53 protein-coding genes and 1 riboswitch are annotated in these 54278 nt (G+C 43.9%); of the genes, 26 read left to right on the plus strand and 27 right to left on the minus strand.

All coding sequences use genetic code 11. The annotated features are described in order from the left end of the window. Positions 1 to 136: 136 nt before the first annotated feature. Positions 137 to 1681, plus strand: coding sequence for an IS1182 family transposase (locus BMX95_RS33375; RefSeq protein ID WP_081203640.1), 1545 nt, complete (start codon positions 137 to 139; stop codon positions 1679 to 1681). A 149-nt stretch (positions 1682 to 1830) separates the two neighbouring features. On the opposite strand, the gene BMX95_RS33380 is transcribed toward BMX95_RS33375, so the two are convergent. The 4 genes from BMX95_RS33380 to BMX95_RS33395 all read right to left on the minus strand — a co-directional run bounded on the left by BMX95_RS33380 (position 1831) and on the right by BMX95_RS33395 (position 4017). Beyond that, positions 1831 to 2565: an SDR family oxidoreductase gene (locus BMX95_RS33380; protein ID WP_081202431.1), complete on the minus strand. Its 735-nt coding sequence runs from the start codon at positions 2563 to 2565 to the stop codon at positions 1831 to 1833. A 71-nt stretch (positions 2566 to 2636) separates the two neighbouring features. Beyond that, positions 2637 to 3221, minus strand: a complete 585-nt coding sequence (locus BMX95_RS33385) for a Crp/Fnr family transcriptional regulator (RefSeq protein ID WP_081202430.1) — start codon at positions 3219 to 3221, stop codon at positions 2637 to 2639. 91 nt (positions 3222 to 3312) lie between these two features. Beyond that, entirely contained in the window at positions 3313 to 3621 is a 309-nt protein-coding gene (locus tag BMX95_RS33390; protein WP_081202429.1) for an RNA recognition motif domain-containing protein, read from the minus strand. Between the two features lie 147 nt (positions 3622 to 3768). Further along, positions 3769 to 4017 carry a short-chain dehydrogenase gene (locus tag BMX95_RS33395; protein WP_081202428.1) on the minus strand — a complete coding sequence of 83 codons (249 nt, stop codon included), beginning with the start codon at positions 4015 to 4017 and terminating at the stop codon, positions 3769 to 3771. A gap of 215 nt (positions 4018 to 4232) precedes the next feature. On the opposite strand from BMX95_RS33395, the gene BMX95_RS33400 reads away from it, so the two are divergent. Then, complete coding sequence (locus BMX95_RS33400; RefSeq protein ID WP_081202427.1) at positions 4233 to 4604, plus strand: septal ring lytic transglycosylase RlpA family protein; 372 nt, start codon at positions 4233 to 4235, stop codon at positions 4602 to 4604. 49 nt (positions 4605 to 4653) lie between these two features. On the opposite strand, the gene BMX95_RS33405 is transcribed toward BMX95_RS33400, so the two are convergent. Both BMX95_RS33405 and BMX95_RS33410 read right to left on the minus strand, forming a co-directional pair. Then, complete coding sequence (locus BMX95_RS33405; RefSeq protein WP_081202426.1) at positions 4654 to 5559, minus strand: DUF6999 family protein; 906 nt, start codon at positions 5557 to 5559, stop codon at positions 4654 to 4656. Positions 5560 to 5570: 11 nt separating this feature from the next. Continuing rightward, positions 5571 to 7448 carry a StlD/DarB family beta-ketosynthase gene (locus BMX95_RS33410; RefSeq protein WP_081202425.1) on the minus strand — a complete coding sequence of 626 codons (1878 nt, stop codon included), beginning with the start codon at positions 7446 to 7448 and terminating at the stop codon, positions 5571 to 5573. A gap of 369 nt (positions 7449 to 7817) precedes the next feature. On the opposite strand from BMX95_RS33410, the gene BMX95_RS33415 reads away from it, so the two are divergent. Both BMX95_RS33415 and BMX95_RS33425 read left to right on the plus strand, forming a co-directional pair. Beyond that, positions 7818 to 10217, plus strand: a complete 2400-nt coding sequence (locus BMX95_RS33415) for an ABC transporter permease (protein WP_081202424.1) — start codon at positions 7818 to 7820, stop codon at positions 10215 to 10217. Between the two features lie 727 nt (positions 10218 to 10944). After that, complete coding sequence (locus BMX95_RS33425; RefSeq protein ID WP_081202422.1) at positions 10945 to 12198, plus strand: polysaccharide lyase family 20 protein; 1254 nt, start codon at positions 10945 to 10947, stop codon at positions 12196 to 12198. Positions 12199 to 12269: 71 nt separating this feature from the next. On the opposite strand, the gene BMX95_RS33430 is transcribed toward BMX95_RS33425, so the two are convergent. Next, positions 12270 to 13034, minus strand: coding sequence for a MerR family transcriptional regulator (locus tag BMX95_RS33430; RefSeq protein ID WP_081202421.1), 765 nt, complete (start codon positions 13032 to 13034; stop codon positions 12270 to 12272). 672 nt (positions 13035 to 13706) lie between these two features. Here BMX95_RS33430 and BMX95_RS33435 point away from each other — a divergent pair. Continuing rightward, the gene (locus BMX95_RS33435) at positions 13707 to 14480 is read left to right on the plus strand and encodes a M48 family metalloprotease (RefSeq protein WP_262493604.1); all 774 of its coding nucleotides are present in this window, start codon (positions 13707 to 13709) and stop codon (positions 14478 to 14480) included. Positions 14481 to 14491: 11 nt separating this feature from the next. On the opposite strand, the gene BMX95_RS33440 is transcribed toward BMX95_RS33435, so the two are convergent. Then, positions 14492 to 14878: a winged helix-turn-helix transcriptional regulator gene (locus tag BMX95_RS33440; RefSeq protein WP_081202419.1), complete on the minus strand. Its 387-nt coding sequence runs from the start codon at positions 14876 to 14878 to the stop codon at positions 14492 to 14494. 76 nt (positions 14879 to 14954) lie between these two features. Here BMX95_RS33440 and BMX95_RS33445 point away from each other — a divergent pair, with 76 nt between their 5' ends. Both BMX95_RS33445 and BMX95_RS33450 read left to right on the plus strand, forming a co-directional pair. Next, a complete protein-coding gene (locus BMX95_RS33445) occupies positions 14955 to 15845 on the plus strand; it encodes an NAD(P)H-binding protein (RefSeq protein WP_081202418.1) in 891 nt (296 codons plus the stop codon). A gap of 182 nt (positions 15846 to 16027) precedes the next feature. Beyond that, a riboswitch (Fluoride riboswitch) is annotated at positions 16028 to 16098 on the plus strand. A 38-nt stretch (positions 16099 to 16136) separates the two neighbouring features. After that, positions 16137 to 17492, plus strand: a complete 1356-nt coding sequence (locus tag BMX95_RS33450) for a voltage-gated chloride channel family protein (RefSeq protein ID WP_081202417.1) — start codon at positions 16137 to 16139, stop codon at positions 17490 to 17492. A gap of 5 nt (positions 17493 to 17497) precedes the next feature. Here the strand turns inward: BMX95_RS33450 and BMX95_RS33455 are convergent, their stop codons facing one another. From BMX95_RS33455 to BMX95_RS35215, 6 genes are all read right to left on the minus strand, one after another. Then, positions 17498 to 18328, minus strand: a complete 831-nt coding sequence (locus BMX95_RS33455; protein WP_081202416.1) for a formylglycine-generating enzyme family protein — start codon at positions 18326 to 18328, stop codon at positions 17498 to 17500. Beyond that, positions 18309 to 19145 carry a hypothetical protein gene (locus tag BMX95_RS33460; protein WP_081202415.1) on the minus strand — a complete coding sequence of 279 codons (837 nt, stop codon included), beginning with the start codon at positions 19143 to 19145 and terminating at the stop codon, positions 18309 to 18311. Before BMX95_RS33460 ends, BMX95_RS33455 begins: the two co-directional genes overlap by 20 nt. A 68-nt stretch (positions 19146 to 19213) precedes the next feature. Further along, the gene (locus BMX95_RS33465; RefSeq protein ID WP_081202414.1) at positions 19214 to 20227 is read right to left on the minus strand and encodes an alpha/beta fold hydrolase; all 1014 of its coding nucleotides are present in this window, start codon (positions 20225 to 20227) and stop codon (positions 19214 to 19216) included. A gap of 29 nt (positions 20228 to 20256) precedes the next feature. Then, positions 20257 to 20652 carry a DoxX family protein gene (locus BMX95_RS33470; protein ID WP_081202413.1) on the minus strand — a complete coding sequence of 132 codons (396 nt, stop codon included), beginning with the start codon at positions 20650 to 20652 and terminating at the stop codon, positions 20257 to 20259. Positions 20653 to 20818: 166 nt separating this feature from the next. Beyond that, positions 20819 to 21241: a beta-xylosidase family glycoside hydrolase gene (locus BMX95_RS35210; RefSeq protein ID WP_081202412.1), complete on the minus strand. Its 423-nt coding sequence runs from the start codon at positions 21239 to 21241 to the stop codon at positions 20819 to 20821. Beyond that, entirely contained in the window at positions 21241 to 21549 is a 309-nt protein-coding gene (locus BMX95_RS35215; RefSeq protein WP_081202411.1) for a family 43 glycosylhydrolase, read from the minus strand. The genes BMX95_RS35210 and BMX95_RS35215 overlap by 1 nt, the downstream gene beginning before the upstream one ends. 171 nt (positions 21550 to 21720) lie before the next feature. On the opposite strand from BMX95_RS35215, the gene BMX95_RS33480 reads away from it, so the two are divergent. The 9 genes from BMX95_RS33480 to BMX95_RS33520 all read left to right on the plus strand — a co-directional run bounded on the left by BMX95_RS33480 (position 21721) and on the right by BMX95_RS33520 (position 29569). Continuing rightward, positions 21721 to 22542, plus strand: coding sequence for an SDR family NAD(P)-dependent oxidoreductase (locus tag BMX95_RS33480; protein ID WP_081202410.1), 822 nt, complete (start codon positions 21721 to 21723; stop codon positions 22540 to 22542). A 34-nt stretch (positions 22543 to 22576) separates the two neighbouring features. Next, positions 22577 to 23470 (plus strand): helix-turn-helix domain-containing protein, encoded by an 894-nt coding sequence (locus BMX95_RS33485; protein ID WP_081202409.1) that lies wholly within the window; start codon positions 22577 to 22579, stop codon positions 23468 to 23470. 94 nt (positions 23471 to 23564) lie between these two features. Beyond that, complete coding sequence (locus tag BMX95_RS33490) at positions 23565 to 24335, plus strand: AraC family transcriptional regulator (RefSeq protein ID WP_081202408.1); 771 nt, start codon at positions 23565 to 23567, stop codon at positions 24333 to 24335. A 75-nt stretch (positions 24336 to 24410) separates the two neighbouring features. Further along, complete coding sequence (locus BMX95_RS33495) at positions 24411 to 24836, plus strand: VOC family protein (RefSeq protein ID WP_081202407.1); 426 nt, start codon at positions 24411 to 24413, stop codon at positions 24834 to 24836. Between the two features lie 76 nt (positions 24837 to 24912). After that, entirely contained in the window at positions 24913 to 25383 is a 471-nt protein-coding gene (locus BMX95_RS33500) for a redoxin domain-containing protein (RefSeq protein ID WP_081202406.1), read from the plus strand. A 2-nt stretch (positions 25384 to 25385) separates the two neighbouring features. Beyond that, a complete protein-coding gene (locus BMX95_RS33505) occupies positions 25386 to 25907 on the plus strand; it encodes a DsbA family protein (protein WP_081202405.1) in 522 nt (173 codons plus the stop codon). Continuing rightward, positions 25904 to 27250: a DEAD/DEAH box helicase gene (locus BMX95_RS33510; RefSeq protein ID WP_242673187.1), complete on the plus strand. Its 1347-nt coding sequence runs from the start codon at positions 25904 to 25906 to the stop codon at positions 27248 to 27250. The genes BMX95_RS33505 and BMX95_RS33510 overlap by 4 nt, the downstream gene beginning before the upstream one ends. Positions 27251 to 27387: 137 nt before the next feature. Next, entirely contained in the window at positions 27388 to 28905 is a 1518-nt protein-coding gene (locus tag BMX95_RS33515; RefSeq protein WP_242673186.1) for a B12-binding domain-containing radical SAM protein, read from the plus strand. 211 nt (positions 28906 to 29116) lie between these two features. Beyond that, positions 29117 to 29569, plus strand: coding sequence for a cold-shock protein (locus BMX95_RS33520; protein ID WP_081202402.1), 453 nt, complete (start codon positions 29117 to 29119; stop codon positions 29567 to 29569). A gap of 26 nt (positions 29570 to 29595) precedes the next feature. Here the strand turns inward: BMX95_RS33520 and trxA are convergent, their stop codons facing one another. Both trxA and BMX95_RS33530 read right to left on the minus strand, forming a co-directional pair. Next, on the minus strand, positions 29596 to 29895 hold the full coding sequence (gene trxA / locus BMX95_RS33525) for a thioredoxin (RefSeq protein WP_081202401.1): 300 nt from the start codon (positions 29893 to 29895) through the stop codon (positions 29596 to 29598). A gap of 5 nt (positions 29896 to 29900) precedes the next feature. Next, positions 29901 to 30821, minus strand: coding sequence for a DnaJ C-terminal domain-containing protein (locus BMX95_RS33530; protein WP_081202400.1), 921 nt, complete (start codon positions 30819 to 30821; stop codon positions 29901 to 29903). Between the two features lie 252 nt (positions 30822 to 31073). Here BMX95_RS33530 and katG point away from each other — a divergent pair, with 252 nt between their 5' ends. The 3 genes from katG (at position 31074) to BMX95_RS33545 (ending at position 34144) form a co-directional block, all read left to right on the plus strand. Continuing rightward, positions 31074 to 33347: a catalase/peroxidase HPI gene (katG, locus tag BMX95_RS33535; RefSeq protein WP_081202399.1), complete on the plus strand. Its 2274-nt coding sequence runs from the start codon at positions 31074 to 31076 to the stop codon at positions 33345 to 33347. Positions 33348 to 33482: 135 nt separating this feature from the next. Further along, positions 33483 to 34001, plus strand: coding sequence for a hypothetical protein (locus BMX95_RS33540; protein ID WP_081202398.1), 519 nt, complete (start codon positions 33483 to 33485; stop codon positions 33999 to 34001). Next, complete coding sequence (locus BMX95_RS33545) at positions 34001 to 34144, plus strand: hypothetical protein (protein WP_207631652.1); 144 nt, start codon at positions 34001 to 34003, stop codon at positions 34142 to 34144. Before BMX95_RS33540 ends, BMX95_RS33545 begins: the two co-directional genes overlap by 1 nt. Before the next feature lie 87 nt (positions 34145 to 34231). Here BMX95_RS33545 and BMX95_RS33550 read toward each other — a convergent pair whose 3' ends face one another. Then, entirely contained in the window at positions 34232 to 35071 is an 840-nt protein-coding gene (locus BMX95_RS33550) for a hypothetical protein (RefSeq protein ID WP_081202397.1), read from the minus strand. Between the two features lie 211 nt (positions 35072 to 35282). On the opposite strand from BMX95_RS33550, the gene BMX95_RS33555 reads away from it, so the two are divergent. Beyond that, complete coding sequence (locus BMX95_RS33555) at positions 35283 to 36236, plus strand: YihY/virulence factor BrkB family protein (RefSeq protein WP_081202396.1); 954 nt, start codon at positions 35283 to 35285, stop codon at positions 36234 to 36236. Positions 36237 to 36251: 15 nt separating this feature from the next. On the opposite strand, the gene BMX95_RS33560 is transcribed toward BMX95_RS33555, so the two are convergent. Further along, a complete protein-coding gene (locus tag BMX95_RS33560) occupies positions 36252 to 36461 on the minus strand; it encodes a hypothetical protein (protein WP_081202395.1) in 210 nt (69 codons plus the stop codon). A gap of 290 nt (positions 36462 to 36751) precedes the next feature. Between BMX95_RS33560 and BMX95_RS33565 the strand changes: the two genes are divergently transcribed. After that, positions 36752 to 37912, plus strand: a complete 1161-nt coding sequence (locus tag BMX95_RS33565) for a threonine aldolase family protein (RefSeq protein WP_081202394.1) — start codon at positions 36752 to 36754, stop codon at positions 37910 to 37912. 57 nt (positions 37913 to 37969) lie between these two features. Here BMX95_RS33565 and BMX95_RS33570 read toward each other — a convergent pair whose 3' ends face one another. Continuing rightward, entirely contained in the window at positions 37970 to 39199 is a 1230-nt protein-coding gene (locus BMX95_RS33570; protein WP_081202393.1) for an MFS transporter, read from the minus strand. A gap of 37 nt (positions 39200 to 39236) precedes the next feature. Further along, a complete protein-coding gene (locus tag BMX95_RS33575; protein ID WP_081202392.1) occupies positions 39237 to 39905 on the minus strand; it encodes a FadR/GntR family transcriptional regulator in 669 nt (222 codons plus the stop codon). 130 nt (positions 39906 to 40035) lie between these two features. On the opposite strand from BMX95_RS33575, the gene BMX95_RS33580 reads away from it, so the two are divergent. Next, positions 40036 to 42246, plus strand: coding sequence for an outer membrane beta-barrel protein (locus BMX95_RS33580; protein ID WP_081202391.1), 2211 nt, complete (start codon positions 40036 to 40038; stop codon positions 42244 to 42246). A gap of 21 nt (positions 42247 to 42267) precedes the next feature. Here the strand turns inward: BMX95_RS33580 and BMX95_RS33585 are convergent, their stop codons facing one another. From BMX95_RS33585 to BMX95_RS33600, 4 genes are all read right to left on the minus strand, one after another. Then, positions 42268 to 43062, minus strand: coding sequence for a hypothetical protein (locus BMX95_RS33585; RefSeq protein ID WP_133053978.1), 795 nt, complete (start codon positions 43060 to 43062; stop codon positions 42268 to 42270). A gap of 204 nt (positions 43063 to 43266) precedes the next feature. Then, positions 43267 to 43749: a hypothetical protein gene (locus tag BMX95_RS33590; protein ID WP_081202389.1), complete on the minus strand. Its 483-nt coding sequence runs from the start codon at positions 43747 to 43749 to the stop codon at positions 43267 to 43269. Between the two features lie 10 nt (positions 43750 to 43759). Then, positions 43760 to 47860, minus strand: a complete 4101-nt coding sequence (locus tag BMX95_RS33595; RefSeq protein WP_081202388.1) for an RHS repeat-associated core domain-containing protein — start codon at positions 47858 to 47860, stop codon at positions 43760 to 43762. A gap of 331 nt (positions 47861 to 48191) precedes the next feature. Continuing rightward, complete coding sequence (locus BMX95_RS33600; RefSeq protein ID WP_081202387.1) at positions 48192 to 48863, minus strand: hypothetical protein; 672 nt, start codon at positions 48861 to 48863, stop codon at positions 48192 to 48194. Between the two features lie 241 nt (positions 48864 to 49104). Between BMX95_RS33600 and BMX95_RS33605 the strand changes: the two genes are divergently transcribed. Beyond that, on the plus strand, positions 49105 to 49824 hold the full coding sequence (locus BMX95_RS33605) for a type 1 glutamine amidotransferase domain-containing protein (RefSeq protein WP_081202386.1): 720 nt from the start codon (positions 49105 to 49107) through the stop codon (positions 49822 to 49824). 43 nt (positions 49825 to 49867) lie between these two features. On the opposite strand, the gene dinB is transcribed toward BMX95_RS33605, so the two are convergent. Together dinB and BMX95_RS33615 are read right to left on the minus strand one after the other, a co-directional pair. Next, entirely contained in the window at positions 49868 to 50938 is a 1071-nt protein-coding gene (gene dinB / locus BMX95_RS33610; RefSeq protein WP_081202385.1) for a DNA polymerase IV, read from the minus strand. 12 nt (positions 50939 to 50950) lie between these two features. Further along, the gene (locus BMX95_RS33615) at positions 50951 to 51472 is read right to left on the minus strand and encodes a hypothetical protein (RefSeq protein ID WP_090519733.1); all 522 of its coding nucleotides are present in this window, start codon (positions 51470 to 51472) and stop codon (positions 50951 to 50953) included. A 130-nt stretch (positions 51473 to 51602) separates the two neighbouring features. Between BMX95_RS33615 and BMX95_RS33620 the strand changes: the two genes are divergently transcribed. The 3 genes from BMX95_RS33620 to BMX95_RS33630 all read left to right on the plus strand — a co-directional run bounded on the left by BMX95_RS33620 (position 51603) and on the right by BMX95_RS33630 (position 53552). Beyond that, a complete protein-coding gene (locus BMX95_RS33620; protein ID WP_081202383.1) occupies positions 51603 to 51851 on the plus strand; it encodes a hexameric tyrosine-coordinated heme protein in 249 nt (82 codons plus the stop codon). Beyond that, on the plus strand, positions 51844 to 52485 hold the full coding sequence (locus BMX95_RS33625; protein ID WP_081202382.1) for a Crp/Fnr family transcriptional regulator: 642 nt from the start codon (positions 51844 to 51846) through the stop codon (positions 52483 to 52485). Before BMX95_RS33620 ends, BMX95_RS33625 begins: the two co-directional genes overlap by 8 nt. Positions 52486 to 52625: 140 nt before the next feature. Continuing rightward, positions 52626 to 53552 (plus strand): VOC family protein, encoded by a 927-nt coding sequence (locus BMX95_RS33630; RefSeq protein ID WP_081202381.1) that lies wholly within the window; start codon positions 52626 to 52628, stop codon positions 53550 to 53552. A 422-nt stretch (positions 53553 to 53974) separates the two neighbouring features. On the opposite strand, the gene BMX95_RS35375 is transcribed toward BMX95_RS33630, so the two are convergent. Further along, positions 53975 to 54278 (minus strand): hypothetical protein (locus BMX95_RS35375; RefSeq protein ID WP_218149838.1); only part of this gene is annotated, 304 nt, incomplete at its 5' end.

The following is a 54278-nucleotide window of genomic DNA, read 5'->3' on the forward strand; positions in this document are numbered from 1 at the left end:
GAGGCTGTCTCAAAAGTAATTTGAGGCGGCCTTTTTTCATTTTCAGTTTTTAAGGCGTGTTTATCCACAAAAGCACTGTATAACTAAAGCTTCTTAGGGATTAGTAATAAGAACTGGTTTTGTTGTTTTTAAGGGTATGGCAAGAGGAAAAACATTATCGGTTGTATTTAAAAGCAACTTCCAGAACCAGGCGATGTTACTTCCGCCTGATTTAAATGAGATGATTGCAGCTAATCATCCAGTTCGGGTTGTAAACGAAGTGTTGGAGAAGGTGGATATAAGTGAGTTGATCAAACAGTACAAACCTGGTGGTACCAGCAGTTACCATCCCCGCATGCTGCTCAAAGTGCTGGTATATGGATATATCAATAACATTTACAGTAGCCGTAAAATTGAAGAAGCAGTATCACAGAATATAAACTTCATGTGGTTAGCGGGCATGAGCACCCCTGATCACAATACTATCAATCGCTTCCGCGGACAACGTCTTCAAAAAACTTTACAACCCATCTTTACTCAGGTTGTCTTATTGTTATGTGACGAAGGACTACTGAGTATCAAAGATTTATACACAGACGGTACTAAGATAGAAGCCAATGCCAACCGGTATACATTTGTATGGGGCAATACAATCAAACATAACAGGGAGAAAATAAAACAGCAATTAAATGAATTGTGGCAATATGCCAAGTCTGTTGCAGCCTCAGAATTAGATGATACAGATCCATCGGGCTTTGACAAAATAGATTCAGAAAGTGTTACCCGGACCGTAGATGCGATTAATGCTGCGCTTAAGGATAAGAAAATAGCCAAAGACAAAAGGCAAAAATTAAACTATGCAAAAAAGAACTGGCCAGCCAACCTGGATAAATATGAAGAGCAGGAAAAAACAATGGGTGAGCAAAGAAACAGTTATAGCAAAACAGATAAGGACGCCACCTTCATGCGCATGAAAGAAGACCATATGAAAAATGGCCAGTTAAAACCAGCCTATAACGTCCAGATCAGTACTAATAATCAATACATAGCCTCTTACAGTATCCATCAAAACACTACTGATACTAATACCCTGATTGACCATCTTAGCCAACACATAAGCAACTTCAAACAAAAGCCCAATAACGTTACCGCTGATGCAGGTTATGGAAGTGAAGAGAATTATCAATGGCTGGAAAAAAAGCGCATCACAGCTTATGTGAAGCACAACCAGTTTGACCGGATGCAGAATGAAACAATCCGTAATAAAACTCCATTTAGTATAGATAAGCTTATCTATGAAGAACAGAACAACCAATACCTTTGCCCAATAGGCGAACCAATGAAACATGTTGGTTGGACGATTGAAGAAACAAAAACAGGCTATCCAAAAGTGATAGATAAATATAAGGCTTCAAACTGTGAAGGCTGCTTTTTATATGGAACCTGTCACGGGCAAAAAGGTGATCGAATAATAGAGGTCAGCCTTAACAACCAACGCCTCAAAGAAAAAGCGGAAAAGCGATTAAAGAGTAAACGAGGCATCCAAAAACGCAAACAGCGTTGCTTCGACACAGAACCTGTGTTCGCAAATATTAAATATAATCATAATTTTAAACGCTTCATGCTACGAGGTAAAGAAAAGGTAGCAGTTGAAACCGGTTTACTGGCACTCGCACACAACTTAAGGAAGAAGGCGGCCTAAAAGCCCTTGAATCACTTCGAACTTTTTAAAAATATCTTCCGAAAACATCTACTTTAAGAAAATCTTACTTCAATTCTATTACGCTCTATACATCGCCATAAAACAGAAAAAAGGCGCCTCTTACTTTTGAGACGCCTTCACTGTCGCAATTATACCAGTACTGTGCCGCCATCGATGGTAAAGGTTTGTCCGGTGGCAAATTGATTATGCATCAGGAATAAAAATGTCTGTGCAATTTCTTCCGCTTCTCCTACCCGCTTTACCAGTAGTGAATTGCTTACTGCACTATACAGATTATTTCTATCAGTTTCTGACAGGCTATTCCACAAATTGGTTTTTGTTACACCTGCTACAACCACGTTTACGCGAATGGGCGCCAGTTCTATAGCCATGGCACGACCAAAAGCTTCAACAGCACCGCAAATGCTGGCAGCTAATGACCAGCCGGCGCCTGGCCGCTGACTTACAATACCACTGATCAGTCCTATTGATCCACCTTTTCTTATTTTGGCAACCCCATATTTTACAACCGCCAATGCGCTCCAGTACCGGAGTGTGAAAAATTCTTTGGCTTTATCAATGTCCATATCGTTTAAAGTGATAAACCGAAGGTTTTCACCAGCGGTGTATACTAAATGATCGAATTCACTGCTTTGCTCAAAAAACGCTTTGATGTTTTCTTCCTTGCGAAGATCGACTGCATAACCTTTGCTTCCGGCCGGCAGTTCTTTCAGTGCTTTGTCAATATTTTGTTGATTACCTGAAACGATCATTACCGAGGCGCCTGCATTGGCTGCAGCTTTGGCTGTGGCAAGCCCTAAACCTGAACTTCCACCCAGGATAAGCACCTGTTTACCTGCCAATGTTTGTGTTACTGTATCCATTGTTTAACTGTTTTATGGATACAAAGTTCCCAACACCTGTTTGCCTGGGATTTACCAAATGGTAAATAATACTAGCGGATATTTTTGCGAATGCGGCTTAACGATTGTTGCGTAATACCCAAATAAGAAGCTACATCACTCAGGGGAACACGCAAGGCAACATCTGATTGCCGCGTAATAAATTTCTTGTAACGGGTAGTGGCATCTTCGCCCATGTAAGAATTCCTGATCTGTATTTTATCCAGCAGGGTTTGTTGCGAAATACTGCCGATCAAATCCGATAGCCAGGGCAGCTTTTTATATAGATTCAACAATTTGGCTTTTGAAAAAACGAGCAGCTCTCCATCGCAGGCGGCTACGATACATTCATGGGCAGGCACATTATTGAGAAAGCTGTTCAGGATGGTGCAAAACTGGTTTTCCTTTAAAAAGAACTGGGTAACGGAGTTTCCTTTTTCGTTGGAGGTAGTGATCTTCAAAACTCCCTGTGCAATAAAAAAATATTCCCGGGCTTTATCGCCCATTTGCAGCAACACTTCTCCGGCTTTTACAGATCGTGGCTGCAGGTGTTCCCTGATAAGCGCCTGTTCGGTGTCAGTTACGCTACGAAACAATTGCAAAAAACGAAGTAAGGGAAGTGCCGGATCGTTGTTCATATAAATGAGATCGAAATCAAATGTAGCAATTAAAAAACAAAGCCATCCGCGACTGTACAGTCGGGATGGCTTTTAAGACTTTAGTATTTTACTACCATCTGTTGTTACGGCCACCAGAGTTGCCGCGACCACCACCGGAGAATGAATTACGGTTGTCGGTCTTTGGTCTTGCTTCAGAAACAGATAAAGATCTTCCTTCAACTGGTTTTCCTTCCAGTTCTTTTATGGCTTTTCTAGCCTCTTCATCTACTGGCATTTCCACAAATCCAAAACCACGCGATCTGCCGGTTTCTCTGTCTAAGATTACTTTTGCAGAAGTAACCTGACCATATGGAGTAAATAATTGCAATAAGTCATCATCATTTACCTGAAAACTCAGGTTTGAAACATACAGGTTCATACGATTAAATTAAAAATATTAAAAATAAACTGAGCACTAACAAAAAGTAGAAAAAAGCGAAAAGTTACAAAAACCTGTAAAGATCGTTTCAATTACTTAGTGCTGTAAGTCTCAATCGTTGGTATTAAAGATAACCTTTTAATAGCATTAAAGCGCAGATAACTTTGTCATATCTGTACCACTGAAGATCCGTGCAAGACTTTGATCTTTCGATTTATAATATCTTTCCAGATTGGCTTCGCCAACAATACGCCAGAAGTTTTTTGCCTTCAATTCAGTGTAATCACCTGTAGTAATAAACAAACCTACTACCGGATTCCGTGTTTTAAAGCTCACTTTTACGGGGGCATTTTCGGTGTTCTTCTCCAGGAATTTCTCAATTTGCTCTGATGTCATATTAAAGTATTTAAATGAAAAGTGCTAAATACACTCTTCATGCTTACGATCTTACCTTCACAGATTTTGAATGGGAATTCAATCAAGATAGGTGCAGGGACGAAAAATAAGTGGTGCAAAGGTAACTTTTATTAACCAGAAGGCGAAAACACGCTAACTCGTTCATTATATGCATATTAGCTGTATATTTGCCAATCTTCCTAAAAATTCAACCAATGAAAATGGACATCCGCCAGTTGGTATTTGCCGCCACAATTGTACTTTCTTTATCGTCCTGTGCCCGTAAAATAACCGAATCAGGCAAGGGTTCCTTTTATGCTGATAAGTTTGAGGGCCGCCCAACCGCCAGCGGTGAAAAATTCGATCAGGATAAAATGACCGCCGCGCACCGAACGCTTCCCTTTGGCACAAAAGTAAAAGTGACAAACGTAGCCAATGGCCGTTCCGTAACCGTTACCGTTAATGACCGCGGGCCATTTGCCGCCGGCCGTATCATCGACGTTTCGAAAAAAGCTGCCAACAAACTCGATATAGTAAATGCCGGCGTAGCGAATGTCAAAATCAGTTATAAACGCAAAAAGAAATAGTCCCCCACCAACCTCCCCCCAATGGGGAGCCAGGGAAGAGCTTTTTTTATTAATTATAATTCATTGAGATTGCTTTTTCTGCCTCCAGTTTCTTTTGTACCAGCAATCCATGCAACACTTCTGTAGACAAGCCATGCAGCGTAAGCCGAAAAGCAGCAGAAGTAGTAGGCAATGGCACCATGGGATGTTTATTATTCAATGCAACCAGTTTTTCCGGACAGTTTAAGATGGTGGCCGCATACAGCCCAATCACCTCGTCTAATTGCAATGAATTAGAGGCGCGCCAGAAATCATTGTCGGTTAAAAAGAACTGGTATACCGGGGTGAAGATCTCGATGGCATTGGCCAAATCAAGGCAATTGGTCCATTTGTCACGGAAAGGTGCAAATGGAAAATTGTCATCCGTAGTAATGGCGCTGAAATTAGGTTGCTCCACCTTTTGAATGGCAACCCCTTTTTTAGCCATGGCATTATTCAGGTTGATAATAAAATTGTACAGATTCAGGTCATGTTGCAGGAACAGGTTATCCTTAACCGCATTCAGGTCCATCGGCTTTAACGGGTGCATAGGAATATCCTCAATATTATGCACATTGTCTTTTATGAATCGCAATACTTCAGAACCCAATACAAAATGGCGTAGGATGAGGTAGTTCGCCTCCGGGGAAATAAAATATTTCATCCCAATGTACAGGCTCTTGTGCAACATCTTTGGCGCATTGATCACATTCGGCATAATAGCTTTGAAGATCTGCAGCAACATGATGCCGAGCCGCGCAAACACCCTCACAAAAGGATACAGGAATTGTTTTGTTTTGCGGCTGCTATCGTACAGGAAAGCCGCTTTGGCATCGGGGCTGAACGGAATGCTTTTATCGAGAAACAGGGCATGCCAGTGACTGGGGTCGCGGGGATTGTTTTCCAGTTGCTCGAAGTATTCACGTTTGTGTAACATAGAAATTGGTTTTAGTAATTGCCCAGCTCCTGCAATTGCATGGCATACAGGCGCGCGGTTATTTTTGCGGTTTTAACAATTCTGGCAGCTATGGCTTCCTGTAACAGTTCAGATTGTATGGCCTTTTCAAAACGCTCGAAGTGGTTGTCATTGGCATCGCTTGTTTCGTGATAAATAAAGAACGAAACCTGGTCATCGTGTAATTGCAATTGTTCCTGAATGGCACGACCCCATTTGCCTGCCAGCCTGTTCCCCAGTCCCTCTATAATAAACATACCGCCGAGCAGATCGAATGGATTGGGCTGACTGGCCTTATGAAACATAAAAGCGCTCAACGCTTCGCTGCCGATATTCTTTTCTCCCTGGCGCAGTTCTTCATAAGTGCCACCACAGGCGAGATAATTCTTTTCCAGGATCTGGTAATCGCGGTGCTCATCCCGCGAATGGGTGATAAAGGCAGAGCGGATATCAAAATATTCAATCGTAATATTGGAAGCAGCCCGGGCAATCCATTGAGAACCGTCAATTACCTGTTGCCGCAGGTTCACCAACAGTAATTTATAATCTTCCAGGCTGAGCGAACCATTATAGATCTTTTGTACAATAGGTACTTGTCGTAATGACGATTCAAAATCAACCCAAACCGAAGTAAGTTGCCGCACCAGCCATTCCTGTACCGGCAGACCACTGGTACGAATTACGGGTGCTTCAATAACATCGCTGGCATGAATGGAAAGTGCAGCCGCAGCCGACGCAGGCGCTACCACCGTTAACTGCATAAAAGAGGTAATAAAGCGGCCGCTTTCCGGCACCATACATATCAATTTTTGTCCGGCCTTTAGCTTGCCCGAATACAACAATTCTTCTAACATCAGGAAGATAGAAGCAGCCCCAACATTTCCCTTGCTATGCAGGTTCGTAAACCATTTTTCAGGCGGAATGGTACAACCGCCTTTCTGCAACAGGTCTACGATCTGCGGCCTGAAGTATTCAGAAGAATAGTGGCACAGCAACCAATCCAGCTGACCGGGATCAATGCGGCCTTCATCGATCAAATTAAAGAAATGCTTTACGCCCAGGTGCACGATATTGTGCACTATCTTCAGGTCCTGCTTCAGGTTTATAGCCGCATCGTTATCAGCTTCACTGAAAGAATTATAATCGATCCAGCTTTCTTTTCCATTGTTCTTATTCTTACCAGCGTACATGCATACATCGTACAAATGGGCATGTGAGCGAAGATCTATCCAATCGATCTGCAAACTAAACTGGTGACGCGCAGGCTGGTTTTCCAGCAACAGGGCCCCTGCCCCATCCGATAACATCCAGCGCAGGAAATCGGTTTCCAGGTCAAGCTGGCTCTTTTCCTTAACTATGGCCTGCTGTTCGAAACGTTGGGCTTTAAACATCCGGCTGGGTAATTCACCGGCACAGGCAATTGCCTTATCGGCTTCGCAGGTCCTCATATGCAGCCAGGCATTTTTAATAGCCATCATACCGGCAGCGCAAACACTCTGGTGACTGGCAATTTCACATTGGTTCAGTTGAGCATCGGCGTGTACCATGCTGGCAAAACCAGGCACCGGCAGATCGCCTTGCGTGGTAGCAGCCGATAAAAATTCAATCTCATTTTTAGCCACTCCGGCTTTTTGTAAACAACTTTGAATAGCAGCAGCCGTCATACCACTTACGGTATGGGTAGTTTGCTGATTTTTATCGAGGGCGTAATAGCGGGTAGTAATTCCATTTTGTTTAAGCATTTTTTGTTTGGTGCGGGAAGGTTTGCCAAACAGGTAGCCCAGGTACTCTTCAACTTCGTCATTTGAGATGGACGCACCAGGCAAATACGCACCGGCGGCCGTAATGTAAACGGGGTTTAGGGAACTCATATTTCAAAATATGTTTATTAACGCTGCTGTGCAGGTATTTATGCAGGTCTTATTAAAGAATATACCCACATAAGTCGGGGAAAAGCTTCTGATATGGCTGCGGGAATAACCGGTGTTACAATTGATGTGACCTGTGGAACAACTGCGGCGTTGAATTACAGAGTAGGTGCATCAAGGGATGAACAAGAAGGGAAAGTAATGGCGAGCTGACCAACATAATGACCTCTTTTATCTGATTGTATCATAACCGCACAGTAGCTTTGCAAAAACGAACATTTTGGGCGGGTTCAACGCCATTAATTGCCTGATTACTACATAGATACTAATTTGGCCTGGTATACGCTTCATTTGAAGAAAGCATGTCTTTTTATGTTAAAAAACTACTTCATAACTGCCTGGCGGAACTTAAGAAGATATTCCATCTTTTCTTTTATTAATATCTCAGGACTGGCGCTGAGTTTTGCAGCTGTTTGGCTGATCGCGCTTTTTGTGGCGCATGAAGTGAGCTACGACCGGTACCATGAAAATTCCGGCCGCATCTACCGGATCGTGTCACACGGAAAATGGGGCACTGAAAAATTCGACATCACCGGCACCTCGGGGTTGACCGCAGCCGCCATGAAAAAAGATTTTCCCGAAGTGGAAGACGCTGTTCGCATATACGCCGAAGGCGGCGGTATTCTTTCATACGAGGATAAAACAATAAAAGAAGGTAATATCTATTTATCAGATCCTTCTTTCTTTACCACTTTTACCTGGCACTTCCTGGCAGGCAGTGCAACTGCTTTGGAAAAGCCCAACAGTATTGTATTAACCAGGTCCCTGGCTGCCAAAATGTTTCCCGATCCTACATCGGCACTCAATAAAATGGTAAAACTGGATAAAGACCTGCTTACAGTTACCGGGGTTATCGATGATGTACCAGATAACTCTCATCTTACATTTCAGGCTATACGGCCCATCCCTCCCGGCTTTAAAGCCGACTGGAATGTGCTGGAAGCCTACACCTATATTCTGTTAAAGAAAAATGCAGCCGTCGACCGGCTTCGCGCCAAGATGCCGGCCTTTGTGATAAAATATCTTTCCACCAATGCAGCAAGTATTCAATACACACTGGAACTGCAACCCTTAACTTCCATCCATTTACAATCGCACCTGGCATACGAATTAAGCGACAATCACGACATCAAATACACTTACGTGATCTCGATCGTAGGTTTGCTGGTATTGCTTATTGCCCTCATCAATTATATCAATATCACCACTGCCCGGGCTACCGTTCGATTGCGGGAGGTGGCCGTTAGAAAGATAATCGGTTCAGACGGAAAAAACCTGATTGGACTTTTTTTAACCGAATCGTTCATAACCATACTTTGTTCCGCCGCCATCAGCCTGTTGCTGGTAATAGTAACCATGCCTTTGTTCAATTATGTTACCGGCAAACAATTATCCATCTGGCAATTCGGGATTCCCCAAACACTGCTGTGCATATTCGCCTTTTGTTTTGTTACCGGCTTCATTGGAGGCTGGTATCCGGCTTTTTTCCTGTCGAGGTTCAAAACTATTCCGGCATTGAAAAACCAGCTGGGTGATGTAAAAGGACAAACCATCTTCCGGAAAAGCCTGGTGCTTTTTCAGTTTGCCATAACCGTAGTGATGATCACTACCTCACTCATCATTTATTTGCAGTTGAATTTTATGAAGAGTTCCGATCTCGGGTTCAACAAAAAGCAACTGCTCACCTTTCACCTCGATTCAAGGTCTGCCCGTAAACAGGCAGATGCGCTTCGCGCTGCCTTATTACAAAATCCCATGGTGAAGTCTGTAGCCACAGCAAGCAATCCCATCGGGAATAATAACATCGGCATGACTGACTACAGCATAGAAAAGGATGGGGTGTTTGATAACCATAGCAACCTGGCCTACTATATAACTATTGATCCAGATTTTATTCCAGCCATGCAGATCAAATTACTGGAAGGACGTAACTACTCGAAAGATATCGCATCTGACAGCAACAGTGTAATAGTGAATGAAGCATTTGTAAAAAAGCAGGGCTGGGCATCGGCCATGGGTAAAAGAATTTCAAGAGGTACTACTACTAAAAGCAGGGACACCACCAACAAAACCATTGCGGCCCCAATTATCGGTGTGGTAAAAGATTTTCATATATATTCCCTGCAGCATCAGATTGGCCCCATGATCATGGAACTTCCCCGTGAATCGGCCGACCGGGATAATATCTACGCAAGAATTGATGACCGCAATCAAGGGCAAACCATAGAATATATTGAGAATACCTTTAGAAAATTCGATGCGGCTTCTCCGTTTGAATATAATTTCCTCGATCAGAATTTTGCCGCCCAATACGATGCGGAACAAAAGCAGGGAAAGGTATTGCTGGGGTTCACTATTCTCACTATAGTGATCTCGTGTTTGGGTTTATTTGGCCTCATCACTTTTACGGTTGGAAAAAGAGTAAAAGAAATTGGCATTCGTAAAGTGCTGGGAGCAAGTGTTCAAAACACGGTACTGCTGTTAACCAAAAGTTTGTTACAGGTGGTGATCATTTCCCTGATGCTGGCAGTGCCTGTGTCCTGGTTGATCTCGAATAAATGGCTGGAAGATTTTGCCTACCGCATCCCATTGCAATGGTGGATGTTTGCCCTGGCCGGGATCATTTCATTGATCATAGCTTTTGCTACGTTAAGTGTACAGGCTATAAAAGCCGCACTGGCCAATCCTGCGCAAAGTTTGAGAACGGAATAAAAAACAGAAATGACACAATAGGGTTTGAGCATTTGACAAATGTCTAATTCTTCTAAAATTGTAGTATCTGAGCGAATCAGGCACCATGTTTGTGCTTGATTCGCTCAAATACTTTTTGAAAACCAAAATATCCTTATGATGAACAGTCTTAGAAGAATCTCCAAAGATGTCATCAGCATCTTTACATCCGTGCTAAATACAGGAAAACTAACAATTCGTACTATCGCTCCAAAAGGCGCGCTGACATGCAGTTCCGCGCGGCCAGTAATAATCTCAACCATACAGTTTGGAAGAACAGCCACCGTTAGGAATAGCGACATGGTTTCATTAACTGTGTTTCATGATTCACTTCAAATCATCGGTATGGCTTAGCGATTATTTACAATTCAGTTAAAGTGAATATTTGTAAATAAGTAAATACCAGTTAAATGGGATTTACTACACTGTGATACCCACCAAATGCAGGTCTGGACACAACAAACCAGCGCTGTATAACAGTATTGTTGTGTGATATAATCATCAGTACGCTATGAAATCTGAGCCTTGGCTTTCCGGGGCACCGGAAAGTAGATAGAAAGATCAAAACAATTACCTGTCCCGATGCGGCAATCTGTTAACACATTACAGTCTTTTTTAAAAAGCAACTGTAACGTGAAAGGGAAGTTCTATGCATTAACAAAGTAAACCGACAATAAAAACCTTTTTAAAATCTGAAAAATAACCTACAATGAAAAAATCAGGGTTCAAAAGAGACAATTTATTTCGTAGCAATAAGCGCGTACTATCCGTTACCCTTATGCTTACTACCTTGGCTGCCTGTCAAAAGAATTTAACTGACCCCATAGAACCCCTTATAGATGATGGTTCTGCAAGTACCGAAATGGTGTCAACAAAATCAATACTCGGATTAGGAAGTTTGATCTGGCAGGAAACTTCAGACGGAAGCAGTTTTTTAAATACCCTTTGTAGTAAACAGACTGCCACAAGTTATGGCATGGCGGCCTCAACAAATCAGGCCTTTAATGGAACAAGATCAGCTCGTTTTGAATTGAGGGCTACCGATCCGGAAACCAAGGGAGGTACAAGGACCGAGATATCTTTCCCAACACCTTTAACCAATAATTTCTGGTATTCCTATGCGTTGTATATGCCCAGCGCGCAGTACAAAGATGAAAAATATGATGAAGTTATCAGCCAATGGCATGGTGGTGGTGGCATTACCCCGGCCATTGCTTTGCGTGTACAGTTAGGGCATATTTACATGCGAACACTTGACGGCGCCAAAACAGATCTTGGTGTAGTTGAAAAAGACAAATGGCATACTTATGTATATCATATTATCCACTCATCAGGTTCTGATGGCCTGATCGAAGTTTGGAAAGATGGCCAAAAGATTGTAACACGCAGGGGTGCAAACATGTATGCGCTTACCGGTGACTTCCACCTTCCTAACTGGAAAATGGGTATTTACAAATCGGACTGGAATGGCACAAAAACTACAACTACCACGCTGAGAGTATTGTATTTCGATGATATTAAATACGGCAGTGCATTAGCTTCCCTTACCGATATGTTGCCCGTTGGCGGCAGTGGTTCCTCATCCTCAAACGAACAACCACCAGCACCCATTAGCGTTACGTCATTGGTACTGGTAAATGCAGATACAGAAAAGGATGTACTAACTATTTCAAGCGGTTCAACAATCAGCCTGAGTGCTTTGAAACTGGCAAAAGCAAATATTCGTGCGGTTACATCCGGTACTATTACTAATGTAAAGTTTGAGTTAAGCGGAACACAAAGTAAAACCTATACTGATGTTGCAACACCTTATACACTGCACGGTGATGATAGAAATGGTAATTACTGGTATGGCAACTGGAACCCACCTGCGCCTGGCACTTATACATTGAAAGCAACTCCTTATGATTCAAAAGGTATAGCCGGTACTTCAAAGACCATCAGCTTTACGTTTTCAAAATAGCTTTAAGTAATTAATAAAGATGGGTTAAAAAAGGCTGCCCGATTTTGTATCGGGACAGCCTTTTTTAAAATTTATTGCTGCGATTTAATATAATGATCAGTGGCCTCTTTTATAAAAAGCGCCAGCTCCATACTGGGCATTCCATTCACCGGGGTGTAGCGATTGTCAGCCACATACAGTTCCCCCAGCTTTCTAAAATATTCCAGTTTACCTAATTCTATCTTTCCTCCGGTTAGCCGAAGAATGATCTGGTATCGCCGGGCTATGCATGCCTGCACCTCCTTACTGGCCGGGTCGCCGGTCATGAGTGCTGCCAGCCGGCCGGTCAACTCGTTTAGTTCGCCTTTCATAGATTCCATTTCTTCCTTACTGAAACTGCGAAGTGTATCTTCCACTTCTATAACCGTTTGTTTGCCCCATTTTGACATGGCCTCTGTTCTATAAGCCTCCATCTTTTCGCGCGGTATGCCTTCGTATAAATCTTCAACCTGTAACATAGTGTTGTTTTTTAGTGTTACCAATGTTTTTTCAATGGTACCAACCAATGTGTTTATTCTTTCCTTCCGGGCCAACAGCGCTTTTTTGTGATCTTCCAATGCCTGTATCAGATCAAATGCAGGATCATCGAGAATGGTCTGGATGTCTTTCAATGGAATATCAAGTTCACGATAAAAAAGGATCTGTTGTAAACGCAACAGTTCTTTTTCGCCGTAAAGCCGGTACCCGGCCGCAGTACGTACAGAAGGTTTTAGTAAGCCCATCTTGTCATACAGATGTAAGGTGCGCACACTTACACCCGCCAGCCGGGAGAGCTTCTTTACAGAATAGTTGTCCATCGTTTGGATTTATACCTCGCAACAAATGTAGGGTATGACGTAAGGTAAGAGTCAAGAAAAAAGAGCGATTTTTTTTGGGGAAACTGCCCACTTTAATCTCCCTTGTTAGATCAGGAATGGGATTGAGAAAACCACCATATAAATTGATTAACAATCAAATACGAAACACCCGACACATTCCAACAACTATACTTCATTGAAAGACAGTCGTTTAATTGCCCTCTAAGGCATTTTCGTTCGGGATTTCTTCGAGTCTTCCCTGGGAGAATACCTGCTTTCCTTCGGTAAAACCAAAAGAAGTCCCGAACAAGTTAAGGTACAGACCGGGCGCAAACCCGAAGAAATAGGCAAGTTAAACAGCAGCATTTTTATTCGAAAAAAACAAACAATTCGTAATGGGATATGTTATATTTGTATATAACAGGCACAATCATGGTTAAACGATTTATTATACCACCAGACACGATAAATCGGAATAAGGTTAAAGGATAGATAAGTAGCGCTTTAGGCAATTTTAAACGAATTCAATAACCTAACCATTTTCACATGAGCAAATATGTACAATTTTTTCTCTCAATAACTTATGCACTAATTACGGCTTCAGCATTGTATGTTCTTATATTCCTTCTGGGAAAAGGAAAACCTGAATTGCCAAGCTGGATCATTTACACAATGATTACCAGTTGGGTTATCATTTGCATTTCAGCTGTTTACTGGTTTACCGATATTAAACTTTTTTTTTACCAGGTAAGAAAACCTATCCTGGAAGAAGAACGGCGACTGGTTTCAGCCATGCATGAAGTACAAAAGAAAGCTAATGATAATAAAAACTACCGGCTTCGTGTTGAAGAAAATACTGGTTTGAATGCTTATGCAACCGGTTATCATACCATTGTTGTATCGAAGGATTGCATAAAGCACCTGTCTCACGGAGAATTATGTGCATTACTGGCCCATGAAATGGGACACCTGCGTACAAAAGATTGCACAGCTTTACTCGCTTATTATTTCGCCAAACAGCCACCTGGCTTTGTAGCCGGTATTCTAAGAAGAGGGTTAAAAGTTGCGGGGGGCAGTATTGCAGGCTTTGCCAGGCAAAGCCTTTTGGCGCTGTTGATAGCAGTAATTGTAACGCTGTTTATTCTTTCCAAATCAGCTATACTCTATTACTTGTTAGCGGTCATTTGTTTTCTTCTCTTTCTATGGTTGCTTAATGCTGTATATTCTTTTTTATGGTTAATCAACTCACGATACACGGAATACCGCCAGGATGCATTTGCCCACAAATTGGGGTTCGGCCCACCACTTAAACAGTTGTTACGAAAATTCCTTGAAGAGAATTCAATTGCACGGGTTGACCAATTCTATATTCTAACCCGTTCAACTCATCCCCTGATACATAATCGGATCAGAAGGCTAGAGAAATTGGAAGGCCTTAGAAAATAAAATCACCTACTTTATGATACTGCCTCCCCCATCAAATGCTGAAATTGTTTTTTATTATCCTTAATACCCCCTTCGGCCATAGCCAGTAAGATCGGCCGCAGTTCGTCGGCAGCCGGTGTTAAACTGTAAATAGTAATGGGCGGTTTTTCCTGCTCCTCTTTTTTGGCTACAAGGTTGTCTTCTTTCAATTGCTTCAGGTGTTGCGCCAGCATTTTTTCCGTAATAGCAGGTATTAACTTCTTTAACTCGCTGTAGCGTTTGGGACCGCTCATGAGGTAGTACAAAATGGTGCATTTCCAATTCCCGCCAATCTTGTTCATTACATAAGTAATGGGACAGGCCAGTTCTGAGATGCCTTTATTCTGATTACGGGTCGATTGTTCTTTAACTTTTGTCATGTTACTTACTTTGGCGTCAGTACTTGTATGGATCTTTGCCCAAAGATAGCTTTGCATAAACAATAAATCAACTGGTATGAAAATCACCATTACCGGTTCGCTGGGCAATATCAGCAAACCATTGGCAGAGATCCTGATAAACAATGGACATGAAGTGACCATTATCAGCAGCGACCCCAAAAAGATCAACAATATTGAAGCACTTGGCGCCAAGGCAGCCATAGGCTCGGTGTCGGATGTTGCTTTTTTAACAAACGCATTCAAAGGAGCAGATGTTATCTATACCATGGTTCCACCTAACTGGACTGTCAACAATTACCGGCAGTACATCCGGGAAACAGGGAACAACCTGCGGGAAGCCATTAAAGCATCAGGAGTGAAACGCGTTGTAAACTTAAGCAGTATTGGGGCACATTTAAGTGAAGGTACAGGCCCTATTGCAGGTATGCATGATGTAGAACAAACGTTGAACACGCTCGATGACGTTGCCATCAAACATTTGCGTGCCGGCTTTTTCTATATCAACTTTTTCTTCGACATCGGCACCATCCGCCATATGGGTGTAATGGGTAATAACTATGCAGGCACCTCCACCATAGTGATGGTACACCCAAGGGATATTGCCGCAGCTGCCGCACAGGAATTGCAGGGCACCTTTGAAGGCAAAAGCTTTCGTTATGTAGTAAGCGAAGAACGCGAAGTGGCCGACATTGTAAAGGTGCTGGGAACTGCTATCGATAAACCCGATTTGTCCTGGGTACAATTTACCAATGAGCAAACCTATGGAGGCATGACGTCAGCCGGTATGTCACCAGCAATTGCCAGTGTGTATGTAGAGATGGGCACTGCCATTAACAGCGGCATTCTGTTCGAAGATTTCCATGCGCATAAACCAGATGTATGGGCAAGTATAAAACTCGAAGACTTTGCCCAGGAGTTTGCAGCGGTATATAATGCACAGCAATAACCCCTGTTAAAAAAAATAGTCCCGCCTGAAAACCCACAGACGGGACTCTTCCATTAGAACCACTTATGCAAGTGAAAACTCTTTGTTAATTGTAAGTATTACTAAATTACTGTATTATAACAGTCCGATACACCGTTAAATCACCCTAAATGTGCTGATGTTAATCATATTTTTATTACTTTTACGCGCAAGGAAATGGTGTCTTCCTACTTAACCGTCCGCCTCTGGCGAGACTGATGGCGCCTACAAATACATAATGGCTTACAAGGCCCTATAAAAACTATTTGTAGGATGATAAAAAAACTCAACAACCGCTTCGAACACCTTACTATCTTTCATCACCTGCTTCGCTGGACGCTCCTGACCATTCCGGTTTCCTTTATTGTGGGCTCACTGGTAGCACTGTTTTTATGGCTGCTTGAAAAAGCCTCGGAACTGCGCTGGCAACATGGCTGGTTGTTGTATTTATTACCGCTCGCCGGTATTTTGATCTATGCCGTGTACAAGTACCTGGGCAAAAATGCAGAGGCTGGCAACAACCTCATTATGGAGGAAATTCATGAACCGGGTGGCGGTGTTCCCAGTCGCATGACGCCCCTGGTGCTGGGCACCACGATCATCACGCACCTGTTTGGCGGGTCTGCAGGCCGGGAGGGAACCGCTGTACAAATGGGTGGCAGTATGGCCGCCCTGTTGGGCCGCCTGTTCAAATTAAATAAACAGGATGTAAGTATCTTATTAATGTGCGGTATCGCCGCTGGCTTTGGCGCTGTGTTTGGCACGCCTGTAACCGGAGCCCTGTTTGCATTGGAAGTGCTTACCATCGGCCGCATAAATTACAAAGCCCTGCTGCCCTGTTTTATGGCCAGTGTACTGGCCGATTTTACCTGTTCGGCTTATGGCATTCATCATACCGCATACCACATTACTTTTAAAGCGGTGGCCGCCAGCAATATCTCCTTTTTACATTTTGATTATTTATTACTGGCCAAAGTGATCCTGGCCGGGGTTCTATTTGGAATGGCAGGCTATCTTTTTTCTGAACTCTCTCATACGATCAGGAACTACAGCAATCGCTTTATAAAAATAAAATGGCTGATCCCCGTAATCGGCGGTTTGATCATTATCGGTTTAACGTTTGCGTTGGGCACCCGGGATTATCTCGGTCTGGGTGTCACCAACCCTGATCCCAATGGCGTATCGATTGTAACTGCATTTACACCGGGCGGTGCCGGATATTTCAGCTGGTTCTGGAAGATCCTGTTTACGGCTATTACCCTTGGGATGGGTTTTAAAGGCGGTGAAGTAACCCCATTATTTTTCATTGGCGCTACACTGGGGAATGCCCTTGCCGTGCTTACCGGTGCCCCTGTTGATTTAATGGCCGGACTGGGTTTCATTGCCGTTTTTGCCGGCGCCACCAATACGCCTGTTGCCTGCACCATTATGGGGGTTGAACTCTTCGGCGGCGAGTACATTTTATACTACGCCGTTGCCTGTTTTACGGCCTACTATTTCAGTGGCCATACAGGCATCTATTTATCTCAACGCGTTGGGTTATCAAAAACGCAGGAAGGGGAATCTGCTACCAATACAACGTTGAAACAGATCAGGGAGAAACGGATCAGTAAAAGGAAATTCTTTTGATACCCCTATCCTTTCTTCACTACCCTAAAACCCTGGTTGCTGAATGAAGCCCGTATATGCACGGTCCCTATGTTGTAGGAATTAAATGCATGACAGGCATTTTTACTGCACCACCAGGAGCCGCCACGGGAATGAGCGACGGCAGGCTTTTCAGCGGTCGATATTTTACCTGTACAAAATTCAAACACATTTCCGTACATATCATACAAACCCCAGGGATTGGGCTTAAAATGGCCCACAGGCGAGGTGTACATATAACCATCGGTTGTATCGGCTTTTTTATGATCGTGGCCATGCCAGATGTTGGCATATGACTGAATGGCTTTGTCGTTGTCGCCAAAAAAATAATTGGTGCGTGTGCCCGCTCTGCAGGCTATCTCCCATTCGTCGAGCGTTGGCAACCGCACCTTTGCCCAGTTACAATAAGCCTGCACATCGTGGTAACTGATGCAGGTAACGGGATGCTCCATGCGGTCCCTGATGCCGCCGCGGCTGCTGCCATTGGGATAGCGCCAGCAGGCGGTGCTATCGCCCAACCAGCGGAACTCTTCCAAACCCGGTTGAAACACCAGGGCATTGTGCATTCTTTCGGCATCAGTTACATAACCGGTTGCCGCCACAAAAGCCGCAAATTGCCGGTTGGTAGTTTCGCAGGCGGCTATCCGAAAACTATCTACCGCTACTTTGCGCAGCGGGCGTTGGGTATTGGCGTTCTTACTCACTTCATAAATGCCTTTTGGCACCAGCACAAAGCCGGCACGTTGCTGCGCCATCAGTGGCTGCCAGCAAAGCAGCAATGCCAATACCAGCCAGCTATTATTTTGCGTGTAACCCATCGTAGAAATTAGTAGCCCGTTGAATGATGAGGTCTTCATTGGCTTTATTATATACCAGGTAAGCAGCGTATTCGCCTTCTTCCACCGCATACAATTTCTTATAAGAAGCAGAGTTCATGAATTCCGGATATTTGTTTTCCTTCATCAACAACATCAGCAGGGTGAGGATATAATGGTCTTTCTTTTCCTTATTATAAAATGCGATCAGGTAAGGGATCATTTCGGTGGCGTTCATTTCAAAAATAGCTTCCTTAAAGTTCCCGCCTATGCGGTTGTTTTTTTCGATAAGGGGCATCATCAACTGAATCACGGTATCGCGGCCCTTCCTGAGAAAATTCAATTGCCGGTCACTCCAGTCGTATTCGCCAAAGATATCTTTCAAATGACCAAAGATGCGCTGGTCTTCATTTTCTCTTATCGGAAGCGGGTCACAGTTCTGGCTATAGCTTTCAGGGTGAATCATGTGATAAGTGAATTTCTCGGGCATTGAAAGCGAGGCATACTGCGTTTCCTCCAGCATTTCGGTAGACGATTCACCTCCTTCCGGATCTTCCACATATTTTATTTTCCTGATCAGCGCTTTCACTTTATCCAAACCGTAAGGTGGCACTGTTTGATCCTCATCTATAAAAAGCGCAGGTTCATAAACGGAGGAAGTTGCAGCAGAATCATGTACGGAAGATGTTGCAGCAGAATCAACGGTTATTGTAACAGAATCTTTTTTAGGGGTTGCAGGGTTTGCGGTATTTTGCGCAGCTGGTGAAGAACAGGCTGCCAACCATAACATACAACCTACGGAATAGTAAACGGTTTTCATGGAGACAAAATAAAAAAAAGACTGTTGAAAAAACAACAGTCTCCCTATATTCCCATGTGACTTTATAGTTATTTAGTAAACCCATCTGCTTCTATGATCGCATCTGCAAATGCTTTTGGCGCTTCCTGCGGCAGGTTATGGCCAATACCGCCTGTTATAGTGTGGTGCGCATATTTGCCTTTGAATTTGGCGGCATAATTCGCAGGATCAGGATGTGGCGCTCCATTGGCATCGCCTTCCAGGGTAATCGTTGGCACGGTGATTACCGGGAAGGTGGCGAGCTTCTTCTCCAGATCTTCGTATTTGGCTTCCCCTTCTGCCAATCCCAGCCGCCAGCGATAATTATGAATGGTAATGGCTACGTGATCGGGGTTATCGAAGGCTGCGGCTGATTGGGCAAATACAGCATCGGTGAATTTCCAGTCGGGTGAAGCGGTTTGCCAGATCAGCTTCGCAAAATCGCGGCGATTGGCCTCATATCCTTTTTGTCCGCGCTCAGTGGCAAAGTAATACTGGTACCACCATGCCAGTTCCGCTTTGGGCGGCAGGGGCGCTTTATTCGCCTGTTGGCTGCCGATCAAATACCCACTTACCGATACCAGGGCTTTTGTACGCTCAGGCCAAAGAGCCGCTACAATATCAGCAGTACGTGCACCCCAGTCGAACCCGCCGATGATGGCTTTGTCAATTTTCAGGGCATCCATAAAAGCGATCACATCTACAGCCAGCGCTGCCTGTTGTCCATTGCGCGGAGTGGCTGCATCGAGAAAGCGGGTGGTACCATAGCCCCGCAGATAGGGTACATACACATGGTAACCTTTTGCCGCCAATAAGGCCGATACTTCTTTAAAACTATAGATATCGTAAGGCCAGCCATGCAATAAAATTACCGGTTGTGCATTAGACGCTCCTGTTTCGGCATAACCAATATCGAGCACGCCTGCTTTTATTTGTTTAATTTGATCGAAATTGTTTTGATTGTTCATTTTCGCGGCATTTTGCGCCTGTGAGAAAATTACAAAGAGGGAGAAAACAGCGGTCATTAAAAAACGGCCTATCCTGTTATTTGTATTCGGTTTCATGCTATTCTGATAATTTAATGTTTACTAATTTAATTAAGGGCCACCACTGCATTGGCCGTTGGATATAATTTCCTGAACATAACGTAGGTTACCGAAACCATAGCAAAGGCAACAACAGCATCTGTTGTCGCTGCAAAGCCCAGCACACTTATTTTTGAGAAGAAGGCAAAGGTGATATCGAAGAAGACGCCGGCAAAAACCCATTCTTTTAACCGGAGTAACCTGTTTGGCGTTAACAATACCAGTACACCTAAAACTTTAGCAACACCCAATATGTATATGAAGTGCACAGGATAACCCAGTTGCAAAGTGATGTCCCATACGAGCGGATTTTTTGTCAATTCACAAACGCCGCTTGTTCCAAACCATAATGAGGTCAATATAATGCCTGTCCAGTAAATTGCTTTTGTTGATTTTAAGTTCATGATCGTTGGTTTTGTGTTTATTGATGACACAAAGATGGCCCGCCGGCAAGGGCGGGAAAAGCAAAAAACCGCGAAGTGGACGAATTGATAGGCGGGTTAGACAATAGCAATTACAAAAAAGGCCGCCCACTGTTCATGGCGGCCCTTACAATGGTAAAGAAGGCGGTCAGCTCTTTCCTTTTAATGATTTTGGTCCGTCATACTGGTATTTGAACCAGTTGAAATACACTTGGCCTCCATCGGTTTGCTCGTTGTAACTGAACAACACCAGCCGGCTTCCTTTCCAGTTGCCCCAGGTTGCTTCAAAGGTGTTACCTACGGGCACATAAGTTTTATCATCTGCACTATAATACAACTGGCTTTTGTTGGTAGCCAGGTCCAATGTCACTTTCAAAAAAGCTTTGTTGCCACTGAGTTCATGGGCAGTAGAATCTTTTCCGTTATTGCAATAATACAAACAGGGCTTTCCATTTTTTTTGCAAACACCCACCAGGTAATGTGTTTTGCCCATCACACCCAGGCCAGCCTTTTGATCGTTTTCCATTTTGCTGAAATCGATCTCGGTGCTGGCTACACCGGTTCTACCCATTATTTTTTGGGTGAATAGCGGCTAAAATTATCGTAGGCGGGGAAATCCATTTTTCTATAGATCTGGGTGATGATGTGCCAGTTTACCATGTCGTCTGATTCCAGTACAGGGATGCCCATAAAGTGAAATTCAGAACAAACCATATAATACTTACCTTTTACCTGTATTACGTCGGGGTCGGAATAATCGGCGTTCAGAACAGGATTGATGTAGGTCCCGTTCCCCTGATCGCCCCAGGTGCCGGTCTGCGTTTTTTGCGCCAAAAGCGCCACCGGCGCCAGACAAAGGACCAATAGGAATCTCCGCATAGAAATCGTTAGGTTTTTATCAGGTGCCGAATATACTCAAAATCAGACTTTTCATAACTCACCACTCCCAATCGTACTTTTGTGCTATTCTTACCCTCAAACGGGTTATTTCTCCGGAATAGCCCGTGCTAGCTTTGTGATATCAAATTAATTGATTCAAAACAAAGTACTATGAGCAAGATAATCTTCATTACAGGCGCCTCAAAAGGATTCGGAAAATTATGGGCAGAAGCATTTTTAAAACGGGGCGATAAAGTAGCCGCCACCGCCCGCAGCCTTTCTTCTTTAAATGAGCTGGCTGCTGCTTATGGCGATAATATATTGCCGCTGCAACTGGATGTAAACAACCGCGAAGCCGTTTTTAATGCCGTTAACAAAATTGAAAAACATTTTGGCCGCATCGACGTTTTAATCAATAACGCCGGCCATGGTTTATTTGGCATTACTGAAGAAACCACCGAAGCCCAGGCAAGGGAACAAATGGAAACCAATTTCTTTGGTTCGCTTTGGGTAACACAGGCAGTGCTTCCCATCTTCCGTAAACAGAAAAGTGGCCACCTGGTTCAAGTAAGCAGTTATCTGGGAATAACCACGTTGCCGTTGCTGGGTATTTACAATGCTTCCAAATTTGCGGTCGAGGGATTGATTGAAACCATTGCTAAAGAAACGGCCCATTTAGGAATTAAAACAACATTGATAGAACCCAATGGATACGCAACAGACTGGGCCGGTGCCAGCGCCACCCGCACTGCCAGCGATATTGCAGACTATACACCGGTACGGGAAGCTTTTTTCGGCGCAACAAAAAATCCCAATGCCTGGGGCAAACCGGAAGCGACAGTTGCACCTATTCTGCAGGTGGTAGACAGTACTAACCCACCACAAAGATTATTGTTGGGATACAATGCTTACCACGTTGTTCAAAAAGTGCTCACCCAACGTTTGAAAGATGTAGAGGACTGGAAGGACGTGAGCATCGCCGCACATGGTTAGTAAGCAATGCGGTTAATTCTATAAATTTATGGTCATGACACATTACAAAACATTGAGCGAACTGCATATTGGCAATGGCTGGCCGCCGCCAGAAAATCCATTATTCAGTTTGGTAGCATGCCAAAGTGATTGTCCACTTGGCAACAGGGAGTTCACTGCCGACGTATATATGATAGCTTTAAAGAAACTGCAGGCTGGTGTGATCCTGTACGGCCGTACGCCCTATGACAATACCAACGGCTCTATGTTTTTTATGAAACCGCGCCAGATCATTGAAATGCACAACCTGCAATTTGAAGAAGACGGTTTTATGATCCTGATCCATGAGGACTACCTGCACGGGCATGAGTTGTTCAGCACCATACAGAAATACGGCTTCTTCGATTATGAAGTGAATGAAGCGTTACACATTTCACCCAAAGAGGAAGCTGTTATGTGGGAGCTGCGCGATAAAATACAGGCTGAATACGATAACAACCAGGATGAATACAGCCGGGAAATTATGCTGGGGCATGTGGCAAGCATCCTGATGTATTCGCAACGGTATTATAAACGGCAGTTCATGACCCGTACAGACCTGTCGGGCAAAACCGTAACAAAATTCAACGCTGCCCTGCAGCTTTATTTTGCAGATGACGGTTTACAAACCAAAGGTCTTCCTTCGGTGAATGCCATGGCGGAACAATTGCATTTATCACCCCGTTACCTAAGCGATCTGTTGAAACAGGAAACCGGTAAAACAGCCCTGGAGCTGATCCATCTTTCACTGATCTCGGAAGCAAAGAACCTGTTGAAAACAGCCGATCGCAGTATAGCAGAAATTGCCTACGATCTTGGGTTTGAGAACACCTCTTATTTCACCCGGTTGTTCAAAAAACAAACAGGCATGAAGCCGCTTGAGTTCAGAAAAAATGCACTTCTGAATTAATCAATTCCCTCACCCATATACGCAGAAGCCCCGACGATATCGGGGCTTTTTTTATTTATTGTATCTTTGATCATTTCTGATCAATACCGAAACAATGAAAATAAGCAACCCATTGCCAAGCGAAAAGATCAGCAGTTATGTAGACAGGATCCTGATCATTGAAGAAGTGCTGGTCACCAATCCGTTTACATTACCCTTGTACGCTAATGGGGCGCCTACCCTTCTATTTCAAACCGCTAAAGGGACCATCCAGAATAACAGCAACAACCTCACGCTGTTTGGACAAACGGTTTTTCCTGAAACCCTCACTATCCGCGACAACTTCACCCTCATTGCTTATTTCTTTAAACCCTTTGCGTTATTCAGCCTCTTTGGCGTTTCTGCCCAGGAGCTCACCAACCATCCCATAGACCTGAACCTGCTGGAAGCGACCAAAACCCGGGAATTGCAGGAACAACTATTGAATGCCGATTCCACGACTGCCATGCTTGCCCTGCTGGATGAGTATGTGTTCAGCCTGATCACAAAAACCAAAGCCGATTGTCAGCTGATCCGGTTCGCCACCCTGGCCATTGCCCAAAACGCATCGAAAGACGCCCTGTTAAAAGTGCAGCAGGAATTGCATATTACTGAACGCACCTTTCAACGGATGTTCGAAAAGAACATCGGGATTGCCCCCAGCCTGTTCAGACGCATTTCCCAATTCAATAATGCTTTTCAACAGCTCAACAGCCGACAGTTCGGCAAACTCAGCGACATCGCCTTTACCAATGGCTATGCCGATCAAAGCCACTACATCCGCGCTTTTAAGGAATTTACCGGCATTACACCCAAAGATTACCTGAAATTCAGCCAGTCTGAATAATGTCGGGTTTGTTCTATTTTGAGGACCTGGCCTGCAGTTTCTTTGTGTTATCAATTAAAACACAAAAACAAACTCATGACTAATCAAATTTATCCCTGTCTTTGGTTCAATGGACAAGCCCAGGCAGCCGCTACCTTCTACTGCTCCATTTTCAAAAACTCAAAGATCACCGCCGACAACCAGATGGTGGTGACCTTTGAACTCAATGGCAAAAAATTTATGGGGTTGAATGCCGGTCCGCAGTTTAAATTTAATGAAGCCGTATCCTTTGTGGTGGATTGTGAAACCCAGGAAGAGATCGACTATTACTGGGAGAAGTTAACCGCCAACGGTGGTAGTGATGGCCAGTGTGGCTGGTTAAAAGACCAGTTTGGGGTAAGCTGGCAGATTGTGCCCACTATTTTGCCCAAATTGTTGAGCGACCCGGCCAAAGCACAAAAAGTGATACAGGTGTATATGCAAATGAAAAAGTTCGACATAGAAAAGTTGGCAAATGCCTAAGAAATATAATAGAAAGTCTCCCCTTACAGCGGGAGACTTTTTTCATTAATTCGGTAAGTTTGTACAAATCATTGCTATGCTTTTAACTCAATCACAAGCGCCCGATTTCGAATTATATGCTACGCCCGACCAGAAACTCAAATTAAGCAGCCTGCAAGGTAAAAGGGTTATTCTTGCTTTTTACCCCGCCGACTGGAGCCCTGTATGTTCAGACCAGATGGCCCTTTACAATGAGATGCTTGATTATTTTCATAAAGCCAACGCGCAGTTATTAGGCATTTCAGTGGATGGGAAATGGTGTCATATGTCTTTTTCGGCCGACCGGAAATTACACTTCCCACTGCTGGCAGACTTTGAACCCAAAGGCGCTGTGGCAAAAGCCTATGGCGTATACAATGAAGAGATCGGTGAATGCAAAAGAGCGTTGTTCGTAATAGACGAAAACGGAACTATTGCCTGGAGTTACCTGTCGCCCGTGGGTGTAAATCCCGGCGCAGATGGCATTATGGACGCGCTAGAAGAAATGGATAAAAATAAAAAGGTGTAAGCATGGCATTACGAACTCCGGTAAACGAAACAGATTATCTTTTTGGCCCAACGCAGGCCCCTATAGAACTGGTTGAATACGGCGATTACCAATGCCCTTATTGCGGAAAAGCGTACCCGATTGTAAAGGGCCTGCTGCAACAGGTGGGTGATCAGCTGAAATTTGTTTTCCGCAATTTTCCGCTTTCAAAAATCCATCCCCAGGCCCGGATGGCCGCCATTGCAGCGGAAGCCGCCGGATTGCAGCATAAATACTGGGAGATGCACGATGTTATTTATGAGAACCAAAAACGGTTGCATCACACCGCATTACTGGAATACGCAGCCAGCATAGGTTTACAAATGGACCAGTTTACAGCCGATATGGAGCGCGAAGACCTGGCTGCAAAGGTGGATGGCCACTTTTACAGCGGTATGCGAAGCGGCGTAAGCGCCACCCCTACTTTTTTTATCAATGGAGAAAAATATACCGGCAGCTGGGAAAATGATGATCTGTTGAAATATATCAAAAGTACTTTTCCTTGAAATTGACGTACTTTCGCCGCATGGCGGAAACTACATTTTCTATTGAGAACACGCTTTCGAATTTACAGATCGACGAATTGAATGAGATGCAGAAGGCATCGCTGGAAGCCAATAAAACCTCCAATGGAGTGGTATTACTGGCCAATACCGGTTCTGGAAAAACGCTGGCTTTTCTGTTACCCGTAACGCAATTACTGGAAAAAAACCGGCCTGTAACCCAGGCTTTGATCATTGTGCCCTCCCGGGAACTGGCCCTGCAAATTGAACAGGTGTTCAAAAAGATGGGAACGGGTTTAAAGATCACCTGTTGTTATGGCGGCCACAAACGGGAAACCGAAGAAAACAACCTGTTGCAGGCTCCCGCCCTCATTGTAGGTACACCCGGCCGGCTGGCCGATCATATCCGCCGTGGTAATATTACTACCACTCATATCGAGACCCTGGTACTGGATGAGTTTGACAAATCGCTGGAAGAAGGTTTCGATGAAGAAATGTCCTTTATTATAAGCTCCCTGCCCGCCCTTAAAAAGAGGATCCTTACTTCAGCCACCGAAGCTGTGGAAGTACCGGAGTTTGTAGGCCTGCAGGAGCCCGTTAAAATAAACTACTTAACAGGCGAACAATCACCCGCCCTCGCTGTTCAAATGGTTAAGAGCGACGACAGGGACAAAGCTGAAACATTGTTCAGACTGATCTGTTACCTGGGCAATCGCTCCACTATTATCTTTTGCAATCAACGCGAATTTGTAGAACAGGTAAACACTTTTTTGAAAGACAAAGGCATCGTGAGTGTATTTTACCATGGCGCTATGGAACAGCGCGACCGCGAAGTTGCTTTAAGCAAATTCCGCAATGGCAGCTCCAATGTACTAGTGACCACAGACCTGGCTGCCCGTGGACTGGACATTCCCAATATCCGTTACATTGTACATTATCAACTTCCCACTTCACAGGAATCTTTCACCCATCGTAATGGCCGTACGGCCCGCATGGAAGCCAGCGGTACCGCTATCTTGATACTGGCACCACATGAATATTTACCGGAATATATTACCCCCGAACCGGCTACTATTGAACTGCCCGCCGATGCTGAGTTACCGCAAAAACCCGGATGGACAACCTTCTTTATAGGGGCCGGTAAAAAAGACAAAGTGAATAAGGTAGACATCGTTGGCTTTTTTACCAATAAAGGACAGCTGAAAAAAGAAGACATCGGGTTAATTGAAGTAAAGGATTTCTTCTCCTTTGTGGCTATACGCAAATCCAAAGCCAGCCATACCTTGCATACGATCAAGGATGAGAAGATCAAAAACAAAAAGATAAAGATCGATATAGCAAAGTAAACCTGCCTACAATCAGTAGTTTATTAAGCAGATATTTGTTATATTTAGTAAATCGAATCTGTTCTTCGAATTACTAATCATCAACATTACCATTGCTTAGCTCGTTTCATACGCATAAGAAGCCACTTAAAATTGGCTTGATTGATCTGGTAAGTAAAGGTCCTGCCAGTACTTTATGGGCTAAGATCATGCATGCTAACCTGGCCAGTATTATGCCCCAGGTAATTGCTACCTGGTGTGAGCAGGAAGGTCATCAGGTTACCATGATCTGTTATACCGGCTATGAAGACCTGAGTAAAGAACTTCCAACAGAACTGGACCTGGTTTTCATCAGTTGTTTTACACAGGCAGCATTGTTGGGATATGCGCTTAGTAATTATTACCGAAAGCAGGGCGCGGTAACGGTTCTGGGTGGGCCACATGCCCGATGTTATCCGGATGATGCCATGCTTTATTTTGATTATGTACTGGGCTTTACCAATCGGTCTACCATCACAGAAATACTGAATAACTGCACGCCCCAGCAACCCACAGGAAAACTATTAAGTGCCGGTAAACAACCGGCATATTTTTGTGGCGTAGAGGAACGCTGGAAATTTATAGAGCCTACTTTAAAAAAAGCACCCTTTCTTCAAATTGTACCCATGCTGGCCAGTGTGGGTTGTCCTTATACCTGTCCATTCTGTATAGATTCAACAGTGCCTTATCAGCCCTTGGATTTTCAAACCATAAAAACAGATCTGCAGTTCCTGCTTACAAAATATAAAAAGCCCTGGATAGCTTTTCATGACCCGAATTTCGGCGTTCGGTTTGAAGATAATATGGAAGCCATTGCTTCGGCAGGCGCTCCTAATAGTTTTCATTTTATTGCAGAAAGCAGTTTATCTATTCTCACACCGCCACGGCTTGACCGGTTAAAACAAAATGGATTCTTTGCCCTGTTGCCAGGCGTGGAGTCGTGGTACGACCTGGGTAATAAATCGGGATCTTCACATATTTCAGGAACAGAAAAAGTCAACCGCGTATCCAACCACGTTAATACCATACTACGCTATGTACCCTATGTGCAAACAAATTTTGTGCTGGGGCTTGACAGCGATGCAGGTAATGAGCCATTTGAACTGACCAAGCAATTTATTGACCAGACGCCCGGTGCTTTTCCGGGCTTCTCCCTGCTTACCGCTTTTGGTGAAGCGGCCCCCCTGAACCTGGAGTATCAACAACAGGGTCGGGTACTCCCTTTTCCTTTTCATTTCCTTAACAACCACCTGGCAATGAACATAAAACCCAGAAATTATGACTGGGTAGACTTTTATGACAAGGTCATCGATGTTACGAGTTATGCGTTTTCTGCCAAAGCCATTTATCGCCGGTTTACCCATTCAAAAGGCATTACTTCGCGTTGGATGAATTTTATGCGGGCCATTTCCTCAGAAGGATGGGGACGGTTAAAATTCTATAAACAAATAAGACAGCAACTTGTTGAGGATAAGGGATTCAGAAAATACTTCGAGGGAGAAACACTGCAATTGCCAGCCTTTTATTCCAATATCATAAAAAAAGACCTCGGTAGCTGGTGGCAATGGCTGCCCGGATCCGCGCTTTCCCACAACGCAAATGCCTATCGTGACAAAACGATGACTGCAAATAAATAAGCTCGAATTACCGAAAAATTTGCGTACCTTTACTATTATCCATTTGAGCTTCGCATATCGTATTGGGCTTTATTCTTTAAATAGCCACACTATTATTTCCCTATTTATTGCATTACTCAGGTAACTCAACCCGCAGCTATTATCTTATAGGCTGCCTGGATAACAGTACGAAACAATAATCCTGCACAGCAGGAATCACTAAAATTTTAATATGTCAAAATCCCAGGAAACATTTAACAAAAAAGAAAGAGAAAAAAAACGCCAAAGAAAACAGCAGGACAAACAGGAGAAAATGCTGGAACGTAAAAATAACAAGGAAAAAAAGAGCCTTGAAGATATGATGGCTTACGTTGATGAAAATGGTAATTTAACCTCTACACCTCCTGATCCAAAGAAAAAGAGAATATTCCGCCAGGAAGAAATGCAGATCAGTGTTCCTAAACAGGAAGAAAGACCTGCAAATGAAAGAAGAACCGGCGTGGTAAGTTTTTTCAACGACCACAAAGGATTTGGATTTATCAACGACAGTATCACTAAAGAACGAATATTCGTGCATGTGAACGAACTGTCAATCGCAATAAAAGAAAATGACAAGGTTACGTTTGAGGTACAAAATAGCCCCAAGGGCCTGGTTGCCTTAAACGTAGAGCTGGTGAAATCCTGATAATTTAATTATCAGGTCTCCCCTGCTTATACATGTTGTTTTATGAGATCAATTAATTGCTTTTTACTAGCTACACCTGATTGCCGCCAAACAGGCCTACCATTTCTGAATAGAATAAGCGTAGGTACGCCACTGATCTGGTAGGCCTGAGCTATTGCGGGCATTTTATCTACATCTATTTTAACAATCCGGGCGCTGTCGCCAATCTCCGATTTTACTTCTTTCAACACCGGCGCCTGTACTTTACATGGACCACACCATTCCGCAAAAAAATCAACCAGCACAGGCTTATCATCATGCAATAAAGATTGAAAATTCTCTTTCATACGTATTATTTTTTAAAACTATCCTGTAATTTTTTTATCAGTTCTTTTTGTTCTTCCGTAAAAGAATCGGGCAACTTCGCTTCCACTTTTATATACAGGTCACCAACCCCCTGTTCATTGTACACCGGCATCCCCTTTCCTTTCAACCGGAACTTTTTGCCGTTTTGTGTACCTTCCGGAACAGTGATGGTCACTTCCCCTGAAAGTGTTGTAACCGGTACTTTGCCGCCTGCCATTAATGTAAAAGCATCTACCGGCACATCTACATGCAGATCGTTACCAGTTCTTTTAAATACATGATTCGATTGTATATGTACGGTAATAAATAGATCGCCGGCTTTGCCTGAGCGGCCTTTCATTCCCTTTCCCTTCGATTTTAACACCAGCCCTTCATAGGCGCCCGGCTTTATTTTAACCTTTAACTTTTCTGTACCCAGGTCAATAATGCGTTCGGTACCGGTAAAAGCTTCCTGCAAGGTTATGGTTGCTTCCCCTTCAATATTCCGGCCTGGTATTTCCTGTTGAAAGCCGCCATAACTTCTTTCAGATCCACCGCCGCCAAAAAAGGAGTTGAAGAAATCTGAAAATCCGCCGCCACCAAAAAGGTCATCGGCGTTACCGTTATATTCGTAATAACTTTGTCCGCCACGCTGGCCACCAAAGCCACCACCACCGGCACCACTGTAATCAGCGTTTTCATACTGCTTCCAGTTAGCGCCCAGCGTATCATACTTCTTACGCTTTTCAGGATCGCTCAGCACTTCGTTAGCTTCAGTCACTTCCTTGAATTTTTCCTCGGCCTTTTTATCACCCGCGTTTTTGTCGGGGTGGTATTTAACAGCCAGCTTGCGGTAAGCTTTTTTTATCTCGTCCTGAGAAGCTTTTTTATCTACTCCCAATACTTTATAGTAGTCTTTATATTCCATTATAATCTGCTGTTTTGTAACTGATTTGTTTCAAATACTGTACCTTTTCATAAAGTAACCCGATAAGCGTATTGACAAAAGTCAAATTGGCATAAAACACAAAATTATTATAACATTTTGTCCCTTGCTGCCATCATAGGTTTTAACTATCAATTTATAGAATTAATTGATTTCGCTTATTTCCCCAAATTCCTAATTTTAGCACCCCTACCCAATAAAGCAAATGTTCTTCAATACCATAAACTTATAACAATGGAAAAAGATTCAAAAGACATCAGTAAATGCCCCTTTCATAATGGCAGCCTGAAACAGAACGTTGGCGGTGGCGGCACCCGCAACCGCGATTGGTGGCCCAACCAGTTAAAGCTGAATATCCTGCGTCAGCATTCGGAGAAATCAAATCCTTTGGGCAAGGAATTCAATTATGCGGAGGCATTTAACAGTCTTGACCTGGAAGCAGTAAAAAAAGACCTGCACACCCTGATGACAGACTCGCAAAGCTGGTGGCCTGCGGATTTTGGGCATTATGGTCCTTTGTTCATTCGCATGGCGTGGCACAGCGCGGGTACTTACCGGGTATTTGATGGCCGCGGTGGCGCCGGTTCCGGCCAACAACGTTTTGCGCCCCTGAACAGCTGGCCCGATAACGTGAGCCTCGATAAAGCACGCAGACTGCTTTGGCCCATTAAACAGAAATATGGTAATAAACTCTCCTGGGCCGATCTGCTGATCCTTACCGGTAACATTGCCCTGGAGTCGATGGGTTTTAAAACATTTGGCTTTGCCGGCGGACGCCCCGATGTGTGGGAACCCGATGAAGATGTATATTGGGGTGCTGAAAATACCTGGCTGGGTGGCGACATCCGTTATGCGCACGGTTCACCCGGCGTGGTGGAAGGCCATGGTGTATTATCTGCCGATGAGCCTGCTGATGGGGATATTCACAGCCGCAACCTGGAGAAACCGCTGGCTGCCGTACAAATGGGTTTGATCTATGTAAACCCGGAAGGTCCTGATGGAAATCCTGACCCGATTGCTGCTGCAAAAGATATTCGTGATACGTTTGGCCGTATGGCTATGAATGATGAGGAAACAGTTGCCCTTATTGCGGGCGGACACAGTTTTGGCAAAACCCATGGTGCGGCACCTGCTACCCATGTTGGTAAAGAACCCGAAGCGGTTGACCTGGAAATGCAGGGCCTTGGCTGGAGCAACAGTTATAAATCCGGAAAAGGCACCGATACCATCACCAGCGGCCTGGAAGTTATCTGGACAAAAACGCCTACCCAATGGAGCAATAACTTTTTTGAAAACCTGTTTGGGTTTGAATGGGAACTGACTAAAAGTCCTGCCGGCGCCCACCAATGGGTAGCGAAGAACGCAGACAGCATTATCCCCGATGCGTATGATGGTTCAAAAAAGCATTTGCCCACCATGCTTACCACCGATCTTTCTTTGCGGTTTGATCCGATATACGAAAAAATTTCCCGGCGCTTTTTGGAAAACCCCGATGCCTTTGCCGATGCATTTGCACGTGCCTGGTTTAAATTAACGCATCGCGATATGGGCCCGCGTGCCCGTTACCTTGGTAACGACGTGCCTAAAGAGGAGCTGCTTTGGCAAGATCCCATTCCTGCTGTTGATCATACCCTGATCGACGAGAAGGATGTGGCTGCTTTGAAAGAAAAAGTTCTGGCATCCGGATTAACCGTATCAGAACTGGTGTCCACAGCCTGGGCTTCGGCTTCCACTTATCGTGGTACCGATAAACGCGGTGGTGCTAACGGCGCCCGCATTCGCCTGGCCCCGCAAAAATTCTGGGTAGTGAACAATCCACCTCAATTACAAAAAGTATTAAGCAAACTGGAAGCCATTCAAAAAGAATTCAATGGCGCGCAATCAGGTGGCAAGAAAGTTTCATTAGCCGACCTGATCGTACTGGCCGGTTGTGCCGGTATTAAAAAAGCGGCTAAAGATGCCGGATATGACGTGACCGTTCCATTTACACCTGGCCGTATGGATGCTTCACAGGAACAGACCGATGTGGAATCGGTAGGTTACCTGGAACCGCATGCTGATGGTTTCCGCAACTACCGCAAAACCAGATCGCATGTTTTAACCGAAGCCTTGCTGATAGATAAAGCGCACCTGCTTACCTTAACAGCGCCTGAGTTAACGGTACTGGTTGGTGGCCTGCGTGTGCTGGATACCAATTTCGATGGCAGCAAACACGGGGTGTTCACAGCACAGCCCGGTAAACTCACCAACGATTTCTTTATAAACCTGCTCGATATGAACACGGCCTGGAAAGCAGCCACTGAAGACAGGGAACTGTACGAAGGTACTGACCGTACTACCGGTCAGGCGAAATGGTTAGCTACCCGCGCCGACCTGGTATTTGGTTCCAATTCAGAACTGCGGGCCATAGCCGAAGTTTATGGCGCTTCAGATGCCGGGGAACAATTTGTAAAGGATTTTGTGGCCGCGTGGAATAAGGTAATGAACCTGGACAGGTTTGAGATATAGTCTAAATTCTTTATACATCTAACTAAAACGACTGTCTATCGGTTAAAGACAGTCGTTTTTTTTATTTTTCATACCTACGTGCTTGCACTTGTGTAGTCCCAGGTATATATTTACTACCATAACTACCACAATCAAATGCAATTGTCAATCCGTCCTATGCTGCTGGTGATGCTCGTTAGTATCCCGGCATTTTTGCGTGCGCAAACTTTTTCGGTTCTTAAACACATTGGACCTACCCAGGGTGCCTCGACGCCAAGGTTTATTACAGTTCTAAATGGCATTAATTATTTTGTTGCCAACAATGGCATTGGTGGAGATGAATTATGGAGATCCGATGGTACCGATGCAGGTACGGTAATGATAAAAGATATTTATCCAGGTATAAATGGTACTGTAGTGGTCAAAGACATCAGTTCGGGTAGTGCAGGTTCCGGCGCCAGCAACCTGTACAATTTCAATGGCACCCTGTTTTTCAGCGCTAAACGGAGTAACTACTTCTTCGATTTTTCTTATGAATACCATTACAGTACCCGCGGGCGTGCCGTCTGTTTTAACACCCTCTATTTTGCTGCTGCAGATGGCGTCAATGGATCGGTAATGGAACCGGTGGCGCCGAATTATACACCAGCGATGGCACCAATACGGGTACTGTAATGGTAAAAGATATAAACGGATTGGCATCGACCTCAAGCCTCAGCAATTTAAGAAACATAAACGGCACCCTCTACTTTACAGCAAATAACAATATGACAGGCGCTGAACTGTGGAAAAGCGATGGCACCAGGTTCAACTGGTAAAACAGTAATTTATAAGGAAGATCTTATAATAGTAAAGGCTGTCCGCCAGTGTTTGGTGGACAGCCTTTATTTTTTAGCAGTAATGCATTAAGGAACTGCCGGCGTTGAATTCTGATTCACTATTGGCCAGATACCGGGCTTGGGGAAACTTACCCCTCTGGTATTGCCACGCTTTGCTGAATCGGATCCAAAATAGTACAACGGCCAGCCTCTATAGGTAAGCTGGGTTTTACCAAACACATCGATCTTACTAAAATCGGCTGAATTGAACAGTGAGGGTACACCCTGCACCTGACCTAATGTATCAATCGGCCAGGCTGCGTTGTTACTGAAATCCTGCTTCGTAAACAAATTTTTATTGAATCTGTCGTTCGTATAAGCATATAAGGTGCGGCCGTAGGCATCGGTAAGATACGGCACCACTTCATCACCTTCCACGTATTTGCTGGTATAATGTTTTGTATCGTTCCCTATTAACTGCGTATAAGCCAGCATTACCGAATAATCAGGTTTGGCAGTGAACCACTTGCCACCAAATGCTTCCCCTTTTATATCGCCGGCTAATGTATCTTTTGAATAATAATACAAAGGCCAGCCTTTATAGGTGGTTTGCTGCTTTCCGTCTGTGCGGGTAATGGTCGAAAAATCAGCAGCGGCAAGGCCATCAGACAAATCGGGTGCGTCTACATAAAATACAGGCCAGGTGGTAGCACAACCGCCACTGCAGGCTGATTGCCCATTGGCATCACTTGAAAAGAAATAAAGTGTTTTTCCATTCACATCAGTGAGAATGCTACCCAACTTATCGTTTTGCTTAAGTTGCACATTTTTAATTGCGGGAGGCGGCAGTTCTTCATGGTCGTGAGTACAGGCGGTGGCGAGCACAAGCAGGCTGCCCGCTGCCCATACAAGCAGGGAACGTTTCATAATAGGTTTTTTTCTTTGATTATTAAAGGAAAAGGGATTGCAGAGCGCTCTGCAACCATTGCATTCTGGTTAACACTATAAGGATACGTGGAAGTAAGCCTGCGGGTTTCCTTAGCTGCCCAAAAAAATTAAAAAGCCGTTAAATTGGGGATATCTTTCTTAAAACGACGTGGTACAATTTTTTAGGCTGTATTTACTATGGTTTGAACCGATGAAGCAAATAAAGATCATAGGGCAGGTTCTGGTAAAATGTTTTAAGAATTTTATGGATGATAAGGTCCTCAAACTGAGTTCATCCCTTGCCTATACTACTGTTTTTTCATTTGGGCCTTTACTGGTTGTGATCATCTATTTTTGCAGCATCTTTCTAGGACAGGAAGCAGTACAGGGAAGGATCTACGACCAGATGAAACAATTTGTTGGCCCCGATGCGGCGCTTCAATTGCAAACGATCATCAGGAATGCCTCCCTGAGCGGAAAGGGAACAACAGCACTGGTAATTGGAATAGTAACCTTGTTATTCAGTGCTACTGCTGTATTTGCTGAAATACAGGATTCCATTAATACCATTTGGGGATTTAAGGCAAAACCGCAAAAAGGTTTATGGTTATTCATCAGGACCCGCTTCTTATCTTTTTCAATCATTATCAGCCTTGGCTTTTTATTATTGGTATCCCTTGCGGTAACCACCATTGTGGAAGGCCTGAGCGACCGGTTAAAAAGCCACTTCCCGGATGTTACTGTTATTGTTTTTTATATTTTAAATTTAGTGATCTCGTTTCTGGTGATCGCTACCCTGTTCTTACTGATCTTTAAAGTGCTGCCCGATGCAAAAACAAAATGGAAAGATGTGTTGCCGGGAGCTATAGCCTCCAGCCTGCTGTTTATGATAGGTAAATTCGGAATCTCCTTTTACATTGGCCAAAGCAAGATCGGCTCTACCTATGGCGCAGCCGGCTCACTGGTTATCTTGTTATTGTGGGTATATTATTCTGCCATTATATTATACCTGGGCGCTGAATTTGCAGAGGCCTGGAGTTCGCATAAAGGTACTTCCCTGCAACCCAATGATTATGCAGTAGCTTTGAAGAAAGTTGAAATAGAAACTGATAAGGATAATAATACTACCGTAAAAGAAACCAACAAACAGTCGGACACTAAATAAAAAAATCGCACCTTTTCAGGATGCGCCTCCCTCTTCCCCATCGACATAGTCTTCTCCTTTATCTTCTATACTTTTTCTTTCCTTATTCAAAAGGGAACTAAGTGGCCCTTTCATATTTTCCTGGGGATCAGTTTTATGAAGCGTTTCAGGATCGGGTTGTGAAACCGGGCTATCTTTCTTTTCCTCATCCTGTTTTTTGAGATCTTTCTTGTTATTATCTTCCATAGTCAAGCTTTACTTACCTACGAAAAAAATTATGCCAGCCTATTTTTTGTAATAAACATTAAAGGTTTGAATAAGGACCGTATCAAGGTCCAGGGTATTTAAAAGGGGGTTGATCATTAAACACATTGTTCAGCTTATAAGTACGAACTGGAACTTATTAGAATACAATTTCATATATCTTTCTGGGGTGTGCTAAAGTTACTATTCAATTTTAAAATGTGCAAGCGAATGTGCCAGACCGGTATTGGCTCACTAAATATTTATTATCTTCCCAAAACAAACACTTTTATATGGCATCCGTAAACAGAAGAAATTTTATAAAGAATTCCGGTCTGGCTACCTTACCTATGCTGGTGGCCAATCCTGTGTTGGCAATGGGAACTACCAATAATCAATCTGCCGCAGGTACGCAGGTCATTAAATTCATGGGTGATGGAGAAATGTTTGAACCTGTTGATTACCTGAACATCTTACAACAGGCAACCATTGTTCGGGATTCCTATGGCGCCGGTGGGTCGGTTGAGGCACTGGAAAAAAAGTTTGTAGAAATAACCGGGAAGGAAAAAGCGGTGTTTATGCCCAGCGGTACTATGGCCAACCAGCTGGCCATAGCGGTATTAAGTGGTGAAAACAGCAAAGTGTTTGTGCAGGATACCAGCCATATTTACCGCGATGAAGCAGATGCTGCCCAATCAGTTTATCAAAAACGCCTGATGCCCCTGGCAAAGGATGAACCTTTTTTTACAGCGCAACAACTGCAGGCTGCGGTAGAAGCCCTGCCATCGGAAGAAGTATTTAAAACCGGCGTGGGCGCCGTATCTATTGAAAACCCGGTACGCCGGAGCAACGGACGAATGGTACCCATTGAAGAGTTGCGAAAGATCAGCGCTTACTGCCGCGCTAACAACATAAAACTACACCTCGATGGGGCCCGGATCTATATGGCGGCTGCCTGGTCGGGTATTTCTGTTAAAGAATATGCCTCCCTATTTGATACTATTTATATTTCATTGTACAAATACCTTGGCGCTGCCGGCGGCGCTATGCTTTGTGGTGATAAAACTATAATTGATAAAATGCCCCATCTGATAAAAGTGCATGGTGGCAGCATGTATGGCAACTGGAGCAATGCCGCTATGGCCCTGCATCGCCTGGAAGGTTTTGAAGGCCGGATGAAAAATACGGTGCAAAAAGCCAATGAGTTATTTGAAGCGTTAAATAAAATTCCCGGCATCACCATAAAACCCCTGCCTGGCGGCACCAATATTTACAGCTTTGCTTTGTCGCCTAAGATAGAGATCACCAAACTAAGAGACGCATTAAACACCAACTATAACATCCGCATCGGCCGGGTAAATGAAAAGAACGAAGGTTTTATTTCGGTAAACGAAACCCTGCTTTACCAGGATAATAACTATATCATCAACGCTTTTAAGAAAAGTATGGCATAAATAAAAAACCTCCCGATAAACCGGGAGGTTCAATATCATGCTAAAATCGATTTACGCTTATGCCGTTTTTTTCGACTGTTCTATATTGGGCAGAAACCCGGTGATAATGCCAAGCAAAGGTAAAAAGGCACATACCTTAAACACATAACCTACACTGGTCATATCAGCCAGTTTACCTAAAATGGCAGAACCAAGTCCACCCATGCCAAAGGCAAAACCAAAGAACAAACCGGCGATCATTCCCACCTTACCGGGTACCAGTTCGGTTGCATACACTAATATTGCAGAGAAAGCCGAGGCGAGAATAAACCCAATGACAATGGAAAGCACGCCTGTCCAGAACAGGTTGGCGTAGGGCAATAACAAAGTAAACGGCGCCACACCCAAAATGGAGATCCAGATAATATACTTTCTTCCAAAACGATCGCCCAGCGGTCCACCCAGCAAAGTGCCTGCAGCTACCGATGCCAGGAAGATGAACAGGTGTATTTGCGATTGCTGTACAGTGAGGTGGAATTTATCGATCAGGTAAAAAGTAAAATAACTGCTCATGCTGGCCATGTAAAAATACTTTGAGAAAATGAGCACCAACAATATGGCCAAAGAAGCGATCACCCTTGACCGGGGTAATTGCAGGTGTGCTACCGGTGCAGCTACTTTGTTTTTCTTTCTCAGTTCCAAATGATCTTTATACCAGGCACCTACTTTTATCAATACAACAATAGCCAGGATAGCAACCAGTCCAAACCAAATGATGTTGAATTGTCCGTAAGGTACAACGATCAATGCGGCCAGCAGGGGCCCAATGGCAGCGCCGGCATTTCCTCCTAACTGGAAAATGGATTGCGCCAGTCCTTTTTTACCACCAGAAGCCAGGTGTGCCACCCGCGAAGATTCAGGATGAAAAACAGAGGAACCCATCCCCACCAGGCTTACACTAACCAGGATGGCTATAAAGTTGGAGGCCAGAGATAATGAAATAAGTCCTGTTAAGGTAAAGCCCATGCCTATGGCCAGTGAATAAGGGCGGGGCGTTTTATCAGTAAAATGCCCCACAAAGGGTTGCAGCAAAGAAGCGGTTAATTGAAAGGTAAAAGTGATCAATCCGATCTGGGTAAACGACAAATGATAACTATCCTTTAGAAGCGGATAAATAGACGGAATAACCGACTGCATCATATCGTTCAGCAAATGCGAAAAACTGATCGTAAACAGAATGGAATAAATAGTTGTTTGCGCCAGTGCTTTGGGATCAATAACTGCCGGGGTATTGGTTGTTTTCATCATAAATAATCAGATCATCTGATGTTTAAATACAAATCTTTTATTGCGATTTATGTCCGATAATTCTTTCAGCCGTATTCCAGGCCTTTTTGGTATCGTTTCCTTCAATGGCTTTGAGCAATTGTTCGTGTAAGTTTTGCGTTTGACGGAAATCGGTAGTATCGTTATGTATGGTAAGGAACCAGTTCTTTATCTGTACCGTTAAGGTTTTGTATAGATCTGCCAGGATCTCGTTTTTGGCAGCCACCGCAATGGCGGTGTGAAACCGGATATCTGCCTCAACACATTCTACCAGCTGGTTCTCTGCAGCCGCTTTTTTGCGTAACGCCAGCCAGTGCCTGATTTCCCTGAGGTCATCTTCTGTGCGGTTAACAGCCGCCTTTTCGGCGATCTTCATTTCTATCAACTGCCTTATTTCATCGATGTCTTTAAAATCAGCCCGTTTTAACCGTTGCGGCAATGGCTCCTTAATTCCTTCCGCTCCTTCTACAAATGTGCCCAGTCCCTGCTGTACCCGCAACAGGCCCGAATTCACAAGGGTTTTGATAGCCTCACGAATGGTAGAGCGCCCAACCCCAAAAGTTTTCATCAATTCGGGTTCAATGGGCAGCTGTTCCCCGGTTTTATACTTCCCCAGGGCAATCTGTTGTTGCAATTGAGCAGCTACTTCGTCTGCCAGTGAACGGCGTGGAATTAAATTGTTCGTCATATCATCTGATGATTGCAAAGGTAACGCCTTCCTGCTAAATTCTCCTATTATTTAGGCATTTAACAAGTATTTACCCATTTAAACTAATTAATTAGTTGTTTAACTAAACAAATAGTTATAGGTTTGTTGCATGCAGCAGCTACTTCGATACACCCTGTTGATCGCGGGCCTGTACCTTTATTGTAATGCGAATGCCCGGCAGGACACAACCGGTACCAAACCGGCAGCGGATTCAACCAAAACAAAACAGTTAAAAACCGTGGTGATAACTGGTCAGAAACGGTTTATCGAACACCAGCTCGACAAAATAGTAGTGAATGCCGGTGCCCTTGTTTCAACCGCAGGTGGCAACGCCATAGATGTGTTGAATACAGCGCCAGGCGTGTTGGTAGATGAAAACGGCGGTGTAAGTTTAAAAGGCCGCGATGGGGTAATTATTTATATCGATGACAAACCAACCCGGTTGAGCGGTACAGACCTGGTAAATTATTTGCGGTCGTTATCGGTTTCCATGATCGATCAAATTGAGTTGATGTCGAACCCCTCCTCCCGGTATAATGCAGATGGTGCCGCCATCATTAATATAAAGCTAAAGAAAATAAAAACCCACGGGTTTAACGGGAATGCAACCGTAGCAGCTTCACAAGGCCGTTATTCCAGGGCGAACAGCAGCCTGCTGTTTAATTACAGGAACAGGAACCTCAATATCTTTTCAATCGTGGGGTATGGCATCTATAAAGGCTACTTCAGTTCGAACCGGCAAAGGGTGTATACCTATCCCAATAATTTATTGTCTTATACGCTGTTTCAAAATGTAAACGAGATCCATCATGACCAGAGTTTTAATTATCACCTGGGCCTCGATTATTTTGTAAGCAGGAACACTACAATAGGTGTGTTATACAATGGGCTAACGGTGCCTTATAGAGAAACCGGTAAATACAATAACCAGTTTAACGGCAATTCAGACAAATCCGATTCGTCTGTTTTTTCAAACAGCCGCTTTACAACCAACACCAATCGAAATGCCCTGAACCTGAACCTGCAACATTTTTTAACAGGGCGCCGCCGGGAAATAAACATTAACCTCGATTACCTGCAATACAGTCAGCACGCCAATCAACACCTGGAAAGTGAAGTGCATCACCTCAATGATACCCTGACAACAATATCCGCATTGATTACTGAAAGCCCTTTTACAGCCACTATATACAGTGCAAAAGCCAATTACACCGATACGTTATTCACCAATATTAAATGGGAACAGGGCGTGCAGGCCATTTATTCAGAAAGAAACAATACCAGCAACTATTTTAATCAATCGGGCAATGACCTGTCTCCGGATCTTCAGTTAACAAATAAGTTCCGGTACCGGGAAAATATAAATGCAGCTTATATAACCCTGCAAAGAAACTTCAAGCGGTTTTCAGCGCAAGCCGGCTTACGGTTGGAAAGCACTGCCGGGAATGCCTTGCAATATAATATGGCTGCCAAACCCGACACCTCTTTTTCCCTCCATTATGCCAACCTCTTCCCCACCCTGTACCTGATGTATAAACTAGACAGCAGCGGTAAAAGCTCATTGGGGTTTTCGGCAGGCAGAAGAATAGAACGGCCGAGTTACAGCGACCTGAATCCTTCTTCTTTTTATTTCGACAGAAATACAACCAACACCGGTAACAGCTTGTTGCAACCCGCCTTCAGCAATAACCTGGAATTAACCTACTCGCATAACCGGTTTACCGCTGGTATCAGTTATAGCCATACCAAAGGAATAATAACCCGTGGATTTAAACAGGTGGGCGATGCTTTTATTTCCCTGCCCGTGAACGTTGATCAGTTTATAACTATGGGTACCAGCATAACCTGGACGCTCAATATTACCCACTGGTGGACGGCAAACATCAACCAGGAATTCATCAACCGGCATTATAAGGGCGCTATTTTCAATGAAGGATTATATGCCGATAATAACCTGACCACTTTTTTTCTAAAGACCTATAACCAGTTCAAATTCAGTCATGGCTGGTCAGCCGACATTACCACCACCTACCGGAGTAAATTGTTATTGTGGCAAACGACAAACCAGTCCATTGGGCAGGTATATGGCGGGGTGCAAAAAAAGCTCAATGAAAAGGCCACCCTTTCCCTGTCTGGCAGTGATATTTTTCATACTTCAAAAACAAGAAGGCTGACAAAAATCCAGTATGCGGAAGTTTATTATTATCTGCAAACCGACACCCAACGGCTCACCATCAGTTTCAGCTACCGTTTTGGGAAATCGATTAACCGGCGTGAACGGAAAACAGGTATTGAAGCGGAAGCAGGAAGGGTGAATTAGGGGAAGGACATTTATCTATATTTATACCTCATCAAAATCCTGCACATGAAACCATCCATCTTCTATGTACCGTATTAAATCAGCAATTGTACTATGTGGCGAAATGGTTAAATTATACATATTCATTACTTTTTTTCCATCTGTTTTGAATATTATCGAATGAAAATGAAGCCCAATTCCTCCATGCTTATAGGATAACAGATAGTAATCACCATATTTGTATATATAACCAAGCTTTCTGTGAGGCCATAGGAACGGGCCGGCATCACCAACACTAAAAAATGTCTTTGAGATGGTGAACTTACTGTCGTTTTTCTGATTTAAATAAGTTCTTACAAACCGGGGAAGTGTTTTATATGATCTGATCCGAATACCGCTTTCTGAAAATGCTTCCACAATCGGCAAAACCGTATCCCGGTAAATCTGAAAATTGGAAAACTCATTTACTGTCGCCCGCCTCGAAACAACCAAATGATTAGCGTTTATAATCGCTTTACCATCTGTCATTAAAATTATAGAATGATAATGGTGCGACTTTTCCCGGTGGCTATACGTCAGGTTGTAATTGGTTCCGGATCGCCTTATATAAATAGCGTTGTGGCCTGCATTCGAGGCATTGAATAATTTATTGGCGACACCGGAACTTCCTTCTCTCAGGGCTACATAACTTTTAATAAATCCCGGAAGCTTATTATATGAAATATGTTCGCTATTGTGAAAGTCTTTTTCAATGGCTTCTATCAGGCTATCCTGACTATAACCCCTAAGTGCTCCCAACAACATAAGAAGAAAAATAACATGCTTTCGCTGGGACATCAGGGTACGATTTAGTTTTGTTTTCAGGGATTAATTACCACCTGCGAATGTATATCGTGAAAACCAAATATGCAAGTCAGTTAACATAAAATATTAATATAACCCCTACCTGTAATTTCCGTTTTGTATAAAAACTTTTCCCGATAGCGTGATCCGGGCTGGCGACAAAAATCTATTATTGTGTCATTTTACCATTGGCGGAAATTAAACCCGTTTAAAATCTACCTCATTAAATTCATACTGAATACTGTCCTTGGCCAGCACCTCCAAATGACTATCGTACCCTACCAGTAAATAATGTTTAAAATTTTTCCTGGTGAGCTCCTGGTACCATTTTTCTTTGAACCATTCCGTGTTCTGCACTTCATAAAAGTAAGGATTGATACAAACACCATCCTTCCGGAATGCAGGGCCATAGGCATCCCAATCGTCTGTATCTTCCAGGAAGGTTCCATCAGGGGCTTGTATCAGGTAATCCTTATAGTTGGATTCCTCAAAATTGTAATTAAAGTACCTGCTTTCAGCAAAGGGTTCGAAAATGATCCTGACCCTTTTTATTGAATCATCAGGTAATTTCACCACCGTGCTTGCGATCAGGGTTGATTGTGCCGATCCTTCTATAAAAATTTCATAGGCACCTGCTTCCCAATTCACCGCAACGGGCACCAGCTTACGTTTTTCCTGCATAATTGTTATTTTATTTACACCTTGTTATTGTCTCTTCATAACCAGACCCGTCTTTATTCCAGGTAAGATCGATGGAATGCGATGGTTTATCTTTTTTCAAACGCTTAGGCACCTCATCAAAAGGAACATACACTGCATACTCCGGATTTTTACCGGCAATGGTCAGGGCAGCGAGGCCCCTGTTATTTAAAGTCACTACTTCACCGGTGGGTCTTTTTGTATAGGCGATCACCAACAGATCGGGACTCAATTTATCGTTGCCTATAGCCTCTCCCACTGCCCTTACTGGTTGTCCCACAATTTCATCGGCCGCCTTGGAATATAAGGTACTAAACACGGGTGAACATCTTTCCTGGCCAAACATGATGTTGTCAGGAAAATGAGTGATCTCCCCTACCGAAAAGGGATCGAAATTAGACAACCCGAAGATATCAACTTTTATTGTTGGATCATTTACATACCCATACAATTGCCAGCCACCCAATAACCTGATGGGATCCTGACTGATATAAACCCCTACTTCAGGATCGTAATATCGAAATCGGTTATAATAAAGTCCCGTCTCCACATCTTCATATTGACCAGCAAACCGGAAAGGCAGTTCACCATTACGCCCCTGCAACAATTTCGTTCTGCCATAAATATCTAACGTTCCCGCCCATACACCTTTTCCTGCTGCATCATACATACAATAGGGCGTACCCAAATGATCACCTATAATGCTGTAGGTTTGTCCGTTTACCATTTTGGCAGCCAGTGAATGATATCCTTCATTAAAGATCCAGGTTATGGCATTGGTATTTTCAAAAGCATTGGCAGGATTCGGTTCCGCTTTGTCATAGGTAATTTCTCCCCATTCGCTTACCACCGCCTGAGGTTTTTCATTTACGGAGTATGTCCATTCATGTAATGGCTTATCATTGTCCCATACCCATCGGGTTATTGTACCGCCAGTTGTTTTGGAGATGCGGCGGCCCAGTGCATCATAGGCAAATACCACCTCCTTACCATCGGGCCGTATTACTTTTTTCAAATGTCCATTGGCATACCATTCGTACGATGTTGTTTTGAAGGTACTCTTTTCGGTTTTACCAACCAGGTTCCCAACCTCATCGTACTTAAAAGTATATTGCTCACTTTCCAGCAAAGCGCCGGAGTTGTTATAGGTGCGAGCTGATTTTCCTGTGGTTTCATAAATATTTCCGGCAGCATCAGTTGACCTGTGCACAATGCGATTATCGGCATATTGCGCAAATACCAGGTTACCCAGCCTGTCATGTTTGAAATGTGTATTCCCCTGTGCAAGGGCGTCAAAAATATTAGTCAGGCGGTCATTAGCATCCCAGGTATATTTTTTCCAGCTTTGTATTACGTTCGCCTTATGTACCTGGTGTTCATTGGGCCGGCCCGACTGATCGTATTGCCATTTGCTGGTCAGGCCGCCAGGTAATAGTCTTTCTAGCTCCAGCCCTGCCTGGTTGTATTTCATTTGTGCTTCCCACAATAGCTCCTGCTGCTTTACCTGCATATTCGCTACCAGTCCCAGCTTATTTCGCTGTAATTGAATGTCGGCACCCAGGCTACTCGTTACCTGTATGCGCTCACCGGTTTTATTATACCGACTTTGTACCTGGTATTCATTCTGCATTTCTGTTTCCACCAACCCCATCTTATTGCGGGTAAACGTAACCTGGCTGTGTTCATTGATCGCTTCCCGCAGGTTGCCATTTCTATCATACGAAAATAATTCCCAGCTGCCGTCTTCATGTTCTGCGCGAATAACGCGGCCGTTGGCATCATACTCGTAATTAGTAAAACGGCCATCGGGGCGAACGATCCTCACTATTCTACCTGTAGCATCCCGTTCATAGGTGCGTTGCAAGCCACCAAACCCGGTTTCATTGACAATCTCGCCACGCTTGTTATAACGGAAAATAAAATGCCGGCCTGCTTCGTTTACCACAGCATTCAGCCTTTGTTCCGTATCATACAAAAAGCGCAGCTCCGTCTGTTGCTGTTTTTGTTTGGCCAGCTTTCCCAGCGGGGTATATTCGTATTGTACGGTATAATGTTTATCTGCTGCCTGAACCACTTCCTCATACGCATTGTACGCAAGCTTTACCGTATTGCCGTCTGGCAGATAAATATTGCGCATGCGGTTTAATGGATCAAATTGAAACTGCCGCACATGGCCTGAGGTATTGGTAGATTGTATGCAGTTTCCCATTGCATCGTACTTCCAGCGCGCCACCGATCCATCGGGCCATTGCAAACCGGCCAGGTTCTCGTCCTCATCATACTGCAGCAGGGTTTTACGGTTACCTGATTCAACAACTTCCGTTAATTGTCCTTCTTCATTATATTCATAGCTTATTGTTTTTCCGTAGGGATAATTTACAAATTGCAGACGGCGGGCTTCATCATACCCGAAGGTCTGGCTGCTGCCATCGGGATTAATGGTAAGAACGGGTTGATTGTATTCGTTGTAATGATATTGAATACTGTTTCCATCAGGGAATGTTTTTTCCTGTAACAGACCGCGGTCATTGTAAATGTACCCGGTGATATTACCGGCTTCATCAATTTCCCGGTACAGCTCAAAATCATCGGTATACTCCGTGTAGGAGTGATTGCCATAATGATCGGTTTGCTGTACACACAGGTTGTTCTCATCGAAATAATAAATAGTGGTCTCCCCCAGCGAATTGGTTACTTCATTATACCCCTCACCATATTGGATGAACCCTTCCAGAATACCGCCATCACCCCAGGTATGCACACAACGATTGGCATCATCATACTCCCAATAAAAAGACTGACCATTCCGATCGGTCTTTTTTATCATCAGGTGATCGCGGTACTCCAGCTGAACGGCCTGATTCAACGCATCCTCAATAGTTACCAGGTCGCCTGATTCATTATAAGAATAACGAACCAATACCTGTTCAATCGATTCGTGTTTGAGTGTAACACTGGTAATGCGATGAAATTTATCGGTGGTTAAGAACAATTGCCGGCCAACGGTGTCGGTTATGGCATGCAGATGAGGTCCGGCATAATGCAACTGGATACGATTGCCACTGTAATTCTCTATAAACGACAGCCGCCAGATCCCAGGTTGTTTATCATGGTTGAAATGGTAATACAAGTGATCGTTATAATCTTCCACCAGAAAATGGCCATTGGGTTTACGCCGGATCAATACTTTCTCCTGCGGATCATAAAACACATCACCTTCTGTTAACAATGGAAAGGCCACCAGCCGGCCATCGGCCATCATCATCGACAAACAATGTTCTTCCGGCCATTCCCTGATCCACCGGTCATAATTCAGGTGAACGCCATGTCCCAATTGATCTTCCACAGCAGCATCACTATCCCAGCTGCGGGTAAATGCAAAAGGAATTGGCCCCGGCAATTCAATATCGGTATAAGTATAGTTTACGCGGCCGGTAATCAGATCTATGGGGTCGAAACCCATTTTACACAGCCAGGCGCTTAGCTTTTTGGTGGAGGGAAATTTCTTAAGGAGCTTCTTGTTTAACGCCCTTAACAATTTACCGCCTATTTTACCCAATACTTTCATAAAACAGCCAAATACAAACGCTTTTAGCAAAGCCATCGAGCTAAAGTTTGGCACCAGCGGTCCGCCCACCAATACAGGTTTGCCCCATTGCAGGGGAATACAAAACGAAGTTGGCAGATATAAGGAAGGAATAGGTTTGAATTTTTCTCCAGGTTTGAACGAAAGTGGTAAGCCTATGTCGTTACACGTCATAAGCATGTATCCCGCCCCGCTCATGGGTGCGCCATCTACCGACACAGTTTGGCTGCCAAAGAAATTCTGGCTGTCATTTCCAATAACGGGTTCTATGGAAAAACCAACGCCAAACGGAATATGCACAAACGTGATGATCATCCCGGCCGTATCGGTATTACCACGCGGCACATGGTTTATTTTTACAGTAGCGCCAATAAAGGGTAGATAATCAAAAGGATCAATCACCAATCCGATATAAGGGTGAGGAAGCGGGACAAAAGGCATCGGCGTATTCACAAAATGGATATCAATCCCGATCACAGGTTTAAGGTGCGTGTTCGCAACGTACATAACAGGCTATTGTATAATGGTTATTCCTACGCGAAAATGGTGTCCTAAATTAACAAATTTCATTCCTATTACCCTAATGGATATGGGTATTTTTCTTTGCACCTGTTATTTTGTGACAAAATTGGCAGTAGTCATTTATTATAATTAAATCAACCGGTTTCCTTAGCCCGATTGATCAGTGTAACGATATTATTCACCTGAAATTTATGCAGCTACTGATCTTATGCTTGTTGGGCAACCGGCAGCAACCTTACCCAGATCACTGAAAGTAATGACATTGAGGTTTGGCCCGTGTTTTCACCGGATTCAAAATACCTGCTGATCGGCTATCTTACACTACTGATGACCGCTGTAATGTAGACCAGGTAGTGTTTCCCTGTGCAATGAAAAGCCCGGCCAATTTGGCGCGTCCTTCCTCGCCATTATTAATAACATATTCCAACTCCGGAAGCGTTAACAATTTTATGTTCACCATTTTAACCGGTTCCAGCGATAGCTGTACTTCGCCGGGAATAATAGGGTCGGGCAACCCGATAAAAGCGCCCACTCTGCCTTCGGCATTTTTGAATTCGGCGGGCACATCCACATCATAAAATTCAGTGGTAATGTAAGTAAGATCGTTGAGGAGGCTGATCACATTTCCCTGATCGGCCATTACCTGTGCCGCCTGGTATACCAGCTGAAACTGCCAGGTGGTGTTCACGGGAACAGTGAGTTTTTCTGTAGCTACATATACTTCCAATCCGAAGCCATTGTATGCCGCATTGGCCGTATTGGTCTCCAGATCGTCATAGGGATCGCTAAGGCCATCGCTGGCCAGAATAGTGCGTTCGGGCGCATGGATAGTCATAAAGGCCTGACGCATCGCAGGCCACATGGGACCACCCATAAGAGCCGGATTAATAATGTGCGACACTACATAGGGATCTACTTCTCCGATCGATTTCCAATGACTGTCCCTGAGTTCGCAGGACTTGTCGAAATGTTCCTGATGGGTTTGCATAGTGATGAAGTTTGGGCAATAATTGTTAAGGTAACAGGAAAACGCAGGTAGTAATCATTAATTATTCATGAACAAAAAAAATAATAACAATTTAATGCCTTTAGATAAAGGCCATGTGGGAATTCCCTATTTTTGTTCTCCTTATACAATCCGTATCACACCCATTCATCTCCAGCTCATTAATTTAATCTCACGCCCCACGGAATAACAAATAGATCTTTCACCATTTAAAACATAGAAAATGGAATTTAACAAAGTACTATTTGTGGTTACCAGCCACGATCAGATGGGCAACACAGACAGAAAAACAGGCATCTGGATCGAAGAATTTGCCGCTCCGTATTACTACTTCCTCGACAACGGCAAAGAGATCACCATTGCATCCCCAAAAGGCGGTCAGGCACCCATTGATCCCAAGAGTAATGAACTGGAAAACAGAACAGAAGCAACTGTTCGTTATTTCAGTGATCCCGAAACACAAAAGCGCCTCGCCAATACAAAAAAAATAAGCGAGGTCAACGAAAAGGATTTTGATACTGTGTTTTATCCCGGTGGGCATGGACCTATGTGGGACCTGCCAGATAATAAAGACTCCATCAACCTGCTCGAAAGTTTTAATCGCGCTGGAAAAGTAATGACTTTAATGTGTCACTCCCCGGTGGCTTTGATAAATGTCAAGGATACCAATGGCGAGTTGCTTATTAAAGGGAAACGTGTGACCGCATTTACCAATGGAGAAGAAACTACAGCCCAATTAGATAAGATAGTACCCTTCCTGCTGGAAGATAAATTACGCAGTAAAGGCGCTAACTATCAAAAAGGGGAAGACTGGGCTCCGTTTGTAACCCGCGATGGCAAGTTGATCACCGGTCAAAATCCGGCCTCCTCCGTATTGGCAGCAGAAACGGTAATGGAAGTATTTAAAAGAATGGCAGCAACTATGCCGGCTGGTGCGGTATAAAAATTTGTTATTCCAGTAGACCTGTACCCTTTTCTTCTGTATCTCAGAATAATTTTAATTGTACATTTTCAACCCCACCCTCTTCCGCAAAATTAGAGACCCCTACACCCAACAACCTGATCTTCACTTCCAGGATGTCGGTTTTTAACAACAACTGTAAAGCTGTGGCGGCAATGGTTTCCTGGTCGCAGACCGCCGCAGGGAGCGTTTGACTACGGGTAAGTGTTTTGAAATCGCTGTAGCGTATTTTGATCGTGATGGTTTTTCCTTTGAGGTCAAATTGTTGCAGGCGATTGCTGACAATAGCAGCTAACCGGTCCAGTTGTTCCTTCATCTCTGCCGGATTATCCAGGTCATTTAAGAAGGTATCCTCAGCACTGATTGATTTTGTTTCCCGGTTGGGTTCAACAGGCCGCTCGTCAATGCCCCGCACAATTTTATAATAGAAACTTCCGGGTTTGCCAAACAAACGCACCAACTCTACTTCAGTTAGTTTCTTAAGATCGGCACCAGTGAAGAGGTTCAACGCATTCATTTTATCTGCGGTTACCTTTCCTACGCCGTGAAATTTATTCACGGGCAGGCTTTCCATAAATGCTTCTACTTTATCGGGCGCAATAAAGGTAAGACCATCGGGTTTGTTCATATCCGAAGCGATCTTTGCCACAAATTTATTGATGGATACACCGGCAGAAGCAGTCAATTGCAACTCATCACGAATGGCTGCCTTTATTTGCATCGCAATACCAATGGCTGAACCGATCTGTAGTTTGTCTTCAGTAACATCGAGGTACGCTTCATCTAATGACAGGGGCTCGATGAGATCGGTATGCCGGTAAAAAACTTCCCTTACCTGCTCCGATACCGATTTATACACGGCAAAACGCGGTGCAATAAAGATCAACTCCGGGCAAAGCTGAATGGCCCGCTTGCTTGGCATGGCAGAACGTACGCCGAATTTGCGCGCTTCATAACTGGCCGTTGCCACTACACCCCGGTTTTCGGGCAATCCGCCTACTGCAATGGGTTTCCCCCTTAATTCCGGATTATCCCGTTGCTCCACCGAGGCATAAAAGGCATCCATATCTATATGAATAATCTTTCGTTGTGCCATACCGGCTGCAATTTAATTTCCACATAACGCTTCAGCAAACTTCTTTGTAGTGCGTGCCGTCAATAATTTGACACCAGTGGCCGTCATTTCAGCAGCTTTGTTATCGGCAGGGATGATCTTTTGGCCGTCCATAAAGCGGATCACCTTGCCATCTTTTACATACACCCGGTATTCACTTTTTTGAATTGGTCCATTGGCCGGACCACCAATGAGCGATTCAAAGATGAAGATCAGATTGCCATTGCGGTAGTAATACTCGGTATCCCAGCCACCGTCGCCAATAACACCGGTTTCCTTTATTTTTACGATCTGTTGTTTATCCAGATAATATTCCATGCGCCCATCTTCCACACAACCCGGAGCATCGAAAGTGTATGTCTCTTTTTTGTAAGTTTTGTTGCTGTTTATTTCCTTAAATGCTGCGCGGATCTCCTCCACCCCTGCTTCGGTTGTTTTTTGTTGCGCGTAGATACCAGTGCAGGACATAGTGAATAATAAGGCAAAAAAGGCTATACGTTTGGTCGTTGGGTACATAAAAGAAGATTGTGAGCAGTGAAATTAGTAAATTTCCCTTCAAAAGCAGCTAGTGTAACAATCGTTACCATTTCTTAATTTTTAATATACTTTTTTTGCAGAAAGATTCAGTCACCTAAAAACCTACAATATGGCAGACGCTATTCAGTTAGTACCCGGCAACACACTCATTACCGCTACACCGGAAGAAGGCAGGCAACTGGCCATCAAAATGTCGAGGCTGATCATAAAAGCTACCCAGCCCGATGCTGGCATCCGGGAAATGCTTAGGCCCATATATGCACAGGACGCGGCCATGCTTATTGCAGCCGGACAAACAGTAGCCATAGAGTTTGCTACTATTGCAGCCGCCAATAATTACTGGAGAAATAATGGATAATTATCAAAGTGCCATCGTTAGTCAGTGTTTATCCGATCTGGGTAATGAGCTGCTGCAGGAGATCATTACTCATGGGGTGATAAAATCTTTCGATACGGATGAGTTTGTGATTAAACAGGGACAACTGATCAAACACCTGCCCATTGTACTCGAAGGAATACTAAAGGTGTTTAGCGATGAAGACAATTATCAGTTCCTCTTGTACTACATCCATCCCGGCGCTACCTGCATTTTTAGCTTTGCGCATTTCTTTGGAGAAAAAAAACTGGCATTTTCCGGCACAGCGGAAATGGCCAGTTCTGTATTGCTCATACCTGTTCAAAAAGCGCGGGAGTGGATGATAAAATATCCGGTCTTTAGCGCCATGATCTTAAAGGAATATGAGAAACACTACTACGACCTGTTGGAGACCACTAAACAGCTCCTTTGTTACAACCTTGAAGAAAGAATACTACAATATCTGCAAACAAAAGCTGCCATCACGGGCGATACGTTATTAGCAATCTCACACCGAACTATAGCCAGCGATCTGGCTACATCGAGGGAAGCGATTTCGCGCGTAATGAGAAAACTCGAAAAAGACAATAAAATACAACAGTCGGGAAGAAAGATCCAGCTGTTGGCTGGTCGTTAGTCATAGGGCCAATGGTGAATCCACGAGAATTATGCGCCAGAATTAAAAGGAATGACGTTTTTAACCCTCCGAATGTCGCATTCCCCCCGCCCATCTTTTGTTATTGTTCCCGAGATTTGTAGCCTACTAAAACGAATGCCATGCAAAAGATCATTCCACATTTATGGTTCAATACAGAAGCCAAGGAAGCCGCCCATTTTTACACATCGGTATTTCCGGAATCAAAGATCACCCACTCCAGTGTGTTGAGCAATACGCCATCCGGCGATTGCGACATCCTTGGTTTTGAGTTGTGGAACCATAAATTTATGGCCATCAGCGCCGGTCCTTTGTTCACCTTCAACCCATCTGTTTCGTTCATCGTAAATTTTGATCCGTTGTTGTTCGGTTCAGCAACTGAACCTGAAAAAGCAGCCCGGGAAAAATTGGATGCAGTATGGAACCAACTGATCGATGGCGGCACAGCGCTTATGCCTATCAACGAATATCCTTTCAGTAAACGTTTTGGCTGGGTAAAAGACAAATACGGGGTTTCCTGGCAACTGATGCTCACCAACCCCGCAGGCGAGCCACGGCCAGCTATCATTCCTTCCCTGCTGTTTGTACAAGACAAATGCGGCAAAGCGGAAGAGGCGATCAACTATTACCTGTCGGTTTTTAAAAACAGTAAGGCCGGCAACCTGCGCCGTTATCCCGCCGGAATGGAACCAGACAAGGAAGGCACGGTTATGTTTGCCGATTTTATGCTGGAGAACAGCTGGTTTGCAGCCATGGACAGTGCCCATAAACACAATTTCGAATTCAATGAATCCATCTCCTTTTTGGTAAGTTGTACCGATCAGGCCGAAATAGATTATTACTGGGAAAAGATCTCTGCGGTGCCGGAAGCAGAACAATGTGGCTGGTGTAAAGACAAGTTTGGCGTATCCTGGCAAATATCGCCAGCCAACATCCAGGAATTGATGAGTAAAGGTTCACCCGAACAAATAGCCCGGGTAACAAAGGCATTTATGCAAATGAAGAAGTTCAATTTGGCCAAATTACAGGAAGCGTATGACGGAAAATGATGAAAAAGGGTATTAAAGACACTTAAATAAATGCATTTTTCCCCCTGGGGATTATATGTAAAATCAGACAGAACTCAGGACCGGCAAGGGTTTTATAATTCCACCCGGGTCGTGGGCATCATAAAATCGGCTTTTTGTTGATTTTCAGGTGCCGCTGGCCTGCATTACTTTTACATCATCAAGCCGCCCACGGCGGACCAAGCGGAGCGAAAATGTGAAAATGACAAGTAAACAAGGAAATTGCTCCCTACAACACTAATTTTATCTTTTTTTCATATGGCAAGCAATCGTTAGAGGTCGTCTGTTTCTACAGAGGACTTTTTTCTTTTACCCCTCCCCTAATTTATAGTAGCAGTTGTGAACGTATCCTATTACGCTTCTCATCTTCCCATCTACCGGATCAGATTGAAAAGTTGGGGGAATTAGGAGAAAGTCGTTGTTTTGCAGCCAATAAAACGGACGAGAAACATTGGAAAAGGATCAGGAAAAAGAATTGTTAGGCTATTTTTTACCAGCAGGGACACTTGAATATTTTGATATAACTCATTTTGTAAAAGATAAAGTAGGATTCGTTTTATTTTTAGAGGAAAAGAACCTACCTCCGGCCGAATATGCAGGCCAAACACTTCACTCAAAAGGGTTTTACCCGGAAGTTCGGGTACAGGACTTTCCGATACGGGAGAACAAAGTAGAACTGAGTATAAAGCGCCGCCGCTGGGAAGTTCA

This window comes from Niastella yeongjuensis (genome assembly GCF_900110245.1).
In the GTDB taxonomy this organism is placed as follows: Bacteria; Bacteroidota; Bacteroidia; order Chitinophagales; family Chitinophagaceae; genus Niastella; species Niastella yeongjuensis.

Excerpts from the sequence above, each read along its gene's own strand:
- BMX95_RS33375 (WP_081203640.1), top strand. The coding sequence starts at position 137 with ATGGCAAGAGGAAAAACATTATCGGTTGTATTTAAAAGCAACTTCCAG.
- BMX95_RS33380 (WP_081202431.1), bottom strand. The coding sequence starts at position 2,565 with ATGGATACAGTAACACAAACATTGGCAGGTAAACAGGTGCTTATCCTG.
- BMX95_RS33385 (WP_081202430.1), bottom strand. The coding sequence starts at position 3,221 with ATGAACAACGATCCGGCACTTCCCTTACTTCGTTTTTTGCAATTGTTT.
- BMX95_RS33390 (WP_081202429.1), bottom strand. The coding sequence starts at position 3,621 with ATGAACCTGTATGTTTCAAACCTGAGTTTTCAGGTAAATGATGATGAC.
- BMX95_RS33395 (WP_081202428.1), bottom strand. The coding sequence starts at position 4,017 with ATGACATCAGAGCAAATTGAGAAATTCCTGGAGAAGAACACCGAAAAT.
- BMX95_RS33400 (WP_081202427.1), top strand. The coding sequence starts at position 4,233 with ATGAAAATGGACATCCGCCAGTTGGTATTTGCCGCCACAATTGTACTT.
- BMX95_RS33405 (WP_081202426.1), bottom strand. The coding sequence starts at position 5,559 with ATGTTACACAAACGTGAATACTTCGAGCAACTGGAAAACAATCCCCGC.
- BMX95_RS33410 (WP_081202425.1), bottom strand. The coding sequence starts at position 7,448 with ATGAGTTCCCTAAACCCCGTTTACATTACGGCCGCCGGTGCGTATTTG.
- BMX95_RS33415 (WP_081202424.1), top strand. The coding sequence starts at position 7,818 with ATGTTAAAAAACTACTTCATAACTGCCTGGCGGAACTTAAGAAGATAT.
- BMX95_RS33425 (WP_081202422.1), top strand. The coding sequence starts at position 10,945 with ATGAAAAAATCAGGGTTCAAAAGAGACAATTTATTTCGTAGCAATAAG.
- BMX95_RS33430 (WP_081202421.1), bottom strand. The coding sequence starts at position 13,034 with ATGGACAACTATTCTGTAAAGAAGCTCTCCCGGCTGGCGGGTGTAAGT.
- BMX95_RS33435 (WP_262493604.1), top strand. The coding sequence starts at position 13,707 with ATGATTACCAGTTGGGTTATCATTTGCATTTCAGCTGTTTACTGGTTT.
- BMX95_RS33440 (WP_081202419.1), bottom strand. The coding sequence starts at position 14,878 with ATGACAAAAGTTAAAGAACAATCGACCCGTAATCAGAATAAAGGCATC.
- BMX95_RS33445 (WP_081202418.1), top strand. The coding sequence starts at position 14,955 with ATGAAAATCACCATTACCGGTTCGCTGGGCAATATCAGCAAACCATTG.
- BMX95_RS33450 (WP_081202417.1), top strand. The coding sequence starts at position 16,137 with ATGATAAAAAAACTCAACAACCGCTTCGAACACCTTACTATCTTTCAT.
- BMX95_RS33455 (WP_081202416.1), bottom strand. The coding sequence starts at position 18,328 with ATGGGTTACACGCAAAATAATAGCTGGCTGGTATTGGCATTGCTGCTT.
- BMX95_RS33460 (WP_081202415.1), bottom strand. The coding sequence starts at position 19,145 with ATGAAAACCGTTTACTATTCCGTAGGTTGTATGTTATGGTTGGCAGCC.
- BMX95_RS33465 (WP_081202414.1), bottom strand. The coding sequence starts at position 20,227 with ATGAAACCGAATACAAATAACAGGATAGGCCGTTTTTTAATGACCGCT.
- BMX95_RS33470 (WP_081202413.1), bottom strand. The coding sequence starts at position 20,652 with ATGAACTTAAAATCAACAAAAGCAATTTACTGGACAGGCATTATATTG.
- BMX95_RS35210 (WP_081202412.1), bottom strand. The coding sequence starts at position 21,241 with ATGGGTAGAACCGGTGTAGCCAGCACCGAGATCGATTTCAGCAAAATG.
- BMX95_RS35215 (WP_081202411.1), bottom strand. The coding sequence starts at position 21,549 with ATGCGGAGATTCCTATTGGTCCTTTGTCTGGCGCCGGTGGCGCTTTTG.
- BMX95_RS33480 (WP_081202410.1), top strand. The coding sequence starts at position 21,721 with ATGAGCAAGATAATCTTCATTACAGGCGCCTCAAAAGGATTCGGAAAA.
- BMX95_RS33485 (WP_081202409.1), top strand. The coding sequence starts at position 22,577 with ATGACACATTACAAAACATTGAGCGAACTGCATATTGGCAATGGCTGG.
- BMX95_RS33490 (WP_081202408.1), top strand. The coding sequence starts at position 23,565 with ATGAAAATAAGCAACCCATTGCCAAGCGAAAAGATCAGCAGTTATGTA.
- BMX95_RS33495 (WP_081202407.1), top strand. The coding sequence starts at position 24,411 with ATGACTAATCAAATTTATCCCTGTCTTTGGTTCAATGGACAAGCCCAG.
- BMX95_RS33500 (WP_081202406.1), top strand. The coding sequence starts at position 24,913 with ATGCTTTTAACTCAATCACAAGCGCCCGATTTCGAATTATATGCTACG.
- BMX95_RS33505 (WP_081202405.1), top strand. The coding sequence starts at position 25,386 with ATGGCATTACGAACTCCGGTAAACGAAACAGATTATCTTTTTGGCCCA.
- BMX95_RS33520 (WP_081202402.1), top strand. The coding sequence starts at position 29,117 with ATGTCAAAATCCCAGGAAACATTTAACAAAAAAGAAAGAGAAAAAAAA.
- trxA (WP_081202401.1), bottom strand. The coding sequence starts at position 29,895 with ATGAAAGAGAATTTTCAATCTTTATTGCATGATGATAAGCCTGTGCTG.
- BMX95_RS33530 (WP_081202400.1), bottom strand. The coding sequence starts at position 30,821 with ATGGAATATAAAGACTACTATAAAGTATTGGGAGTAGATAAAAAAGCT.
- katG (WP_081202399.1), top strand. The coding sequence starts at position 31,074 with ATGGAAAAAGATTCAAAAGACATCAGTAAATGCCCCTTTCATAATGGC.
- BMX95_RS33540 (WP_081202398.1), top strand. The coding sequence starts at position 33,483 with ATGCAATTGTCAATCCGTCCTATGCTGCTGGTGATGCTCGTTAGTATC.
- BMX95_RS33545 (WP_207631652.1), top strand. The coding sequence starts at position 34,001 with ATGGTAAAAGATATAAACGGATTGGCATCGACCTCAAGCCTCAGCAAT.
- BMX95_RS33550 (WP_081202397.1), bottom strand. The coding sequence starts at position 35,071 with ATGAAACGTTCCCTGCTTGTATGGGCAGCGGGCAGCCTGCTTGTGCTC.
- BMX95_RS33555 (WP_081202396.1), top strand. The coding sequence starts at position 35,283 with ATGAAGCAAATAAAGATCATAGGGCAGGTTCTGGTAAAATGTTTTAAG.
- BMX95_RS33560 (WP_081202395.1), bottom strand. The coding sequence starts at position 36,461 with ATGGAAGATAATAACAAGAAAGATCTCAAAAAACAGGATGAGGAAAAG.
- BMX95_RS33565 (WP_081202394.1), top strand. The coding sequence starts at position 36,752 with ATGGCATCCGTAAACAGAAGAAATTTTATAAAGAATTCCGGTCTGGCT.
- BMX95_RS33570 (WP_081202393.1), bottom strand. The coding sequence starts at position 39,199 with ATGATGAAAACAACCAATACCCCGGCAGTTATTGATCCCAAAGCACTG.
- BMX95_RS33575 (WP_081202392.1), bottom strand. The coding sequence starts at position 39,905 with ATGACGAACAATTTAATTCCACGCCGTTCACTGGCAGACGAAGTAGCT.
- BMX95_RS33580 (WP_081202391.1), top strand. The coding sequence starts at position 40,036 with ATGCAGCAGCTACTTCGATACACCCTGTTGATCGCGGGCCTGTACCTT.
- BMX95_RS33585 (WP_133053978.1), bottom strand. The coding sequence starts at position 43,062 with ATGTCCCAGCGAAAGCATGTTATTTTTCTTCTTATGTTGTTGGGAGCA.
- BMX95_RS33590 (WP_081202389.1), bottom strand. The coding sequence starts at position 43,749 with ATGCAGGAAAAACGTAAGCTGGTGCCCGTTGCGGTGAATTGGGAAGCA.
- BMX95_RS33595 (WP_081202388.1), bottom strand. The coding sequence starts at position 47,860 with ATGTACGTTGCGAACACGCACCTTAAACCTGTGATCGGGATTGATATC.
- BMX95_RS33600 (WP_081202387.1), bottom strand. The coding sequence starts at position 48,863 with ATGCAAACCCATCAGGAACATTTCGACAAGTCCTGCGAACTCAGGGAC.
- BMX95_RS33605 (WP_081202386.1), top strand. The coding sequence starts at position 49,105 with ATGGAATTTAACAAAGTACTATTTGTGGTTACCAGCCACGATCAGATG.
- dinB (WP_081202385.1), bottom strand. The coding sequence starts at position 50,938 with ATGGCACAACGAAAGATTATTCATATAGATATGGATGCCTTTTATGCC.
- BMX95_RS33615 (WP_090519733.1), bottom strand. The coding sequence starts at position 51,472 with ATGTACCCAACGACCAAACGTATAGCCTTTTTTGCCTTATTATTCACT.
- BMX95_RS33620 (WP_081202383.1), top strand. The coding sequence starts at position 51,603 with ATGGCAGACGCTATTCAGTTAGTACCCGGCAACACACTCATTACCGCT.
- BMX95_RS33625 (WP_081202382.1), top strand. The coding sequence starts at position 51,844 with ATGGATAATTATCAAAGTGCCATCGTTAGTCAGTGTTTATCCGATCTG.
- BMX95_RS33630 (WP_081202381.1), top strand. The coding sequence starts at position 52,626 with ATGCAAAAGATCATTCCACATTTATGGTTCAATACAGAAGCCAAGGAA.